Raw genomic sequence first — 53,325 nt, forward strand, 5'->3', positions numbered from 1 at the left:
TCTACACGGCGCGTGTCATAGGCAGATACATAAAACCAAGTTAAACTTGCTTGAAGTAAGGCTTGAGCCGGATGAGTGCGAAAGTCTCATGTCCGGTTCTTAGGGGAGGGAACAGAGGTGACTCTCAAACCTTACCCGACCAAGAGACTGAAACTGGGGTTTTCTCCCAACTATTATCCTGGGGCGCAGGCGGTAACCCCATAAATCCTGAACGTTTGATATGATTGGCGATAATCCCTAGTGTGGGCAAGCCAAAGGCATCTAACTGGGTGATGGTTTGCTTAACTAACGAGTTCTTGGTTTTCTTGATTGCCGTCACCAGCAACAACCCATCCGTGTGCCTTGCCAAATAACTGATATCCATACAACTGGGGAACTCTGGCGTATCATAAACCACCAAATCAAATTTAGTCTTAAACTCCGCCATCAGTTCCTGCATCTGCGCCGAGGCAAACCGCCGCGTCAGATGGGGGCGGGCTTGACCTGCCGTTAATACAAACAGATTATCAGAAATCGGCGATCGCTGGATAAAATCATGAGGCATCAAATTCTCTGCCAGCAAGTCACTCAACCCTTTGGCGTTCGGTAAATTCAACTGTTGATGAATCTGAGGGTGCGTCAAATTTGCATCCACCAACAGCACCCGTTGACCCATTTCTGCAGCCGTTTGAGCTAAGTGTAACGCCACCGTGGATTTACCATCCCCCAACGCCGCAGAGGTAACCGTCAGGGAACGAATCGGGCGGTCAGAAAACAGAAACCGGATACTAGTATAAATAGAGTCAAAGGCTTCCAGAAATGTCGCATCCGGATAACTATGCTCCCCAGTCTCTTTATCCTGCCTCAGATTCCGATTTTGATAAGCCGGAACTTCACCCAACACCGGCAAATCCGTCGCATCCTTGAGGTCTTCTGTGCTATAAAAAATATCTCTAATTTTTTCCTGGAGAACCCCTAACCCCAGACCTAAGACTACTCCGCCCATCACACCCATCAACAGCAGCTTGTCGGAGGATTCCGCCATATTCATCGGATTCCCTTCTCCATCACGGGCGATTTGCGGTTCCGAAAGAATTTCCCACGGCAGTTTATTTCCCGCTTCCTCAACTTGGAATGTTTCCCGCTGCCTTAAAAGTTGATTCAGCGTCTGAGTCGCCACTTCCAACTGCCGCTGGAGTTCGCTATACTGACGGATAACTTCAGGCATTTGAGCGGCTTGTTGAGCGAATGTAGCTCTTGTCTGGGCTAACTGCTGAGTGCGTTCTTCTAACAGTTTAATCTGGTTCGTCGCTTCCACCAGTTGCTGAATCAGCCCCATGCGAACTGAATTCTGAAATGTCATCACATCAGAATTATTCGTCGTGCTTTTTAGGTTCTCGCCAATAATCCGCTGGGCTTCTTGATTCAGCAGTGCCAGTAAATTCTGTCGCTGTTCCTCTAGGGCTTGCATCCTAGGGTTATCCGGCCCAAACCGAGCAGATTCAATGGCAATCTGACTTTCAACTTCCTGAATTTTCCCCAATAACCCTTGATAACGAGGGTCTTGACTTAAGGCTGATGAAGCGATAGCTTCCTCTGGTGATAATCCTAATTGTTGCCGCAAGTTAGTCGAGAGGGTTCTCAACTCCCGTAGCTCTTTTTGGGTGGCTATCTGTTGGTTTTCAATATCCCGGACTTGGGCAAGTAATTCTGCCCCTTTAGATTGGGGGTCAATCAGGTTATACCGTTCTTGAATACTTTGAATCTGTTTCTGAAAATTAGTGACACGCTCCTGCAATTTCGGCAGTTGCTCATCGATAAATTTAACCCCTTCGCCAATACTGCTCTGGCGTTCATCCAGACTATACTTTAAATACTTCTGGGCGGTTTCCTCTAAAACCAACTCGACCAGTTTTGGATTATATCCTTGATAACTCACTTCCAGGATCTTGGTTCCAGCATCTCTACCTTTTCCGACACTAACCTGTTCAATAGTTAATCCTTTTCTTAAAGCACCAACACTAAATCCCGGATATTCCGTTTCAATTTCCTCAACCACTGGCTTTAGAACACCCACTCCCTTTAATATTTCAATCTGAGTCGGATAATCCAGACTAAACATTTTATCACTTGGCACTCCATCGGTGCGAGCCAAAGCGCTAGGGTCACTTGCCCGTTCTTCATTGGTTACGGGTTCTACTAATAGACGAAAATTTCCTGCATAAATTGGGGGTTCTTTGGTACTTACATACCAAGCGGCTGCGGTAGTTAGGGTAGTCAAACCAGCAATTAGCCAAGCTTTTCGCTTCGCGGTTCGCAACAAGGGACGCAAATTCAATCCACGAGGAGTCGCTGTCACCTCATCAGCAAAATCGGAGGACAACGGCGGTTCAACTCTATCGCCCTTGCCGTTTGATGAAAGTGGAGAATCGCGTTCTATTTCCATGTTGACCTCTGTCATGTTGACTGTACCGCACCCAAACCCTTCTTTAGCAACAGTTCCTGGCATGTCTATTATGCCAGACCATTGAGCCAACTGTCTCTATCCCTAGGTGTCTCACACAATACTTTTTTGCCAATTGGCGAGTCTGCTTAATCCATTTTAAATGAAACCCTAGATGATCATCAATAAAGGTTTGATAAAGTTTACTTCAAGAGGGAACTTGGAAAAGGGAACAGCAACAATAAACCTTTGCCTCTTTACAGAACTGAGTTAACCCAATTTATGTCTAGGGTAATCGAAATTGATGCTAGCAATCAACGAAAAACTGTAACAAAAACGGCAAAATAATCTCTTGCTTATAGACGTTGTATGCAACTTCTCTACAACCATTAGTCCCCGTCCCGAAGCAGACTTTATAATGAATGAATCTATCTTCTAAAAAGGAGCCTTATAAATCTTTAACTTCTGTTTTAATATCAGCCACAAGAAACCTACATCATCGACAAAATATCGCTTCCACAATCGTCTCGGTTCAATCATGAACCTATAAAACCACTCTAAGCCGATGTCACTGAGAAAACTTGGCGCTCTTTTGACATTACCGGCTTCAAAATCGATGGTTGCACCGATTCCCATAAGGATTTTAACGCGATCATCAAATTGGTTTTTGTATTTACTGATAAACAACTCTTGTTTCGGTGACCCGAATCCTACACCCAACACTGTAGCGCCTGAATCATTAATCAGTTGCACAATTTTTTGGCATTCTTGTTCATCATTTTCAAATCCCAAAGGGGGTGAGTATTCTGCTACGACGATTTCCCGACCAACTTTAGCGTTTATTCTTGCTTGAGCTTTCTTGGCTACGCCCGGAGCGGCTCCTAATAAAAATATGCGAATATTTGGATTATTTTTGTGATAGTGGCAAAACTCTGGAAAGACATCTGAACCCGATAATTTTTCTTTGAAGGGAGTACCCAAAAATCTAGAGGCGTAAACCAGAATTTGGCTATCACATATCAAATAGTCAGCCGCTTTATAAGCCTGTAGAAACTGTCGATTTTCTTGTAATTGCATGAGATGATCGACATTAGGAGTAAAGACCACACCCTGCTTTAATTTCTTTAGAAACTCATCTTTAGAAAAATTATCAATATATAAGTTAAGAATTCTAACTTTTTTACGAACTGAAAGACCGCTATCTTCACTAGCTAAAGACATTGGTATAACCTCTGATTCAGGTGTAAACTGGCTATCCTGTTGGTCTTTCATTGAGCGTGGAACTGATGATGAATTCATAGTAGAAGCAACCCCATTAATGATAACATTAACTTCTATGTCTTTCCCTTGGCTAAGAATAAAAGATTGCTTGATTCTGTTACGATACATTGGGTGTGAATCTTAGCGAAAATACGCCACCCGTGCATCCAAACCCTGCGATCGCAGCTGATGGGAAAGACTTTCGGCAGTGTTACGATCTGTAAATGAGCCAGCATTGACAAATTTGCCCCGCCCGGAGTCGGCGGTAAATGCCCCCGACGCATATCGTTGCACTCGGGTAAGTGTATCACCATTGTAAATGGGGACAATGACAACATAGCGATTGGATTCAGGAGTGGGGATTAACCCCAACGCCTGAAGTGTGTCTTGACTCGCCACGCCATCGGGAAATAGATTATTCGCCTCCTGAAACTGCTCCACAGCGTCCTGAGTTTGGGCGCCATAGATGCCATCAACTGGACCTGGATCAAAACCTGCCTGTCTTAACTTTAGCTGAAGTTCAACGACATCTTCACCGCGATCGCCGGGACGCAACTGTCGGAGGTTAAACGGTTGCGTCGGAATGGGAGGCGGCGGCGTCACTTGCCCTCTAGGAGGGGTTAAAATGTTCCCGATACTCGGAGGGGTAGGCAATGTACCGATCGTGGAACTCGGGGGAGGTAAAGTTGTTAGGGTAAGGGTAGAATCGAAGGGGGAAAGACTCTTAAGGTTATCGAACAAGAAAGATTGAGTGCGTTGACCGACAATTCCATCCGGAACCAGTCCCTGAGTGCGTTGAAATTGCCGGACAGCATCTGTGGTGATTTGACCAAAATAACCGGTGGGTTGTTGATTGAAATAGCCTAATTCCCGCAAACGCTGTTGAATCTCAAAGACTTGAGCTCCACGACTTCCTTGCTGTAGCGTTTGGGCTACAGCTTTATCTGTGATGCCTAGGCTGCTAAGGATGATGGCGAATAATAGCAAATGCCAGGGTACGCCAAACCAAGGCTTGGTTAGCAGCCACTCATCCAGATTGAAACTCTCTAGAACCACCTCCGCTTGGCTTTCCGACGCCCAGACAAGATGGCTATAGGCAAGGGTTTCCATAGGTTTCCCCGATAGCTTTTATTGCTAGTTTATCAAGCTATCTGGGAAAATGGTATGGGGGGTATGTTATTGTTGTCGGCTGGGGAGGATGTCAAATTAATCCTGATCGCTCGATGAGAACCGCCGACAGCGCTGCTATCCCGGTAATTGTCAAGGCTAATATAGGGTGTTGACCTTGACTTACGGCAAACGAGGTGACGATTCCAGCACCCAAGGCGGCGGTAATTAATGCTGTCCAGATATCTTTATTCGTATTTTTGTGGTACATGCGTCTTTTTCGGATTTTGGATCAATTTAGACAAGTTTTCTAACCGTACCACTCTCTTTTGTTTAACTGAAGTCTTTGCTGAAGTATTGCAATCAAGATTTAGATTTAGCTAACTTTCTTAATATAATCTCGATGTTACGCTATTTTGATGGATGATGGTTATGCCCGGTGATTGATCGACTACTGCGATCAAGTCCGGTTCAGCACTGATGATATATCCTAGTCAAGGCGGGAAAGCAATCGCACTAGTTAGAAATTCAAGCGGACATGATGCTAAATCAGATTGAGGAGTGATGAGGATGAGCCAAATTAGTCAATGGAGTAAGCCAGCCGCACTCTTGGTGTTAGGATTTACTTTAGTAGAAGATTTGACAGCAACGGCGAGTGTAGCTGTTGGTGCAGGACAGACCCCGTTTGTGACCACTTTTGTTCATACCCAAGAAAATGTAAAGATAAATCCTGACATAAACCTTTTAAGCCACCAGGGTGTGACGTTCTCCTCAAAGCCCTCTCATACCATTTCTGTTGAATCGTTCAACGTTTACACAACTGGACTAGCGCCCAGTGGGTTGATAGGGCGCAACATCATCGAACATGAGTATAACCCGACAAGTTCTTTTCTGCTCACTCAAGGGCTGAGTGGGCAATGTCGGGCGGCGACGCAGTCAAGTTTTATCTACGCGGAACGTTCTACCGCCAATCCAATTCGCGCCTTACAAGCTGACGAGCAAGTCATCCTCGCCGAAGCCAGTGGTAGGAATGGTTGGATCGCAATTCGTTCTCCAATTAGTGGATTTGTCCAAGCGAAAGATCTTAAGCCTTGTCCGGGGGATACGGCTGCGACTACGCCCTCACCCACACCGCCTAACCGTTGTCGCCGAGTGATTTATGAAGAAGAAGAAGGGTTAGCGATTCGGGAGGGTCCCAATACGAATTCAGCGAGAGTGGGTGGTGTCTTCCCTGGCGATCGCGTCACTCTTTCTGATCCGCCCCAATTTAGACTAGATGACGCCGGACGGGAATGGGTGAGGATTACCTCCCCGACGGCTGGGTGGATATCGAATGGATTTCCGCAACTGGGCGATATTAATCTTAAAGCATGTTTCTAGTCATTGGTTCATTGTCATTTGTCATTTGATCGGGGCGGGTTTAGTTACTTATGGGTGCTAAGGAAACGATAGTAGTAAAACCCGCCCCGACAAACCATGCCATTGAGGGAAGCACAGGGTCAAAACTTATTCCACTCGCTCAACATTTCCCGCCTTAACCCAACCTTCTTGTTCACCTTCTGCCAATCGCACTTTCTGCCATTTTTTATCATCGCTTTCTTGAAGGATGATAATATCCTGATTGTATGCTACCCCGCCAATACGATTGGCATCAAGACTGGGAGAATCGCGCAGGCTTAATCCTTCGGGCCAAGTTACCCTCGCTTCATAAGCGCCAGGGGGTAATTCCTCGGTTTCTGGGGATTCACTGGGAGTAGGACTAGGACTAGGACTAGGTTTCGGCTTCTGGGTAGATTGGGCGGGTTTCTTAGCTGAATCGGGAGATTTAACTGGCTGGGCTGGTTGTTCTTCAGCAAAAATGGGTTTAGCTGGATTCGCTGACAATTTTGTGAAAAAGTAATAGGCGACAGCGCCACCTCCTGCTAATAGTATGGTAATACCCAGAATAAGACCGATAAAAAATTTGGCAATACCTGATAAAATCATAGGATTTGTCATTCCTCAAAAAACTCAAAACTCTCTCACTTGCACGGGGCGGGTTTAGTCGCATCTTTTGTGAGGTAAGCAAACGATAATAGTGAAAATAGCCCCTACACAAAACTATGCCCGATTAGCAAAATCAAGGATCACAACTACAAATTTTTATTGGAGTTGACGCTGAATCCGACTACTGAAACGAGTATCTCTAGACGCCATACGTGCTTTTCCCGCCGCCGCCCAGTCTTTGAGAAATTGAATTTGTTCTTGGGCGGTACGAGCGAGGGGAACGATTTGGCTGGCGGCTTCTAATATATCATCAGTGGTAAAATCTCGATTTTGACTAAAGCCAATGTGCATGGCTTCGATGAGGGTTTGTTCAATTTCTGCACCGGAAAAGTCGGGGGTTTCGTAAGCTAGTCGTTCTAGATCATAGTTCTTTAGGTTATGAGGCCGCAGTCGCCCTAAGTGCAGTTCAAAAATAGCTTGGCGTTCGTCTTGAGAGGGTAAGCCAACGAAGAATATTTCATCAAATCGTCCTTTCCGCAGCATTTCAGGAGGGAGTGCTTGGATATTATTGGCTGTGGCGACGACAAAGACGGGAGATTTTTTCTCGGCTAACCAGTTGATAAATGTACCAAACACCCGACTGGCGGTACCGGAATCGCCTTTGGATTCCACTCCCGCAAACGCTTTGTCAATTTCGTCAATCCAAAGAATACAGGGGGCTAAGGCTTCGGCGAGTTGAATCATTTGGCGGGTACGGGATTCGGATTCTCCGACTAAGCCGCCAAATAAACGCCCTACATCTAAGCGTAATAGGGGAAGATGCCAATGGTGAGCGATCGCCTTGGCGGTTAGTGATTTTCCAGTTCCTTGGATTCCCACTAATAGCAAGCCACGGGGATGGGGTAATCCATATTGTCGGGCGCGTTCAGTAAAAGCACCGCCTCGACGCAGCAGCCAGTCTTTGAGGTTATCTAAGCCACCAATATCGGAAATTCTTTCTGTGGTGGGGTAATAGTCTAAGATTTGGGTTTGACGAATCGATTGGCGTTTCTCCTCTAGTACCATTTCCACGTCATCGGGTTGGATTTGTCCCCGCGCCGCGATCGCTCTGGCTAATACCCGGCGTATCCGTTCTAAGGATAACCCTTGACAAGAGCGCACCAGTTCATCTAAAACTTTGTCGCTGAGGGATTGATGGGTTGCGGCGACTAAGCGACTAATTTCGGCTTTGATTTGTGAGACATCGGGTAGGGGAAACTCTTGTACTGTCAGCACTTCAGTTAAGTCTGGGGGGATGGCGACTTGGGGGGTGACGATGACAATATTTTTCGGCTGGGATTTGAGGAGTCGCGCCAGGTTTTTCAGTTTACGGGAAACGGAGATATCGTCCAGAAAGCGGTGAAAGTCTCTGAGGATAAAGATAGAAGGGGCATTCGGGGGGATTTTCTCGACAAATTCTAAGGCTTGTAAGGGATTGCGGCGTCCAAACCCTTGATCATTAGGGTTCCCTTGATAGCCATCGACAAAATCCCACAGATAAACCCCACGTTCACCCAAGCGTTGAGCCACCTGTGCGATCGCGACTTCGGCTCGTTCTTCTTCCAGGGTGGGGATGTAAATCAGGGGGTAGCGGGCGCGTAGAAGCAGCTCAAACTCATCATTAAAACTCATGGTGTATTGGGGTTAAATGCGACAACCTCAAACCGAATCATTCACCAAACCTATATTTTACCTCTGTTCAATGATAGGAGGGCGGGTTTTCTATCTCAGTTATGAAAAATCATCAACATTAATTTCTAAACCCGCCCCTACCTACATAAATCTGGGCAAATGACCAATGACCATTATTTGGGCAATTGTCCCTTCAAAATTTCCAGAGCATCCCAACGTCGGTCTGTTGGCTTAGTGGTGCTATTCTCATCAATAACAATTCCTGGACAGTTGGCGTCACATAACTGTCGGGGAGGAATTTCTAGACACAATTGCTCATAAAGCCAACTATTAGGATCAAAATACCCTTGGGGATGTAAGGTTTCCACCAACTCCTCCAAGGGCGTTTCTCGTTCTAGGACACCCTGATCCTTTTGGTCGGCGGCTTCATCTAACCAAACCAGTTCAGACACATCCAAGGTTAACCGATGATTGTACTGCTGCAAGCAACGGTTACAGGCTAGGGTAATAATCGTTTCCGCTTGCGCCGATACTTCCAAATAATTCCCTTGATGCTTAACGTGTAAGCCGCCTCGCACGGGCGTTAGAGTTTCTAAATCAGGCAGGAATTCATTCACCTGAATCACATCGGTTTGCTCTGGTAATTTAAGCAATCCAGGAATATAAACTGCTTCCATGATGCCACTCCTTTGCTGCAAACAACCCACCGTACTCCAGAGGTTAAACCCTCGCTCGCCACTCAAGGACGTAGACGAACCACTAAGCGGCGATCTGGTTCTTGACCCTGACTATGAGTTTCTAAATCTTCACATTCCTGAAGAAACGTATGCACTTGACGGCGTTCTGCAGCGGAGAGCGATCGCAATTCATAATCTTGACCGGTCTCCCGCACTTTCTGAGCCGCCTGATCTGCTAGTATCCGGAGTTCCTCTTGACGCCGCAGACGGTAACCATCGAGTTCAACGGTATACGCCGCCTGAGCTACTGGTAGCTGACCGAGGTTAAGAATTGCGTTTGCCAAATACTGTAGCGCATCCAGAACCTCACCATTGGTGCCAATCAGGGTTTGAATTTCTGCCTCGGTCAATTGGCTTTGGTCAATGGTCAACCAGTAGCTCGCTTTACTATCTTGGTTCTCATCAGTGACTTGCACCGTCGCCGACACATTGGATAAGCGTAGCAACTCTTCCAGCCACTGCTGACCCCGCTGCTGATTACTCATAACTAACTTGACGCTTTTTTCTTGGAACGTTTCGGTTCAAATGGCAGTGATTCTCGCCCTTCGCCTGACTTTTCTTTCGATTGGGTTTTCCGTTCCGCTTTTTCTTGCTCCTCAACCATTTTCTGGATATTTTCCGGTAGGGGTTCTCGCATCAAAATAAAGGATTGTAGCGTCTGAAAAACGTTAGCAATCACCATATACATCAACACCCCGGCTGGTAAAGGGAAGAAGAAGAACATCCCAGAAAATAAAACTGGGGTAATCTTATTCACCGTGTTTTGCTGGGATGAACCACTTGGAGCATTCTGACCGGTGAGAATCTGGTTCACATACAAACTCACGCCAAAAAATAGAATCATGCCGACAATATCCCAGTGGATGCTGCCATCCTCTTCAAAGGCACCCACCCGTCCCAAGGCGTCAATAAACAGGAATCCTCGATCTGCCGCCAATCCTGGAATCGTTGCCTTGAGCGTTACCTCGCCCGGTGCTAAGGCTTCAATGGTGCCATCTTCTCTCAAGCGCACCTTATCTTCCCCTTTGGTGATTTCCCATTGAGGAATAATTTTGGTGTCTGGATATTCCTGCTTCAGGGTGCTTAAGGATTTCCCCTCAACGGATTGAAAGTCGATTGGCGTCTTCTCCCCCACCACTAAACGATTACCGCTCGGTAATACGGCGGCGACTGGCGCATGCACACCATCGGCAAAGTAAATATTTTGGGGTTTGGTGGCAAAGGCTTGGGGTTGGATGAACTCCATTTTTTCCTGGGGAAAGATTTGAACATCCACCGTATAGTTCACATTAGAAAACGGTGATCCCCGCAATGTGGCAAATAGGGCAAATAAAACAGGCATTTGTAGCAGGACAGGGAAACAGCCAGCTAGGGGATTACCAAACTCCTGGAAGAGTTTGCTCATTTCCTCTTGTTGCTTCACCTTGTCATCGCCATAGCGTTTCTGAATGTCCTCTTGCCGCTTTTTCATTAAGGGTTGGGTAATTCGCATGCGCCTCATGTTGCGAATGGAGCCTGCGTTCAGGGGATAGAGAGCAAAGCGAATTACCAGAGTCAGTGCCACGATGGCAAGACCGTAGCTAGGCACAATCCCGTAGAAAAAATCCAGGATTGGCAGCATGACGTTGTTAGAGAGAAACCCGATACCAAAATCCATTCGTATAAATTCAACCTAGGCGCTGTAACGTTTTCTGAATCTAATTTATCGAATATTGGCGGCAATGGGAGGCAATGTCACCCAATTTATCGCTCTTAAGAATCTAAGCTGTAATTGGATGGGGCGACTTTGGCGTCGATCGCCCTCTTTGGCAGCCCAGAGAAATCCAATGGGCAAATGTATCCAAAGTTACGGAAAATTTTTGAGCGGTATAAAGAAGTTCAACTATTTCCCGCACCCTACACCCAAACCCTATAAATATTGCCCTCCTGCTCACCGCCGCTATACTTTAAGCCTTAACGGAATCCAGAGGTTTACCCGTTTTGGCAGACACTTTTTCACCGATGTAATCGTAAATTTCGCGAAACTGAGGCATAGCCCGCAGTTCTAAACGGCTACCATCTTTCAGGATAACCACAATATCTCCCCAAAGACCGATACCACGGGGAACTTTCCGCAGTTGAGCAATTTCGGAGTAGACAATATCCGTGCGATCGCGCCCTTGCCATCCTCCTGTCACCGAAATGCGGCGAGTGGTAATCCGATAGCGCAGCCACAACGCCCGCACAACCGCTCCAATGGTTAAGGGCAAGGCGATAACCGTGAACCCCAGCAAAATGTTTATAATCAAGTCACCGATGTGGGGACCCCCCTCATAATAGGTTTCTTCTTTAATGCCCATTTATTACCTCAGCATCTACCAATAACTGCTCTAATTCTTGCAAAAATTGAGCATATTCGCACTCCAAGGCGCTGGGACGTACTCCAACTATGACGTACCAACCCGGTTTCAGTCGCGGCAATAATTGGCGCAAAGCTGCTCTAATCTGTCGTTTCAAGCGATTACGGACAACGGCTTTTTTACTGACTTTTTGGCTGACGGAAATACCAATGCGAGTAGGCGGCTGACTTAACCGATTAAGCTGTGAGTTGTCTGAACTTAGAACATCCTCATGGATAATCCTAGGCAACCGCAACCCTCGCACTGTTAAATGGCGTCCATAGCGACGAATTCCCTTTTGGTATACTGCCTTAAAATCTCGCCAATGCCTGAGTCGATTTGCTTGAGGCAACAATTGTTATTTGTCCTTTGTCCTTTGTCCTTCGTCATTCGTCATTGTCATTTGTCAGGGAAGGGGCTATAGGGCGCCTGATCAAGCACCCTATGGGACTATCGACGCCTAATGGTGAATTTGGCGTAAGTCCTGAGCCTTTACCAGGTGACATTACACCGCTAGACGATAACGTCCCTTACTCCGGCGGGCTTTAATCACAGCTCGACCATTTTTGGTTCGCATGCGGGCGCGAAATCCGGATTTGCGTTTTTGCTTGCGGCTAGTACCGCCTAATGTGCGTTTTGTCATCGTTTATTGTTTATCTTTCTACCAAACCATATAGGAATAATTGGGAAAACTCAAAGAAGTTCTACAACTTTTCCCAGTTAACCCAAGAGTCACAATTTTCTAGCTTAACATTCCAATCCCCTAATTTGTCACGCCTGGGTATTAAACTTATCCCTATCTCTCATTCCTCATCGTAAACCTCTATTCCTCCCCGCATTCAGCGAAGCAATGCGGGGAGGAATAGAGGTCAAATCTCACCACATTGAGTGGCAAGATTTGACCAGTCCAGTTGAAGGCACGACGATTAACCCCGTGCTTCGCTGCAACAACTGGACTTTTTTGGCAGTAAACTGCCCCAATCGTTTCCAATTTCCATCGCTAACGGAAACCTGAGTTTTAGTGTCCCCAGAACACCAGCCTGTGTAAGTCTTTCCCGCTTTTTGGGCTATAACTTTATCCCCCTTTCTGATGCCGTGGCGGGTAACTGTGCCGCCGTACTTGCGCCGTTTGCCTCCCTTGGATGGAATACACAGATGGAGTTGTCTGCGACTAATAGGTGGTCTACGGATTACCGCAAACGGCGCGGGTGTAATTTCGACACTGCCTTGCCAGCCACCATGCTTGGCATTATCAGAGTGCCACTCTCTCCACTGAGCAAACTCGAACGCGGCTAAGGTTAAACCATCAACGGCGTGTGTCGTCGGCGTCTGGTTAGCCTTATTTTTCTTGTCCTTGGCTAGCCCTAGCCATTGCCTGAGTTGGCTCGTGCCATTACCATCCTTGTGCCACCCTTGGTGAGTTGTGACAGTTGCCAGCTCAGATAGCCATTTAAGCATCTGTCGTTGCCCCACCATCACCGGAGAGAAGCCGACACCAGACTGAGCCGACTTACGTCCACTGGTTCTATCCACATCAGCCATAACCAATTCATAGTGAATGGCGCTAACGGGGAAAAGCTTAAGCAGCTCTTTAGTTACCCTCTGCTCCAACTGCTTATTGGCTCGGATTGAGGGCGCAAGCTTAGCTTGCTTACGATTATCAAACCGCTTTTGGCGGTGAGAGCGCTCAGAGTATGGCAGCTTGCGGTTAATCCGCCTTCCCCGCCTTGCTCGGCGCATGACCCGCCGTAGTTCCATCCGTTCCTTGACCGTTTTGAATGGAAGGACTAAGTGAGCCATCCAGAGGGTAGCAAGCTTCGATTGAACCCCGATGCCTGAGTAGCATTTGCCTGGGTCTATGCCTATGGCTATAGGTTGGGTGTTTTCCCCTGTTTCAAAGGTTAACTGAATGCCAAAGCATTCTAAATCGTTGTGTACCACCTTAGCTTTGCCTTCCTTTAACCAGCGCCTAGCACGGCTAGACTTAGTTGGCATTAAAGGCTTACCTGATTTTGATAAAACCGATACTCGTAGCATGGAGATAATCCTCACAAGTGAGAGTAATAAGTCCCTTCCCGCCATCTCGGTTAAGATGTCCTGACTCGCGCAGCGGCTTGACAAAAAGCCTTAGAGATAATCCGAACTAGGGAAGTATTCGGAAGTCTGTGCCAAACCGAGACGATGGTGCGGTATTCAACGGTTTAAATCGCCGTTTGTCCGGCAATCCCTGTCCTCACGAAGTAGGTCAGGGTTATTGAACCCTGTGAGTGAAAACTAACTAATCGTCAGAATCCAGGTTCCCAGATAACGCGGTAGGGGAACATCACCGGGAGTCCATACCAGACATTCAAAATAAAAGGTGCCGCCAAACCGGGGATTTTTTACATCAGACAACACGATTTCTACCTTTTCTTGGGCTGGAACTGGCTCCTGCATATAAATCTGGATCTGGTAATTGTCTTTATCCCAGTCCACCTCAGCAATGGGTAGGGATTCACCGTCAACCCTGACCTCAATCCGATCTGGATTAAATTTTCCTGTGTAATAATCTGGATAACGAACGACAAACTGCTGTACCGCCAATTCCATCTTTTTGCTGGGAATCCTCAATCTCAATCGATCCCAAGCCGCTGCACGACCCCCAAAGTCAAAATAGTACCTGAGAATATTTTCCCGTTGCACACCGCTAAAAATAGTGAGTCCGGGATTATTCTGAGCCCAAGTCTGGACAGCTAAACCTGTGAATAAACAGCCTGTCAAAGCAACGGCTGAAACGAAGCGTCCTAGAAGAGATTTGCGGGTAAACATAAGTGGGTGACCTTTCGCTGTAAAAAAACTAAGATTTTTACTAAGCTTTACAGTTTTTGACTGTAGCAGATTTAATTCATACCGTAGTCCGGCGATGGTGCAGACGCTCAAGACGTGAGAAAAGTGCCTTAGGTTCATCTCCCACTTGGGGAAGCTCTGGATGTAGGGGCTGGTTTTACCGCAAACGTTTTAGCACTGTCCCGAAACTTTAGGAGCGCCCGCCCTTCTCAGGAGGAGCCTGTCACCTTTGAAGGTTGGTTTCTGGGAACCTAGTGGACTGACACAGCTAAAATTGTGGAATAGATTTGACGGTGAAATTGGGCGCACACCGTGCGCCCCTACAATACTAATCCACCATTTTAGGTGTGCCACGCTACTAGGCTTGACTCCGCTAAAGTGTCTGGCAGCCTACTATCACCCTCTTGTTCATTTTTATCCTATCTGTAGTTAAATATACACAAAATTGGCAAAAAGCTGCTCATACTTCTGAGTATTACCGAATACTATTAGGAGGCAAATAGCAAGCTCTCACGCATTGAATTAATTTGATTGTTGAGGCTGATGGGAGACAGGGAGAGAGTTTTACGGTTTTTGTCAAAACTTATTGCTATTCAATGTAGATGAACAAGATCTGACTCAATTACAAAATTTAGGACTATTTTATCAAGCGATACTAGGTAGGAGTAGCCTAGAAAATAAAGATGTTGGATATTAGTAGAATGGCAGAGGAATATTCCGATTAAACTGTAGCTAATTCAGTACGGATGATGAACTGGACTTAATCGTGTTCAAGACCCAAAAATTTTACCAGCCAAAAATAGCCTGTGTAGGGTTGATGCAAAAGGAAGGCACAAGGGCTATGATGTCATAAAAATACGCACTTCGTGTATGGCAGTAGCCTAATGACTAAGTTATAGTTTTTTCGGTTAGAAGGAGTTTTCATGAAAATAGCACTGGTTAAAGAAATTGAAGTTGGCGAAAATCGGGTCGCCCTGATTCCGGATACTGTTGCCCGTTTAGTCAAACAGGGCTTAGAGATTTGGGTAGAAAATGGTGCGGGAGAGGCATCGTTTTTTAGCGATCGCGCCTACGAAGAAGCAGGGGCTACCTTAGTCTCAGAACCAGGCAAACTCTGGGGTGAAGCCGATGTGATCGTGAAAGTGGGCATTCCCAAAGATGACGAAATCCACCAGATGCGGGCAGGATCAGTATTAATTAGCTTCCTCAACCCCCTGGGTAAGCCAGACGTCGCCCAGAAACTGGCAAACCGCCAGGTGACAGCCTTCAGTATGGAGTTGATTCCCCGTACCAGTCGCGCCCAGAGTATGGATGCGCTGTCCTCCCAAGCTGGGGTAGCCGGGTACAAAGCCGTACTGATTGCCGCCGCCGCATTACCAAAATTCTTCCCCATGTTAACCACAGCAGCGGGAACGATCAAACCCTCAAAAGTATTTATCCTGGGTGCAGGAGTCGCTGGCTTACAAGCGATCGCGACTGCCCGACGCCTGGGTGCTATGGTAGAAGCCTTTGATATTCGTCCGGCGGTTAAGGAAGAAGTGCAAAGTTTAGGGGCGAAGTTTGTCGAGGTAGAAATCCAAGAAGACACCGTCGCTGAAGGCGGTTATGCTAAGGAAATCTCTGAAACCGCTAAACAGCGCACCCAAGAGGTGATCGCTGAACACGTCAAGCAAGCCGATGTGGTAATTACCACCGCCCAAGTTCCTGGGAAAAAAGCCCCCTTGCTAGTGACGGAGGAAATGGTACAGCAAATGAATCCAGGTTCGGTTATCGTGGATCTCGCCGCCGAACAAGGTGGAAACTGTGCCCTTACCGAAGCGGGGAAAGATATTGTCCGTCATGGCGTGACAATTATTGGTCCAATGAATGTCCCCTCGTCTATGCCCACCCACGCCAGCCAGATGTATGCCAAGAATATATCAACGTTATTGCAGTACCTGGTAAAAGAGGGACAGTTACAACTCAATTTTGAGGATGATATTGTAGAGAGCACCTGTGTCACCCATGGTGGCGAAATTCGTAATCAGCGGGTCAAAGATGCTCTGTCTCAAATGAGTACAAAAGTATAGGTCATGGTTGCTCGTTTTGTCTTTGGCGATGAACCCTGTAGCTTGCTCAAAGAAAAGTTAGTATCATGAAGCCCGAAAAAGGAGGAAGGGATGACCACCACATTTATTGCCAGTTTATTTGTCTTCGTGTTAGCTTCCTTTGTTGGTTTTGAAGTGATCAACAAAGTGCCACCCACCCTGCACACTCCCTTGATGTCTGGCGCTAATGCCATTTCCGGTATTGCCGTCATTGGCGCCTTGCTTATCTCCGGATCTAAGGAATGGAATGTCACAGTTATTTTGGGTTTAATTGCTGTGGTGTTAGCCACGGTTAACGTGGTGGGGGGTTTCTTAGTTACGGATCGAATGTTGCAAATGTTTAAAAAATAAGTGAGGTGAGAGCATGAGCGAGTTTCTGCCGACTGGGATTGAACTAACCTATTTAGTCGCAACGGGATTATTTATCTTGGGGTTGAAAAAGCTGGGATCACCAGCTACGGCACGCCAAGGAAATGTTTGGGCTTCGGTAGGAATGCTGCTGGCTGTAGTGGCAACTCTGCTTAACCAACAGGTTTTGAATTATCAAATGATTGTGGCAGGGATCGCCCTTGGTTCCGTAATTGGCGTAATCGCCGCCTATAAAGTCGCGATGACTGCCATGCCTCAGATGGTAGGCTTACTGAATGGGTTGGGCGGTGCCGCATCAGCCCTAGTCGCGATCGGGGAATTTTGGCGCTTGCTCAGCATGGGTCAAGGTGTACCCTTAGGGTCTACGATTACCGTGATTCTGGGTGTGTTGATTGGTGGAGTCACGCTCACTGGCAGCTTTGTGGCATTTGGCAAGTTACAGGGGTTGATTACGGGTAAGCCGGTAAAGTTTCCCTTACAGCAACTTTTTAATGCCTTACTCCTGATTAGCTTTTTGGTGTGCAGTGGCTACCTATTAGTCACACCGGAGAATACAACCATCTTTCTGTCGATGGTAGGTATCTCCTCGGTATTAGGGATTTTCTTTGTCCTGCCGATTGGCGGCGGCGATATGCCTGTGGTGATCTCACTGCTGAACTCGTTTTCTGGGTTAGCGGCGAGCGCGGCGGGTTTTGTCGTGATGAACGATATGCTGATTGTGGCTGGGGCGTTAGTTGGGGCTTCGGGGTTAATTCTGACCAATATTATGTGTAAGGCGATGAACCGTTCCCTACCCAACGTCCTATTTAGTGCCTTTGGTAGCGGTGACGCCCAAGGCGGTGCTGGTGGCGCAGGTGGTGTAGGGGACAAGGTTGTCCATAGTATTGATGCTGAAGAAGGGGCAATGATGTTGGGCTATGCCCGTTCTGTGGTCATTGTTCCAGGTTATGGTATGGCGGTGGCTCAGGCACAACATACGGTGCGCGAGTTAGCTGATCAGCTTGAAAAACTGGGCGTTGAGGTCAAATACGCCATTCACCCAGTTGCGGGTCGTATGCCGGGACACATGAACGTACTTTTAGCTGAAGCGAATGTATCTTATGACCAGCTCTATGATATGGATGACATCAATCCTCAGTTTGATAACACGGATGTCGCCCTCGTCATTGGTGCCAATGATGTGGTGAATCCAGCCGCTCGCAGCAATAGCAGTAGTCCGATTTACGGTATGCCGATTCTCGATGTCGATAAGGCAAAGCACGCGATCGTGATTAAGCGAAGCATGAGCGCGGGCTTTGCTGGGATTGAAAATGAGCTGTTCTACGGCGATAAGACCATGATGTTGTTTGGTAGCGCCAAGGATATTGTGGCGCAGCTAGTTGCTCAAGTGAAGCAGCTTTAATTAACCTAGGGGCGGGTTTGACGATGATCATTTTTGCCATCCGAATTTGACTCAACCCGCCCCGAAAATCGAATCATGGCAGGTGTTGTTGAGAGGTTATTGATAAACTACCCAGACCTGCTATCGCGCTCGGTCTGGGTTTTCAGTAGCCCTGAAGTCATCAAACAAGCTTTGCTGAACATATTCAACAGTTCGGCTTAGCTTGCACGACAACCCCGTGCCTCCAGGCTGGTTTATAGACAGCCCCTCGCGATTCGGTGGGAAAGGGCGGGTTTTGTTGAACGGTTATCGGTGAATAGCGGAATTGAGTCCCTAAACCCGCCCCTACAGAACATTAAATCCTATCCGGAAATATCGGTTGGGTAATCAGTATGAACGGCTTCTAGCTTCATGACAATTTTCGGCTTAAGTTTCTCAAGCTCTTGCTTGAGAATTCGTTTACTTAGCTGAGGCTGAGCGCTGGGCATAGCCGCATGGCTAGCATTTGCCCAATCTAGGAGCAGTTTACGCTGAGTTGAGGCAATGGTGGAGGTCATCACATTGGCGCAGCGTTGGGGTTGAGTCAGGGCAAAGAATAAAATCCGGTAGCTTCCCGATTCTCCTAAAATGCGGATCACTTTCTGACCCATGGCAGTTTTCAGATCCAAATAGCAGGTTAGCCAACGGGCGCCATGTTGCCGATTATGCAATGCTGTAATCCATAACACCATGGGATGAGGAGACATCAGAAACAGGAATTGGTTATAGCGGGTACTAATTCGGCGGTTTTCAATATCGTCCTTCGTCAGCATCACCCAAAGGGTGGCTAACAGTTCCTGACTGGTGCGAATAATATGAGGAAAAACAATCGAGGCTTGGGGTTTGTTTTTGGGCCAAGATGTTTGTAAACAGAGGTCTTCAATGGAACGAGCTGGAGGCTGGGGCGGTTCTTCTACGCGGGATATTTTCGAGAGTACCGCACCAATCCGTTGACCGAGTTGTCGTCCTTGACCAAAACGCTGCTCTAAGGGTTCTAACGTCTGGATGACTTCCTCAATTGTTTGCGGGCGATCGCTCGCCTCTTTTGCCAAACAACTCATCACCAGATTTTCCAAGGCTTTGGGCAATTTCAAATCGGGTTTTGCGGCTTCAAAGGTGCGCGGTGGAGTGAAGTGATGGGCTTTGTACCACCCGCCGAAGGAATTGGATTCGCCCACAATCGGCATTTCGCCCGTGAGCATCTCAAACATCATCACACCCAGACTGTAAATATCTGAGCGGTTATCCAGTTCCCGTCCTTCCATTTGCTCGGGGGAACAATAGGCTAACGTCCCCATAAACGAGTGTGTTTGCTCGCTGTTGGACTGGATCAGCTTAGCAATGCCAAAGTCGAGGATTTTTACCAGTTCTCCGAAGGAGGCGTCTTGAACCACGAGAATATTGCTGGGTTTAATATCTCGGTGAATAATTGGGCTAAGTTCACCTTCGATCACGATCCCCTTATGAGCGCATTGCAGCCCTAAACTAATCTGACGGCTAATATTGAGAAACCGAGGTAAGGGTAGGGTTTGATCGCGAATGATTTCACTTAAGCCATTGCCTTCTAGGAACTCCATGACGTAAAACGAAATATCATTTTCATCCACGCCATAATCCCGGACGCGCACGATATGATTACTTTTTTCCCCAAGTAGCGCACAGATCGTCGCTTCTCGCTCGAAGCGATCGCGCATTTTTTGGTTGAGCAAGGTTTGGGAGATGAATTTGACAGCGACAATAACGCCGCCCAGTAACATATCTTTAGCTTGATAAACTTGACCCATAGCGCCCTGACCTATCAACCCAATGAGTTGATAGCGATTGGCGAGTATGCGACCATGATTAGGGTCTTTTGTCATGATTGGTTTAGTGAGAGCTTGGAGCAGTTGTGAACAATACCTATTTACCAGTTTGACCCAAGCGCAATTCGGCAAGTAGCATCCTCAAGAACTAAACCCAATAACTCACTCGGTTACTCGTTCCATGGTGACTAGCCATAGTTCATCGCTTCGTTGAGCGCTCAACTGGAGCCACACCTGTGGCAAACCGCACAATAAATAACTCAAGAAGTTAAAAATGTCAAGGATGACGTAGAATTTATCGGTCTATCCCGGACTCTATCCTGCTAAGCTAACACACAAAAGCAGGTAAAACGTCGCAGATTTTTAGGGGGGGTCAAATCCCAGTGAGTGATCTTCACGCTTTATACTTCTGATTATAGGTGACACAGAAAATCGGAATAAATTAGATAGGTTATTGCTAATGGTGTACCAGTTAATACGTCTTGTGCTATCCCGGCTGTCGTTCTAGCTTGGCTTCCATTGTGCTGGTCAGATAATGACCCGCCATGATGCTACTGGAGAGGTAGTAGGTATTGTCATCAAGCTGGTGTCGGGTTTCAAAACCACTACGTCTTTGACGATCGCCTAAAACCCAATAGCGTTGAACAATTGATTCTGGAGTGATCCAACCCTCGCCTTCGACACGACCTAAACCACTATGCTGTAAAACAAAGGTATACTGTCGTTCTCCGGCATCAAGACGCCCCCGATACTGGAAAGAAATATCCTCGCGCTCATCGTCGGGAAAAACCAGCTTTGTCACCATCGTAAACCAGTTTTCTCGACCCCAGGCAACAATTGTTTTCCCTCTGACGCTCAGCAGCAATCCATTGCGCTCCAGCCAATTCCCCTGGAGTGTCCATCGTCCTGCCTCCATTAAAAAGGTGTGAGCCACAGCGTTACCCTTTGCCTCTGATCGAATATTGCTTGTTTAATTTTTCCTCAACAGTGACACAATGCCTGACTAAGCAGATTGCCAAAATGGTAGTCATGAAGATAAAAAAGGCAATTATGTTTCAGTATTAAGTGTAGTCCCAAGTGGGCAAGAAACGCTTCATTCTAAGTTAATTATTTTAGGATGGCGCGATATTACCCAAAAGTACCCCTTGCTTGGCGCCTGTAACTTGAGGGAGATTCCCGCAAATGCCCAAGTCTCGCCAATAGGCTAAAACGGCAAAGGCGATCGCTTCTTTGAAATCTCCACTCACCCCAGCCTCATCTGTTGTTTGTATACCCACTGACTGTAACCGGGCTTGTAAGCGCTGTTTGAGATAGAGATTGCGGCTACCCCCACCGCATAAGAATATCTGATCGGGCATCTGGGGCAAAAAGCGACGGTAGCTTTCCTCAATTGAGGCGACGGTGAGTTCTGTCAGGGTTGCCAATAGATCAGCTGGACTCAGGGAATAGAGTTGACTCTGGGCAATACATTGTTGTAAGTAATCCCAACCGAACAATTCTCGCCCTGTGGATTTAGGGGGGGCTTGTTGGAAAAAGTCATGGGCTAACCATTGGTTAAGCAAGGCTTGACAAACCGTACCCTGACGTGCCCAGTTCCCGTCTTGGTCATAGGTTTTGCTTCCCTGAGTAAAATGCTGCACCGCTAAATCCAACAGACTATTCCCAGGTCCTGTATCCCAACCGCAGACAGCATCTAACCAATTCCCTTGACAGGGGGGGAGGTAGGTAACATTACCAATTCCGCCGATATTTTGGATACATCGGTGTTGAGTCGGGGAGCAGAGCAAACAAGCATCAATTTTGGAGACTAGGGGCGCTCCTTGACCCCCAACTGCGATATCAGCAACACGGAAATTACTGATAGTTTTAATCCCTGTGGCGTCAGCAATAACCTCTCCCCGTCCTAACTGAAGACTATATCCCAAGGGGGTGCATGTAGAGACGTGCCATGGCGCGTCCCGGAGCCGAGGAACAGGGGGGCGATGGTAAACAGTTTGACCGTGGGAACCGATCAGCGTAGCGGCGGGTGGGTGGTGTTTCTGGATGGCTTGGGCGGCTTGGGCAAATTGTTGGGCGATCGCATCATCTAACACAGCGAGTTCTGCCATAGATATAGAACCGCCAGCACAGAGATTGAGGATTTGCGATCGCAGTTGTTCCGGGTAGGGGTAAGTCTCTCCCGCCAACAACTTCACGGTTAAATCTGACTCGGAACCAGCAATCTCGACGAAAGCCGCATCAATTCCATCAACTGACGTACCACTTATTAATCCAATCACCCGGGTCATAGTTTTTGCTGGGGGAGGAAGACGAAAATAGCTACTGTAGGAATCAATAGATTGTACCAAGAGTTGGCATTTCCTCGAAAAAAAACCTCAGCCGTGAGGCTGAAGTCTGTGACATCCTCACCACGCCGTAGGGGTTTGGTTACCAAACAGGGGTTTGGTAACCAAACCCCTACTCATCGCGATCGCACCCTAACCCTTGCAGCCGTTTCGCTCGTCTCACCCGCACCTGGGTATCGTCACTACCACTAGCGATCAGAATATTTCTCTTCAAAACATTTATATCAACACTATTAAATTTGAATGCTTGGTTTCTCAATGACCGACCCACTTCAATCCCACTTGCATAATTTTCTGCTCGTTTACCCTGATTCGTTAGGGGCCACAGCATCATTCGCCCGTCATCGCCACCACTGGCTAAGTAACAACCCCCATTACTTAAAGCCACAGAGCGCACTGGTTGACCGCCATGACCATTCGACCACCGATCAAGAATTTCACAAGACTGATTATCCACCAAACAGGATCGCATATTCCATAGAGTAATAGTGCCTTGATTATCAGCCGTTGCCAAAAGATAGGGTTTTAATTTGGCAACATCCATGCTTAATATATAGTCATCTTTTCCCCCTTCCTCTCCGGCTTTGTATGTCACTTTACGCAGAGAATTATCACCCAAATTCAAAATAACTAACTGATTTAATCGTCCAGCAACTGCTAAATTTTGATTGCCTTGTCCTATAAATTCCAAGTTATAGACAGCGAAGTCAAAGTTTAGCTCCAGAATCGGTTGCTTTTCTTCGTTCAATTGTCCTAGAGATTGGTCTAGATCTTGGTAAATATCCCACCCAAGCACCTTACCACTGCCATGACCGCTAAACAGATAACGAGAGTCTTCAGTAAACTCTAAGGCTAAGACCCGATCATCTTTTTGAAAAGAAAAAGAATCCATCAATTTTGGGGTTTCTGCCAATAAATTCAATAGTTGAATCTCACCATTTTCCAACCCTGCTGCAACCACATTATTATCTACAGGTTTATAACGAATAACCCGCACCGCTTTCCCCGTATCGGCAATCTCCTCTACTTCTGGATTAGCAAAGGGGTTAAAAAAGCCATCAACTCGCCATTTAATTAAAGTTTCATCACTGGAACCACTAACGACATTCTGGCTCATGCCATTAAATTGCACCGAATTAACTGCCGCTTGGTGTCCAAAAAATTTGTTATTGGGATTGAGCCAAGATAGCCACCAGATAAAATATAAAAGCAAAACTCCTCCACCCAAAACTAACCAAGCCGGAAGAATCGGATAAACATCCAGTCTTAACACTTGACTAGTGGGATTGGTATTTCCTAAACGCTGATCCGATAACATCGCCACCGCTTCTAAAGATAGCCGCTTGGTTCCACCCCATAAATGGCGTCGGGCTTGAACTCTAGTCGCTGCTTGAGCGATTTGACCTGGATTCAATTCTGCGGGTTTATCCGGCAATTCTAAGGTACATTCCTGTTTGTCTTCACCTTGAATTTCAACAGTGACTTGCTGCTGAAGATTGCTATGATTATCAAATTCCAATGTGTAGGTAACCGGGAAATTACGCCAGTTGGGTAACCAGGTGCGTTTGGCTGGAATTTGTTGCTGCTTGGGAGTGGCGCTAAATTCAACCAATCCCATAGGCAAAACTTCTAGGATACCTTCCACTTGGGCAGGAGTTCCATGACGATGAGTCGCCTCAATTGTAAAGGGATAAATCCGGCTGGGGGCTTGGGGAATATCAGGAATTTGGCAGATAAATGTTTCGGTTGCTTGTCCGCCAGGAGGTAGGTGTAACTGGCGTTCAGTTCCATCCACAATCCAGGTTGGATCTAAGCCCGAAAACCTCAAAGTAACATCAGTTTCAAGTTGACTGGGATTATAAACCCGTACCGGGATTTCCTGCTGATTTGCTGGATGCTCTTGAAACTCCCGCACTGGCAGATCCAATTTTAACGGAATCGAACCCGTACCTTGTTCTAAAATTAAACGCAGGACTTCTCTGTCTTCATCTGGGAGTTCCATGGAGAAGACACGTACCGTTAGGTTCATTAGTCCCACAAACCCTGGTACAGGATTATCCACAATCGTCACCTGAAAATGGGTGACATCACCGGGAGGCTTTTTGGTACTCACTTCTGGGGAGATAATGTACCAATCCGGAAGGCGATCAACCTCAACCCCAGCCGCCATGACTTCCACCTGAAAACTGGCAAAGCGATCGCTATCATTCACCACCATAACTTCAAACGCAGCAGGTAGACCTCCTGGCTTAAATCTAAGTTGTTTTGGGGAAACAGTCGTATCAATTAAATTATCTGCCATTATTTTTTTTTCCTTACTCCTGAAACTCCCCCAGTTTTCCTGTTAAGCAGTTCCCTTAAGCAGTTCCCTCATCAACACCCTAGATCAACTTATCAAACAGATCATCTCGACGGGATTTATCCGGCGGTTTTGATGGCTTGGAGGGGTGGGAAGGAGTTGATGTAACAACTTTTGGCAGTGGCTGCTGTCCCCAAGTTAGCTGTCGGCGACGCCAAGCCGTATACAAAATGTTAATCCCTATTTCCTGTGCTGTACGGATTGCTTCACGGGAGGTAAGTCGCTTTTCATTGATTCCCCACGCCCCTGATAAGTTACCTAGCACGACGATAATTCCGCCACCGCTTAAGATTTGAATCGGCTTTCTATTGATAGTAGGTGCCGCAGCAAAGAGAAAGGGTTGAGTCCGAAGTAAGTCGTGGCGGTCTAATTTTTCCAGTGGATTTAACAGAACTCCCAAACTTTGGGCAAACTCTTGGAATCGACCCGCGATCGAATTCTTGCGTCTGGCTAACTCTGTCGCAATCATCTCTCGTTCACTTACAATATCTTGTCGGCATTGCTTTAATCTTGTATCTGTATCAATATTTGGAGTGTTATCGATTTGAGTTAATGCTTGTTCGAGTTCGTGGTAAAGTTGGCTCAGGTCTTTTATCGCATTGCCTTGCCTCCAATGTTTCAAGTCTGACGACGCTTCTACTAAAAGTGTGCCTCCTGCCTTTAAATACTGTCGCAGAACCTCAAATTCAGATTCTCCTAATACATGGACTTGGCGATCCACCATGAAAAATAAATCATATTCTAAAATATTTTGTAGCTCTGCTAATTGTAAACTGAATTGTCCAATTTCATCACCCCCCTGCAGGGCTGGATAAAGTCCAGAAGTTGATTGCAGAAGATAGGAGAGATTCGCTAAAATACGCTCATGTTCATAGTTATCAACGGCTAGCCCTTTGTACATGGCAACTTGAACAACCGCCTGAGGTCGCGCTTGTGGCTGGAGACGGTAGCGCAAGTCCAACTGGTTATAGCTAGGGGAGAAAACATGGACGGGGACTTCAAGTTTAAATTTTCCAGCTTTAAGGAGAATCCGGCACAATTCGACATCCCCTTCAGTGGGTGGACTCGTCTTCTCATCAATCCGAAATGTTTCGATGATTCTATCTGTGGTTCTACGGGTGCGTAATTCTTCGGGATCTCTAAATTTAACTACCAAATAAACCATCAAGGGTTTTTCTGGCGCCGCTTCTGAAGAAATCCGGTAGGACATTGGTTCAGGCACTACGATAAAATTGCCAAATAAATCAATGGCAATTCCCGGTTGAATTTCGACCCAACGTTCATCTCGGTATTTTGCCACCACATCAGCGGGTGCGGGAACGATATGTACCCCCAAACCGAAGACAATTCCGGGCTGATGCAGAGATTGGTAATAGGTTCTACGATACTGACGGTGATATTGGTGCGCTAACTGCCAACGTTGGGCATCAATGAGTAAGCCATCTGTGACATGGAGACGCTCAAATTGTTGGATAGAAGGTGGAGGGAAATGGTTAGTCATTTGTCATTTCTCATTTCTCATTGGTCGTTTGTCATTTGTCATTTGTCATTCAACATAGAGTTCATAGGTACAAAATGCGGGTTTTTCTTGTTGAATAATTTGATGAACTAATAATTCGTCAATTTTAGTCGGAGGATCAGGACGCAGTCGCACAATGAAATGATAAGGTTGTCCGCCGCCGATAAGGGAGTCTTGATTTAGCCGCGTGTTTCCCATCATAAATCCCTGACCAAAAACTTCTTGAATACAAATATGCCTTTGATGTTCTGGGAGATGATCATCTAAAGGTAAGTCAGTAAATAGATGCAAGTAGAATCTTAATCCCCTGCGCGTACCCCGCCAGCGATAAATCTCCATCGCCTGACGAATTAGATAGCGCTGTCGCTGTAGGCTTAAGGCGGGGTTAAGTTGCCAACCTACCCAATGGGCTAGAAAGGGTAGAAGTGTCTCTGGTGTCATTAAGGGGTCGAGATACGCCCATAAAGCATCCAGGGATTGTACTGTCGGTTCAAAGGCTTGCTCGAAAATTTTCAGCAAGCGACTAATAAAATCTACTTCTCGATAGATTTCAGGTAAAAAGTTTAAATATAAGCTGTGAGGGCGAACATAAAGATTAAAGCTAGCTGATTCAACATGTTTGTTCCCCGTTACCGATTGGCTGTAGTAGACATAAATCTGACCGCGATAATCGAGACGGTGAGAAGGTTGAGCATCTCCTACCTGATTAGACTCAAAGAAATCGGCTGGCATATAAAAGCGAATGACAGCTTCCATGAGTCCACCGGGACGGAGTTCCCGCCCTTCCATACCTAAACGATACCATTGGGAGGGAAAATCTCCCTGGATTTGAATATCCAAGTGTAAGGTATGGTTGCTTAGATTTTCTAGTTCCAGCAGGAGTTCACTGGGTTCTCCGGGGTAGAGGGTAAGATAGCAACCGCGACGTTCTGTTTGCCGAGTTGCTTGGCTGAGCAAAGGCGCTTCTAACTCGCTCGACCCCCCAATGGACTCAGGCGTGACCTCTGGCAACTGCATGGGAGTCAGTTGCAGACGTAAGGGTAATATATCGCGAGCTTGTGTCATTTGTCATTTGTCAAGGGGAACGGGGAACAGGGAAAGGGGAACAGGGAACAGGGAACGGGGAACAGGGAACAGGGAAAGGGGAACAGGGAACAGGGAAACGGGAACAGGGAACGGCGAAACGGGAACAGGGAACAGGGAAACGGGAACAGGGAACGGCGAAACGGGAACAGGGAACGGCGAAACGGGAACAGGGGAAGTAACTGTAACCAAAAAGTTGGACACCTCTGGACATTGTTGGATATTTTGTCCAGGTGTTGTTGTGTTATAATGAACGCAAGCGAAAACCAAGCTAAAAATCTCAGGGGCCTGAGACCCCGTAACAAAGTAGAGACGCGCCATGGCGCGTCTCTACAATAGTAGCGCACCTGTAATAAGGCGGTTGAGAAATCCAGCATACCTTAATGGCGCTGAAAATAACGGATTAAAGCAGCAAAGTTTCTCAAATTACTACAATTACAGACTTTGAGTAGGGCGAGTTTCGTCCGATTTTAAGCCTGTGGACTGGTTGAGTGCCGACACCGAAGCGAGTGAAACTTATATGTGGATGTGAGAAACAGGATATATAGCAATCCTATTTAGGTTGTGGCAATTTTCAAAACTGAAACCCTTGCTATACCTGGGTTTCAAGCCGTTCACTTGTTGCATCCTATTTAGGATTGCTATATAATGTACTCTACATTCCACATTCCGCAGGTTAACACTGCTACTGAGGGATTTTATTAAAGAGGCGCATAATGCTTATCTTAATTGAGATTTGGCTGCGGACAGTAGTAGCCACTTCAAAAAAGGAAATTTAGGATGGATATTAGGTGATAGAAGTTCAGAAACCTTTACATCATGACCGATTTTACACGTATTCTTTACTATGCCCCAATTATGACTGATAATTCTGTTTCTGATTTAGAAGAATTGTTCCCCCAGTCAATAAAGTTGCTTCCTGAGAATAGATACCGAGCAAAGGTTGATGCTGTTGTACCTTTCTCGGCCAGAGCTAGCTTTGAGCAACTCGAATCCTGTTTTTTGGGAATTAGTCTTGAGAACAAGAATTTTACACCTGAAAAGCTAAGAGCATTGATTGAATGGATTTCAAAGCGCTTTCTTCACTGCATAGTATTAGTTGGTGACAGTATTCACCGTATCACTCTAGAGATAACAAGAGGACTTGAACCAAAGATTGCTTTTGGCAAAGCTTTAGATATTGGTAATTCTTTTATTCAAGAGAATGAACACATTTTTAATGCTTTCTGCGGGCAAACCAAATTTAACTTCGAGACTTGTCATCAAATTCAGGCATCAGATGAATATAATCAATTGCATCAATATCTTCAAAACTACTTTGAAACTAATGGCAAGTTTCGTTCATCAGTCGAATCATTTGGTCGCAAATATAATGAAAGAAGATTGATTAATTGTAGCAGATCTGAATTAGAGTATTATATTAGTCGATCTTGTGACTATTTTTTGGAAGAGTTTGCAATCTTCACCTGTCTTCAAAGACGTGGATTTTCCGTTATGGTTTATCCTGGGTCTTTTAGCACGCTTACTGAAATTGCTAATGGAGAATATGCAGATATTATTGAAGAGCTTAAACAGCTAATAGTAGTATCAATCCATTTTAAGGGGCGATAGTGGTATGTATTTTGAATCTTCTAGCTCACTGCCTGAAATTCGAGCAGGTCAAATTTATAAGAATATATATGAGAAAAGAGTTAGTAATGAGTGTGCTGACGTGCCTGCCATTATTGAAAAGGCACAGATAGATAAGGGTTTACTTCTCTTTTCTAATTCTGGAGGCCGCGAACGTGCATTGGGAGCATGTCAGGGAAAGCACGCGCCGAGTCATCTCCCGATGAAGACAGCAGAGCATGAAGGAGTGACAAGCGGCTACAGAACTTGACAGACAAAGCATTTGCTCCCTTCAGCCTCAAAAAAAATAGTAGCGATTATCACAGGCTCACCCTCGAAGGATGAGGGTGATGAGAATGATAATCACCTGGTGGAAAGCGAGTGACATAAGAGCGTTAACTTAAGCTGAAAAGCATTCTAACCGAGTCTCTCTTTACGATAATGATTATGGCTGAAGTTGACACAGATGGCGAGTAAGACTCACTGCTTTTGCACGTACTTTTTTGCCTTTTTTCAAAAACTTAAAAAACAATTTTCCTTTGATTAAATATATATTAAGAACTCAATAGCAAGGGGGAGCAGGCGCTCTTGTTCCCGACCCAGTGAACCCAAACTTTTAGAAAGTGCTGTAGAGTTGATGATTCAGATAAGCACAGCGATGAGCTAGAACTTTCGGCACATTCTCCTGATTCCACTGCGCTCCACTAATCTTGGTACGTCGATCAATTTGTTTAACGGCTGACTCAACTGCACCTGATGCCACTGAACAAATTTGTTCGGACGAATAATATGAATAGTTGAGGATGCGATGGCGATGTTTGCCCAGATAGTCACAAAAATTCTTGGCAACTTTAGTCTTCAACTCGGCAAAGAGTTCTAAGACATCCTCGACTTTCCCTTGCCACAAAATGGCTTCAGCTTTTTTTAACCTTTTTTTCGACCCTCCCACTTTATACAGATTTTCTTTTAAATGAAACCAGTCCAGAATTTCTCTTCGAGAATTTGGCTTTCCAATTTGACTAATAATATTCCAAATCCCGTCGTGTCCATCCCCAATACAGGTAAGTGGAGATGCTAACCTTTGTTCATTCACCCAGTTAATTAAAGTTTCATTTTCTTGAAAGAATGCTTCGGTTACTTGCTCATGAATCCTGATGCCTTTGTAATCTCGCCAAATACATGGCTCACCCAATGACGTTCTTAAACGAATTTTTCCCCCATCTACGCTTAATTCCTGAATTTCTTTGTCGGGAAGGGGTAACGGAAATTCCTGTCGATGTACTAATCGCTGTTGAGTTTTTGCTGACACTTCAATTCCCGTTAAGACTTTGATATCTTTGGCGGCATTTTCATAAGAGACATTGGCACTAACAATCAGACAACATTTTTCCAAATAAGGACTGATTTGGGTGTAGGATTTTACCCCTAAACGTTTGGCTTGTTTATTGGTTAGATGTAGTTCTCCAATCCAACTTTTCAGGGTTCGGATTTTTCCGGCACTTGTTTCTGTTGCTTTTTGGATAAAAAAATTCCGATTTCTGGACTGACATACTCTCTCACCTGATGATGCACAGTGGCTTCAATCGTCTCCAAGTTCCTCAACTGTTCGGGTGATGTCTCTTCATATAGGATGTTCGCGATCGCTTGGATATGTTCTTTTAAGGCTTTCTCTTTTTGAGAGTTCATTCGTCACTACCTGTGATAGAGAAGATACCCTATTATCCCTCATGGGGGTACTTTGTGGGCTTTTGTGTCAGCTAGAAAGAGTTGAACCAAGCTGGGTATCCTATATTGAGTGCCATCCTAAATATTACGCCAGGGTAAGCTCATCTAATTTGGTATAAATTGTACTTGACAAAAGTCTCATTTTAGAAAAAGAGTAAAGGAAAGCGCTCGCGCCCCTTACGCTCATGAAGCCAAAGCTCTTAACTGCATTAGAGAGTGCGATCGCGGATTTTTACAAAACCCATTAATTAAGTTCTTGCTGCTCTCTAAGGGTTCTATCTACGGCATTTAATGGGAGCGGTCACAAACAAAGAGCGAGCCGCCAACTACTTAGGGCTTGCTGCACGAGTGTCGAAGGTATGCCAGGTAAGGGTTTTAACCCATTTTTTGACCCAGCAAGTGATTATCATTCTCATCACCCTCATCCTTCGAGGGTAAACCTGTGATAATCGCTACTATTTTTTTGAGGCTGAAGGGAGCAAATGCTTTGTCTGTCAAGTTCTGCAGCCGCTTGTCACTCCTTCATGCTCTGCTGTCTTCATCGGGAGATGACTCGGCGCGTGCTTTCCCTGACATGCTCCCCTTTGTCCAAGTGTTGTAGAACGGAACACAATAACTCAAAACCATGTCCGACTAGCGCGTTGGATCAAATCGGGGCGGGTGCTTTGTTAAGTTAGGGGTGAGTAACTGTAACCAAAACCCTGGACACATCTACCCATTGTTGCCCATTTCTGGGTAAGGTTCTATCCGAAGAGAAATGACTGATGTGGTATACAAGAAAACGAACATTGAAAGGTCGAATCAATGGTTACACTTACATACTGCAAAGGACTTCCCACCCCAGCAATTGAGTTAAACCCATTGGGTAAAACTCAATTGGAAATGTTTCTAGCCGAATACTCATCTATATTTCATCAAGCAGCATGTGAGACAGCTAATCATCTCCTCTGGGATAATGAATTCAACAAGTCTCAATGGAACAGGTATTTACAGCAGACCTATGGGATAAATAAGCGCCACGCCAATGGAGTGATAGCTTTTAGTCAGGGGGCGGTAGATGCTGCGTCGGCTAACCGTCAACGTCACATCAAGGTGCTAACCGCCAAAGCCAAATCCTGTGGGGAGTGGATCAAAAAGGCTACACGCAAGTTAAAAAACTCTTGTAAGTTTTACCGTAGAAAAAACTGGCAAAATAGTCAAACTGGCTGTCAGTTTCCGCTCTCGGTGTCTATCCAATACCGGGAGACTAACTGGCAAAACCTACGTTTCCAACTGCACCACAAAAAGCGCAAGCTAAACCACTATCAATTACAGCTCGAGTACCTTCAAGCGGCTCCCATTCGGGTAACTATACCCAAAGGACAAGCTTATGTAGTAGGAGCCGCCGCCGAAACCTGTGGGAATCAGTCTTGTCAATGGGACGGGCAGACAATCAAAATTCGGGTTCCCTACTCTCTGGAGGACAAGTTTGGCAAATATGTCTCATCTGAAATTGGAGATTTCCATCGGAATGTTAACCGACTGCCATCAGAGGGTGCTAAAACCTGGCACTTCTACCGAAAAGAAGGTAAGTGGTGTGTGGCGGTACAATTTACACCAGCACCAGTCAAACAGATATCTAGACCAATCCACTACGGCTGCATTGGTATAGACCTGAATCCCGGTTCAATCGGTTGGGCATACATCGATAAAGAAGGCAATCTCAAGCACCATGGGCAAATCCCAATAGAGATGGGTTTACCCCGTGGCAAACAGGACGCCGCCATCAGGCATATCTGTTTCTGGCTATTGGATATGGCGATTGTCTACCAATGCCCGATTGTGTGTGAGGAGTTGGACTTTTCCGGCAAGAAAAACCAACTCAGGGAAAAAGGACGCTTGTATGCCCGAATGCTATCTGCTTGGGCATACAGCCGCTTTTTTGAGTTGTTAACTGCTATCCTATCCAATCGCGGGATAGAGGTCAGACAGGTCAATCCCGCCTACACCAGCCTGATTGGTCTGGTTAAGTATGCCCGAATGTATGGGTTAGCCAGTGATGAAGCGGCTGCCCTGGCGATTGCCCGTCGCGGAATGAGATTAACAGAAAAATTACCCGGCTCCATAACCGCCTATCTATCGGTGAACGATATTCTTGCACGTATGGAGCCATTGGAACCAACTGAATAGTAAAATCAAGCGTTTTATCAAAAGTAGGCACGCCTACTATGGTATCTCTAACTGGGAGTTTTTGGTCAACCCTCAACAGGGAAGCGGCAACGCACTAAAAGCAAGCGCTGGTATAAACATATACCGCTAAGTTTTGTCCAAGGTTGTCTACTTTTTGGTAGATGTGTCCAGACTTTTAGAAGCGGTTTTCTAGTGAACATTATCGGCAAAACCCGCCCCGACAAAAAAATTCTAGGGAATTAAGTTGATCACATGACCAGAGCGTAATTTATTATTGTGCCATGAACAGATTAAACCCAAAGGACCGGGGTCAATAACAGGGGTTCGTGGTAAGGTTCGCATCCAAGTTTGTCCCTGACGCCGTAATTCAAACAGTTGGACAGCGCCTAAATACTGTACACCAGGCACGCTTTGTAATAGGGTCACAATATCAGATGAGTAAACTGGGCGACCAAATGACCACCCTTTACCCTCTGAACCGCCGATCAGAGGATTGAGAAAGCGATACAATGCGGTTTGTAATTTCAATAGTATTTCTTGTTGAGCGCGGGGATTATTATAAGCTGGATCGAGAGCAACTTCAGTTTGTACTGCAACCCCGACGTAATCAGGTTGGCTACAGATGATTTCTACACCCAGTAATCGTCGTTCGTCGAGATAACTCAGCACTCGCTCGGTGAGTTGGGGAGTCAGGGTTAAGAAGTCTGGGTCAATTCCTTCACCTCGCTCAATACCATCGGTATTGGCGTTGGGTACAAGCAGCAGACGCACTCTTCCAGCTTCTTCTTTGCGAATGGGTGATAAGCATAACGTGCGAGCAATTGAACCGCTTCCTGCTTCCATGGCTAGGTATTCAAAGTCTTCGGGAGTGACGGCGCGATCGCGGGTTCGTAAAAGTCGTGGTACACGGATCACGGCTTCTTCTAAGGATTCAGCATCAGCGCCATTCCGGGCGGGGGAATGGTTGATCACGTTAGCTACATAAGGAACGGCGGATTTGAGAACTTGAATCGCGCCCCCTTGTACGTTACCCTGTTGTCCACCTCCAATGCGATAGGCGACCATTTGAATCACAGCACCTCTAGGGGGAACCGCCCCATATTGACGTTCCATTGACTCCATCCCAGCGATATCCCGCCGTTCTACCGCGCCAGTTCTACCATTGACTAAATTGAGCATTTCCGACGGTACTCTCTGAGACTGGGAACGCCACCACGTCTGTTCTCGCAGTTGAGAGGGTTCTCGTAATAGGGGCCCAAATTGAACGGTTCCGGTAATCGCATCAATGGTATAGTGCAGGTCTTCTGGACCTGAATCGGCAAAATCATTGACTTCTTGCCATATCTGTGGTAAACCTCCAGGCGGAATCACCAGAATATGTTCCTCATCCCGTCGGGGTAAAATTCCCCGTCCTTGTAATTGAAAGGTTTGACCGGGGGTTCCATCACTTTCGCCGAGGATTTCATTCCGAATCGTGGTACATTGGGTGACTTCGACTGTACCGCCAATCGAACGGACATCTAAACCAACAATTCGCGGGGAACGAATATAACCGGGTTGATTGAAGCGAGGTTCGGTGTAAATACAGCGCAGCCAGCGTCCCTGATAGGTAACAAATTGGGTAACCGGTAAACGCAGGGGTAAATGCAAGACAACATCCGCCCCTTGTAAAGGATCGCCTCCCTGCTGAATCAGTTCACTAAAACTGAATCCTTTGGTGCTATCATCGGCTTCTCGCAGCAGGATAGGTTCCCAAAACATACCATTCCAGGCTTGCCAAAGGCGGGGTGGATCTTCGGGATTAATCCCGGTGGAGGTAGCGGCTTCACCTTTGATCCGCAGGGCGATAACATTGCCTTCAATGGGTTGATCCCCCTCAAAGACGATATAAAAGCAATTTCCCGTTTGGGGTTGTTCATTAAAAATCGATAACTCCAAGCCTTGCCACTCTCCGCTGGATCGCTGAGTCCAAGTTCCCACGAAGCGATCGCGCAGGATTTGGGGTTGAGCTTCATCGGTGTCGGAGGTGAGAAAATGGCGGATACTGGGTTTAGCAATCACCAGGGAGCGATCGGTGCTAAAAATAATCGCATCGTCGGCTTGGGTTCGTACCGTCGCCACTTCTGTTCCCGTTGGAATCGTGTAGGATTCCGGTAGCGCCGCACTCAGATAAAACGTTTGTTGGGTTTGCGCCGGGGTTGGGGCTTGTAGGCGAATCCCCAGTAATTCCAGAAATGTAACATAGTTACGCCGGGGGACTTGATTGAACCGCAGCAACATTTGGTCAGTTAACCACGCGAACAGTTCAATCAGCGTGATTCCTGGGTCACTTGGGTTATAGTTCGTCCACTCTGGACAGTAGCGGGGAATGCGGAGGATACACTCTTCCACCAAATCCTGAAACGTGCGATCGTCCAGATCTGATTTTGGTAAATTCGGTAAAAAATCAAATTCCATAATTTGTCATTCGTTTATGTCATTCGTTTATGTCATTTGTCATTCATCATTCGTCCTATGTCAGCGGTACACCCAACTGTAGGGGCACCATCCTTGCGCCCTTAATCATGTAAAGGCTTGCGCCCTTAATCATGTACCTCACAACACTAATAAACGCTATAATTCACCCAAAAACGTACCACAACTTACGTCATAAGCGATGGTGAAAGCCCTCGTGATTTATCCGAGGGATGAAACCGAGCAAGTTGTAAAGACAGCGGGATTTATCCCGCAATAACATTCTTAAGTGATATAATATAACCATAAGTAGAGATACAGTTAGGTCTTGACCTAGCCTAGGTCAGTAGGGCGTTTTTGACTGCGCCATCCAGGGTTTTTCTCTGGAACTCTAAGAAGACGAGCAAAACGAAGGGACGCGGCTTTAGTTCGTCCCGTAGTATCCTCTTAGAATCCCCCGCGTCCCTTCACTTCGTTCGAGGGCAAGTTTAACCGGGGGAGAAGTCAAGAGTAATCTAGTTGGGGATTCTCCTCTGCTGTTATCACGAAGATCCGCTGTTCTCGGTGGGTATCAGGAAATTGGGTCTTTTATACCCCTCCAAGCCATTTCTGCTAAAGAGTTAAGACTAAAAAGCCTTATGAACGCACTCTTATTTTTACCCAATAGATGCGTTATTGTAACAAATATTCTCTACTGGAACCTTATAATATTAAGTTTTCTAGGTGCTAGGTCGTGCCGAACATAATCCGCCGTACCTAACATTATTATACCAAAGTGTTGAGGTTTTAACAAAACCTTTGTTTCGCCAGCAATTCGCATTTTGGAAATTCAAATTACAGATGTTACTCCCCTCCCCTGAACTTTCTGACTAATTTGACTTGGCTGGATTTACGCCGAACCCAACTCCCCACCGGAACTTGCCCGGTTCAGCCAGAGTCAGTTTGTTTATTTTGAGTGTCCTTTGTGGTTCTTTGTCATTTGTGAGTCGGCTTGTTTACATGACTTAACATTTAACCCCAAAATCTTTAAACTTTATTGCAGTTTTATTACAAAGCGAGAGCAGATTGCCCAGAGCGTGATAGCTTCAATGAGGTGTTGACCAAAAGCACAGCATTCAGGAAAGGAGGACGCTTTGGATTTGTATTCTGCTCAAACCGCCAACGACTTTGTTCATGAAGATATTAGTGAGTACGTGGCTCAGCTCCAGCTACACATGGCGTTACAAGCCCGGAATTTAGTTCCAAACCTGACCAAGGCAGTGGATAGCAGAGAGCAGTTGTTACAGCAAACCCAAGCTACCCTGGAAAAGCTAGCGTCTCGACAGGCAGTTTAGAGACGCTTCTTGCATCACGTCTTGACCCTTCGCCCAAAGTAGTCTGGCATGGCGGTGTGCAGGGGTTCTTTGGACTCCTATCGTTTTTCACCTCAGCCAGAGTCACTAAACCCGTCCGTTATGTAGGAACGGGTTTAACTATTATCGCTTTGTGCCTCACCCCCAATGTAATTAAACCCGCCCCAACTCTTAACATGACAACTGTGTAAAGCAAGGCGCTGAAATTCGGGTTTGTGGTGAGACTCCACACCTCTACTTTAGATAAATCAAACCGCTCTGGCTCAAAGAAAGAGCCAGAGCGGTTTAAGTACATCATTGAGTTTTTATGGTTAGGGTCTTTATATTGGCTTGACCCATTGTTAAATCCTACATACTAAGTTTGTCCGAATAAGTCCCTTGTCTGGCTCTTTCTTAGGATAGATATTTTGCTTGTCTCGGGTAATTAGCTGCCGCAAGCGTCACCCCTGGAGGCGATCATCTTCAAGATACTCAGCGATCGCGTAGGTTGATTGGGGTTGTACGTAGGTACAATGAAAAATAACCTTAACGATTCGCCAAGATTAAAGCATCGGCATAGTTTAAGGCATTTTGCCACACCGCATAACCACGCCTCGCCAGATGAATCCCATCGGTGGTTAACTCCCGTTGCATTTGACCTTGATTATCCACAAATAAGCTGTGCAGGTTAAGATAGCCTGCGCCTTCTTGCTGTGCAATCGCGGCGATTTGCTGATTCAGGTTGTGGATGCGATCGCTCCCAATCGCACTTAACCTGGTGGGTAAAATAGACTGAACGATAATTTGAGCTTGCGGGTGGTTCTGACGTAAGCGCTGGATGATTTGGCGGGTATTATCGAGAATCACGCGATCGCGAACACCCTGGCGCAAGTCGTTTGTGCCAGCCATCACATAGATTGTATCGGGTCGCGTTTGGGAAAAAGCTGAGAGTCGCTCCAAAATTTGGCTAGAGTTCTCCCCAGAAATACCCTGATTCAGCCAAAATTGACTTTTAGGTAGGTTGGCTGTCGGAAACCAAAGACTCAAGGAATCACCCACTAAAATAGACAAACGATTATTCCCCTGTCCCCTCGCCATCGCTTTCGCTTCTTCTGCGAGTAGCTGTTTCCATTGCGTATGAGTGGGTTTAGTCAGTTTCGCTTCACTCCAAACCGACTGGAAGCTATCAGCCGACAGACTTGTATAAGTTTGACCCGCTTTTAGTGCGGCGAATCGTTGGTAATAGAGTTGAGTTCCAGATTGGGGAGAGATAACCGGGGATTGAGGTTTGGGGGAAATGTTACTTTTAGAGTTTGTAGTAAGCGCTTGATTCGTGATGGCACTAAAGTGCCAACTACTAACCGATGAACTAAACTCAACACTAGGGATTTCCACCCCAGAGATAAGCGGTTGAGTGACAACGGAGTGCGATTGATGAGCTTTCGCTGAAGCCAACAAAGCTGACAGATTCTCGAACAGGTTGGGAACCAGTGGGGGTGGGGGGGGTGCAGATACCGGACCTACGGTAAGCAGACTGGCTGCTAGTAAATACGGATCGCTCATGCTAAAACTCCATTACTCTCTCTTTTTCCTTTGACAGGAATTTGCCAGAGTATCAGGATGGTATAGCAAGAGGAGGCGATTGAAATCGCTGCTACACAAACAAAGTCCGCAAGGTAAAGACTTTGTTATAACGGGGGTAGCGTTCCCCGGATTTACTCATTCTGTAAAAAAGCGACAATGACGGCTTTTCTAAGGGTTACATCAATAGAATTGATAAAGCCTAGAACAACGAATAGATTATTCGCTGACAGTTGTATTGTTTGTAAAGCATTGTTAACTTCGGTTGCATGTTCCGTGATCCATTGTTCTAGAAAGCGTTGCTCTGCTAAAGCTTCATCAATATCGCACTGGGCAAAAAATTGCTGCAATTTGGATACTTTTCTCCTCAAGTTAATTTGATTGTTCAAATAATCTGCGGATGAGTTGAATTGAGGACGGGTGAATAATGTGGATATTCCTTGCATGATCGAGGTAAGATTAAGGCTTTCTCTTAACATAATGACATATTTAAAGGGGCTTGCCTTTAAGAATCTATACGCTAATCTGCCTAAAAAATACTCCGTCAATTATCGTAATTTTTATCCTGTATTATTCTTCAGTTATAGATATAAAGATGATATAGAAAGAACTACATTTTCTGACCCTAAGCTTTTCCCTAAGTTCATCCCTTAGAGTGAGGAACGAGAATCAGGACTTCGCTATAATTAAAGATTGAATAAAAACTGGAGTGAAATCTACACTATGGCGAATTCGATGAAATTCAACGTTCCAAGTATTGCTTGTGATGCTTGCGCCAAAACCATTAGCGAAGGGATTCATACCCACGAACCTGAAGCGAAAGTCAATGTTGATGTGGCGGGTAAGACGGTTAGCGTGGAAACCGAGGCGTCTCCGGAGTCGATTAAACAAATGATTACCGCAGTCGGACATAAGGTGGAATAATATCATCCAATCTGGCATTTGTTCTTTCCAAATTGTAGAGACATTGCATGCAACGTCTCTACAAGTCACAGAATCGAGTAGAATTAGCCTGAGATTGCTGAGGCTGTTGGTATGGGGGAATCTGAACGGTTCACTGATTGGCGCGATCGCACTTCTAAATACACCAGCAAGGCGTTAATATCCGCCGGGTTAACTCCACCAATGCGAGAGGCTTGACCAATCGTCAAGGGTTTGACCTGGGATAGTTTCTCGCGAGATTCCTTAGATAATGTTTCAATGGCATCATAATCGAGATCTGTTGGTAATCGTCGCTGGGCTTGACGGGACACTTGATCGATTTGATTTTGCTGGCGTTGGAGATATCCCGCGTATTTGATATCAATCTCCGCGCCTTCTCGTTCAGCTTGGTTGAGACTGGGGTTACCTAATTCGTAGTGATCTAGATTAACGTAGTGGAATTTGGGACGACGCAGCAATTCAGCCAGCGTAATCGAACCCTTAATCCGTTGCTGAGTATCCGACGCGATCGCAACTCCTAATTCCTCATGTTCCTTGATCCGTACAGTTTGGAGTCGTTCCTTTTCCGCCGCAATATTGTCTTGTTTTTGACTATAAAGTTGCCAACGGCGGTCATCAATTAAGCCAATTTCCCGTCCCAAAGGAGTCAGACGGCGATCTGCATTATCAGAACGCAGGAGTAACCGATACTCGGAACGGCTGGTTAGCATCCGGTAAGGTTCTCTCAAATCTTTAGTACATAAATCATCAATTAATGTACCGATATAGCTTTCTTCACGAGGAAATATTAGCATTTCTTGATGTCGCACATAGCGTACCGCATTAATCCCCGCGACAATTCCCTGGGCGGCGGCTTCTTCATACCCTGTCGTTCCATTAATTTGTCCAGCGCAGAATAATCCCTCTATTTTTTTCGTCATTAACGTGGGAAAACACTGAGTTGCGGGTAGATAATCATACTCCACAGCATAAGCCGGACGTAGCATTGTACAATGTTCTAATCCAGGGAGCGATCGCAGCATTTGCAATTGTAGATTCTCTGGCAATCCTGTCGAGAATCCCTGGATATAGAGTTCGGGAATATCTCGCCCTTCCGGTTCAATAAAGATCTGGTGGCTTTCCTTATCCGCAAACCGGACAATTTTATCTTCAATACTGGGACAGTAACGGGGTCCTTTTGCATCCACCCAACCCCCATAAACTGGGGACAGATGCAGATTGTCCCGAATCAACCGATGAGTTTCGGCTGTGGTACGGGTAATATAACAATTCATCTGTTCCCGTTCCACCCAAACCTCTGGGTCAAAGCTAAACCAAGATACCGCTTCATCCCCAGGTTGAGGTTCCATCTTAGTGTAATCTACAGAGCGCTTATCCACCCGCGCCGGGGTTCCCGTCTTCAAACGTCCCGTTTCAAGCCCCAGTCGGTTCAGGGTTTCCGTCAATCCCACCGCTGCAAATTCCCCAGCGCGTCCTGCGGACATTGACTTATTTCCTACCCAAATACATCCACCCAGGAACGTTCCTGTAGTTAATATAACCGCAGGGGCGGCAAATGCTACACCAAAATAAGTCTGAACACCGATAACCTGATCATTCGCACCCAAGACTAAATCTGTCACCATCCCTTCACGGATTACCAGATTCTCCTGGTTCTCGACAATCCGTTTCATCACCGCCGCATATTCCCGCTTATCCGTTTGCGCCCGTAACGCCCAAACCGCAGGTCCGCGCGACTGATTTAATACCCGCTTTTGGAGATAGGTACGGTCTGCCATCTTACCAATTTCTCCCCCCAAAGCGTCTACCTCGTGGGCAAGTTGGGATTTAGCCGGGGCACCCACGGCGGGGTTACAGGGTTGCCAAGCGATTTTATCCAAGTTCAGGGTAAGCAGGAGAGTGCGACATCCCAAGCGGGCGGCGGCGAGTGCCGCTTCGCAGCCAGAATGTCCAGCACCGACAACGATGACATCAAAAGCGTCTTGGAAATCTACAGGGGAATGTGTGGTCATGATAAGCGTTTGAGTGACAAGGACTCATGCTTCATTCTACCGAATCCCAATTCAGATACGGTGGTAGAGACGCACCATGGCGCGTCTCTACTGTTTTACCGTTATCGTCATGCAACGTAGGGGCGCAAGGCTTGCGCCCTTAAAGATGTATCACTTTCTTACATTCCAGGTAAGCGAACCTTATCAAGCAGCTAACAGCAATCCCACAATTGAGCCTAAAACGGAACCTAAAGCATTTGCCCCTGCATCTCTGGCAAATAAACCAAGTTGTTCAGCATAAGCCTTAATTCTTGCCTTCTGTGGTGATATTACTCACTTCCATTGCCTTTAACACTCCTACCCCTGATCTGACTTTTCACAGGAAGTCTAGAAACCTGAGTAGGGGCGGGTTTAGTCACATCTGGGTGCAAAAGAAAAGATAGTAGTGAAACCCGCTTGACGAATAGAATAGCGCACGCCCCTTGAAAGGCATAGCGACGCTGTTGCTCACTATTGGGATATTCAGCATAATATACAGGGGTTTCGATCGCGTAGTTGTTCAGTTGTCCATCTTGGTTGATTGTGGTGTACATCGGCTCTTTCTCCTCTGTTTTGTTTGTTTCTTTTACAGGTTCAACGGTAAAGCCAACATAAATCTAATGGCACGCTCGCCTTCTGCATTTAGGGATCGCCAAAACTCTTGATATACCGTAGGGTGGGCACTGCCCACCAGTCTGGCAGGAGCGTGCTATTCAACATAAGTCCTAATTAACTCAAATTTTACGAATACCTTGCCAAAGGTTAACCCTTTCACCCCAATAAAGGCAGTAAGATTGATGAAGATTTCTTAGAGGTGGGTTATGAATAGATTCCTTGGCTACTCTAATCAATTACAACGGCACATTCGCAATCATACCCTTCATTGGGTTTCGCCAAAATACGGTCAAACGCACAATGGCAATAATCAACTCCCAGACTTGAACGTTTCCCCAGAAATCTCGAAATCGCTTGGGTAGGGGAGATAAGAGAAATGGGGGCGGCTTAAGTCAAACTTGGGTGGGTTTAGTAACATCTGGGTTAAAAAGAAACGATAGTAGTGAAACTCGCCCATAGATATCAGTCAGGGCGGGTTTTGAATAAACGTTATCACCAATAGCTTGCACAAAATTCCCTAAACCCGCCCCTACAAACGAGGTTCTACTAGCGAAGGCTCAAAACGTTCCCATATCTGTAACTATTCAACCCAATGTCTGGGTAATCCTGTACCGAGAAATCCTACCTTAACCATGTACCTATCCTTTTGTATTTTGTATAGGGGCTGGTTTGATTATTATCATTTTGCACCCTACCCAGATGTAACTAAACCCACCTTAACAAATTCAAAATTTATCCATAAACGATATTACCGGAGTCGGGCGAAGCATTTGGGGAAAACATTGTGGATAAGTATCATAAGATAGCGTCCCAAATGCGAGAGCCCCTACGAATGACGAATGACGAATGACGAATGACGAATGACAAATGACATAAACAAATGACTTTTATCCTTTCCACCAACGCTCCCCTTGTACAAGGGTATGCATTTGCCAATTCGGATCAGGTTGGGGATAATCTAAGCGGTAATGTCCGCCGCGACTTTCTGTCCGAAACAGGGCGCTTTTCAAAATTAAGTAAGCTACATCTAATAAGTTAGATGTTTCTCCCCAAGTTCGCACCAGGTAATCGGCATTCGGGACATCAAGTTGAACCATTTTCTGTGGCGTTAAATCCCGTAACTGTTGGCTTAAAGGCAATGTAGCAAATTCAGACTGCCAGACTTCCACCTGCTTTATTGCACGCTCTAGCGTTTGTGCAGATCGACAAATCCCAGCACTTTGCCAGACTAAACGTTTTAACTGATCTTGCATCGCCAGCATTTTATCCGTTTTTGTGGCTTCATCGGATAAGGTTAAGGGAGAAATAGAAGCTGATTCCTGATTCAAGACCGATTGATCGGGTGTTAATTCCCCTAACTGAGCGCCAAATACAATACATTCCAATAACGAATTACTGGCTAGACGATTCGCACCGTGAACACCCGTACTCGCCGTTTCACCCACGGCATATAAATTAGGAATAGAGGTACAAGTCATTAAATCTGTAGCAATTCCCCCCATCCAATAATGGGCGGCGGGGGTGACAGGAATCATATCCCGAAATACATCAATTCCCCATTGCTGACAAACCTGGATAATATTAGGAAATCGGTGGCGAATGCGATCATCGGGAATGGGGCGCAAATCTAAATAGACATGACTGGAGGCTGGATCAGCCTTAGTTTTCTGTAAATGACTATAAATCGCCCGACTCACCACATCTCTGGGCGCGAGTTCGCCATCGGGATGATACTCAAAAGCAAAACGGTGTCCGTGATCATCCACTAGATGCGCCCCTTCTCCCCGCACCGCTTCGCTGATCAGAAAATGAGGCGCTCCCGGTTTAGTTAAAGCTGTGGGATGAAATTGGACAAATTCCAAATCTTTGAGAATCGCACCCGCCCGCCACGCGATCGCAACTCCATCTCCGGTACTCACATCGGGATTCGTCGTCTGGGCAAAAACTTGACCGCCGCCTCCCGTAGCCAGGACAACCGCACCCGCCCGTATCCAACTGATTTGACCTTGATACATGAGTTGGACCCCCTGACAATGACCCGTCTCAGGATTGAGCCATACAGACAAGGCAAACGCCTGCTCAAGCACCGTAATATTAGCTTGGCGCAAGACTAAGGCAGTCAGCGTACTCACCACCGCCCGCCCTGTGGTATCCGCTGCATGGAGAACCCGGGGACGAGAATGAGCCGCCTCTAAGGTTAACGCTAACTGCTCCCCCCGTCGATCAAACGTCACCCCCATCTCCACTAACGAGCGAATCCGATCTGGCGCTTGTTGAGCCAGAAACTTGACAGCATCAGCGTCACAAAGCCCTGCACCTGCCCGAAGTGTATCCTCAACATGCAACGTCGGTGAATCTCCTGGGGCAATAGCCGCCGCAATACCGCCCTGCGCCCAGTCACTGGCACCGATGGATAGAGTATCTTTGGTAATCAGTCCTACATTTAACGTATCGGGTAGACAAAGGGCGGCATAAAGTCCAGCCGCACCAGCGCCTACGACGACAACATCAAACTGGGTCGGTTGATGGAGTGGCTGCGATTGAGAATTGTCGGGAACAGAAATCATAGTTAGTCCAAATATAGTCAAATACTTTAGCAGACATGGGAATCTTCATCACCCCAAGGGCAATGTAGAGACGCGCCATGGCGCGTCTCTACACCGGACAGGTTGTCATCCCTGTACCATCTACCATCTGCCTTTATGTGTAAAAAATAACCCACCCCCAACAGGAGTGGGTTGAACTAGGAATTTTCTGAATTATCCGAGTTTAGTAGACGCCAGGATTAAAGCGATCGTCACCTTCGTTGTAAACGTCCGCTGTCTCAGTCACAGCAAAATTGTCCAGGTTATCTTTTAGGATCTGTTTTTGCCGCTCAGTCAATCCTGGAATCTCAAGCACTTCCTCTACATTGTCGTAGGGGGCATTCTGAATAATTAATGCCGCTAGCGTCGGGAACATCCCCCGATACTGCCTAAACGCTCGGATATGAGTATTGTTCAAATCAATCTTTTGACCAAACTCCGTTTCCAGTTTGGCATCGGCTGGATTGCGTAGAGTCGTCTCGGCAAGTAACATCGGTGATCCATTCTCGATCGCGTTACTCAAAGACACACCCTGAGTCCAGGACATTGGTGCTGCGATCGCGCTTTGGGAGAAACCCAACCATCCCCAGCAGCCCACTAACAGTCCCCATACCACTAACACACGAACCAATCGTTTCATTAACTCTCCTCCTTACTCATACACATTGAAGACCAAGACAGAACTGCCCCTCTTCGATTACTTTAACTTTTGTTGTCTATCCTCTCATCTTATCTGGCTCTACCTCAAGAGTTTAGGCGCTCATCCCCCCAGAATTATGAAAAAAGCTAAAACTCTACCGGAAAATCGGGGTTTTGTGAGATAATTGAAAATTGTCTCTTTTGACGAAAAGATCAGGAAATTAGCTATGGCTCTGCGATTAGGCGATACCGTCCCCAACTTCACTCAATCCTCCAGTGAAGGCGAAATCAATTTTTATGACTGGGCTGGGGATAGCTGGGTAGTGTTATTCTCCCACCCAGCTGACTATACACCCGTTTGCACCACAGAGTTAGGCGAGGTTGCCAAGCTCAAACCCGAATTCGACAAGCGCAATGCTAAAGTCATCGCCTTGAGTGTTGACGATGCGGATTCTCATCAGGGTTGGATTCAAGACATTAACGAAACCCAGAATACTACCGTCAACTACCCAGTATTGGCAGATGCTGATAAAAAAGTGTCTGATCTGTATGACATGATTCATCCCAACGCCAATGCTAGTGTTACGGTACGCACAGTCTTCGTCATTGATCCCCAGAAAAAACTGCGCCTGACTATCACCTATCCTCCCAGCACCGGTCGCAACTTTGACGAAATCTTGCGGGTGATTGACTCCCTACAGCTAACGGATCACCATCAGGTGGCAACCCCCGTGAATTGGAAAGATGGGGATGACTGTGTGATTGTCCCCTCTCTCAAAGATCCCGAAGTCTTAAAAGAAAAATTCCCCAAAGGTTACACCGAAGTCAAGCCTTACCTGCGGATGACCCCTCAACCCAACAAGTAGAGACTCAAGGTGGGGAACCTCTCGGAGATGGGGTGTGTTCCAGACGTAGCATGCTACGTCTTTTAGTAGGGGGAGTTTCTCCTGTAGGGGCGGGTTTTACTGATAACGTTTTGGCACAAACCAATAACTTGACTAAACCCGCCCTTCTGGGTGAACAGGGAAAAATAGGGAAGATAGGGGAATTAATTCTTGCACTTGATCGGGGCGGGCGCGAGTTACATCTGGGTAAGGTAAGAAACCATAACAGTGAAACCCGCCCCTACATAAAACTTGACATTACCCTATATTTCCAACCGGGAGAAATGTCAACCTAAAAATTAGAGCAGAATACTCAATTGAGCAAATGGATATTAAAGACGGCTTTGTCGGCACAGTAGGGAATACACCTCTAATTCGGTTAAATAGCTTCAGCGAAGAAACAGGCTGCGAAATCCTGGGAAAAGCTGAGTTTCTTAATCCTGGCGGTTCTGTAAAAGACCGCGCCGCCCTCTATATTATTCAAGATGCTGAAGAAAAAGGTTTACTCAAGCCCGGTGGTACGGTTGTCGAGGGAACCGCTGGTAATACGGGTATTGGTCTAGCGCATATTTGTAATGCTAAGGGATATAAGTGCCTAATTATCATTCCTGAAACTCAATCCCAAGAGAAAATGGATGCTTTGAGGACACTAGGTGCTCAAGTGCGTCCGGTTCCGGCTGTACCCTATAAAGACCCCAATAATTACGTTAAGCTATCTGGACGAATTGCCGAAGAGATGGAAAATGCGATTTGGGCAAATCAGTTTGATAATTTAGCGAATCGACAGGCACATTACGAAACCACTGGACCGGAAATTTGGCAACAAACCAACGGTAACGTTGATGCTTGGGTGGCGGCGACAGGGACAGGGGGAACATTCGCTGGGGTTTCCCTGTTCCTGAAAGAAAAAAATCCCCAAATTAAATCGATTGTGGCTGACCCCATGGGGAGTGGGTTGTACAGTTACGTGAAGACGGGGGAAATTACTACAGAGGGTAATTCGATTACGGAAGGGATTGGTAACAGCAGAATTACCGCCAATATGCAAGGGGTTCCCATTGACGATGCCATTCAAATTGATGACAAAGAAGCCGTGCGGGTGATTTATCAACTGCTGGAAAAGGATGGTTTGTTCATGGGCGGTTCTGTAGGAATTAATGTCGGTGCCGCCGTAGCTTTAGCCAAAGAAATCGGACCTGGGCACAGGATTGTTACGGTGCTTTGTGATAGCGGTTCCCGTTATCAATCGCGGCTTTATAATCGGGAGTGGTTGGCGCAAAAGGGGCTGTTACCTGAAAGTTAACAGTACATGATAAATCTGTAGAGACGCGCCATGGCACGTCTCTACAATGGCAAAAGGCAATTCAAAATACAGGTTTTGATGGATTTGTCAATCTTACTGCATTACTCTTTTTCTTCTACCTTTTTTGCACGGGACATCATATCATTTTGTCCCCTGAGTGAAGCGTTGCACAGTTAATTGGATGGCTAAAGCGACTAAACCAACAGCCACGAGACTAAAGACAGCCGTGGCGAGAGTACTGATACCAACAACTAAAGTACGAACCGCGATCGCAATATTAACCGCCGTCACATTCCCAGAGGGTAGAGGTTTATTCGCCAAAGTTTGAGCAATTGTCATCGTCAGCCAGTAACCTGCGATCGCGAAGGAACCCGATATCAAGGCTGAAGCCAAGCAGCGCCAGGGACTCGGTAACGTTTGATCGGTAGTCGTGGGTTGGTTATCGGGATTAGTCGTCATGAGTCTGATATCCTTTGTCATTGATCTTAGTACGAATGTCACCGAGGGTTCAGCCACGAGCCAATTATCCTTATTATCCTTATCATTGAAGAGAATTTACTAGAGTTCAGCCTTCAGGCATCCCCAGTCCGTATCTAAAACATCTATGCAAATTTCTCCAGAAAAAGCCGTCGATATCCCCACCTCAACAGTTGAGCAAATAACGCTAGATGTTGGCGGGATGAAATGTGCAGGCTGTGTCAGTGCGGTGGAACGACAGCTAGAACAGCAACCTGGGGTGATTGCTGCCCGGGTCAACTTGGTTACAGAAGTGGCTGTGGTTGAGTATGAAGTCGGTCAAGCTGATCCCGCCGCCCTAGCGGAAAAATTAACCGCGACAGGGTTTCCCTCCCAACCCCGTTATTCCCAAGCAGGAGAAACTTCAAAAGAACACCTCACCCCGACTCAACGCCATGAACAACAGGCAAAGGAACAACTGCGGCAATTAATAATTGCGGGTGTTCTAGTCATTCTCTCGACCATCGGACATATCGGTCATTGGTTTAATGGACCAATGCTACCTGTGTTTAGCACGATCTGGTTTCACTGGGGACTGGCAACCTTAGCACTCCTTGGACCTGGACGTCCCATTATCAGCGATGGCTGGCGCGGATTGCGGCATCAAACCCCGAATATGAACACCTTGGTGGGACTGGGAACCTTGGCGGCTTATGCAGCTAGCTGTGCGGCATTCTTCTTGCCTGAATTAGGCTGGGAATGCTTCTTTGATGAACCCGTGATGTTACTCGGCTTTATCCTGCTAGGGCGTACCTTGGAACAACGGGCAAGGCGTCAGGCATCAGCTGCTTATGAATCATTATTGGCATTGAAGCCCAAGGTAGCCCGGTTAATTGGTAAATCCACACCCGCCGCCACAGAAGTGGGCATCGAAATTCCTGTGGAACAAGTTCGTGTGGGCGAGTGGTTGCGCGTTTTGCCGGGAGAAAAAATACCCGTTGATGGCGAAGTGATGGCGGGTCAGTCGTCGGTAGATGAGTCAATGTTGACAGGGGAACCCTTACCTGTCCTCAAGCAACCCGGAGATCTGGTTACGGCTGGCACATTGAATCAATCGGGTGCGATCGCGATTCAAGCGACGCGCATTGGACAGGAAACCACCTTAGCGCAAATTGTCGCCCTGGTGGAAGAGGCGCAAACGCGCAAAGCACCGGTGCAGAATTTAGCGGATACAGTCGCCGGATATTTTACCTATGGAGTATTGACAATAGCCATCCTCACCTTCCTGTTTTGGGATCTGGTTGGGACAAAAATCTGGACTCAGGTGCTAGGGGAAGGAGACTCGCTGATGGGTGATTCAATATCACCGTTACTATTGAGCTTAAAATTAGCGATCGCGGTATTAGTGATTGCCTGTCCCTGTGCCTTGGGATTAGCAACCCCGACAGCAATTCTAGTCGGCACCAGCCTAGGGGCAGAACGGGGCTTATTGATTAAAGGAGGTGACATCTTAGAACGAGTCCATCGCCTCGATACCATTGTCTTTGACAAAACAGGTACTCTAACCCAAGGAAAACCCACTGTAACCGATTGTCTGTCTATTAGGGAATGGGCAGATGAGGAGTACACAGGAGGTGTACAGGAGAAATTATCCCAATCTCCAATCAACACTCAACACTCAACACTTCTACAACTTGCCGCAGCAGCGGAACGAGGCACAAATCATCCCCTCGCAGAAGCGATTTGTACAGCGGCGGCACAACAACAACTCCCCCTATTAGCTGCCCAAGATTTTTATACCGAAGCTGGACTAGGAATATCTGCCCTCGTCGAAAATCAACGGGTATTACTGGGGAATGAAGACTGGTTACGTCAGCAAGGTGTGACCATTAATGATACCGCCCAAGCACAAGCCCAACACTTAGCGGCTGTGGGTAAAACCGTGGTGTATATCGCCGTGGATGGAGAATTGGCTGGACTCCTTGCTTTAACAGATTTACCCAAACCCGATGCTAAAACAACAGTCGAACAGCTACAGGCGATGGGACTGCGCGTGATGCTGCTAACCGGGGATCAACTGGATGCCGCAACAAGGGTGGCACAACAGCTTGCCATTGATCCAGCCAATGTTATGGCAGGTATCCGTCCCGATGGGAAAGCAGCCGCTATAGCACAATTGCAAGCCCAGGGAAACTGCATCGCCATGGTTGGAGATGGAATTAACGATGGTCCAGCCTTAGCCCAAGCTGATGTTGGTATCGCCCTGCAAGCGGGAACAGATGTTGCCCGGGAAACGGCGGGAATTATTCTCATGCAACCTAGCGCTACCAGTCCCCAAGCTGGCGGCTTGATGGATATTGTCAAAGCCATCAAACTTTCTCGCGCTACCTTTAACAAAATTCGCCAAAATCTCTTCTGGGCTCTAGGATATAACACTTTGGGTATTCCCGTAGCGGCAGGTGTACTGTTACCTGGATTTGGTATCGCTCTCAATCCGGCTGTAGCGGGCGCATTGATGGCATTTAGTTCAGTCACTGTCGTCAGTAACTCTTTGCTATTGCGTCGGGGTTGGAACTCCACCGGGGTGATTCACCAGTAGAGAGCATGTCACCTTTGTCGGTTGGGTAGAGCGTAAGCGTTACCCAACAGGCTCACCCCCTTGCGTTGGGTTTCGTTCCCAAAACCAAACCGACAAGAACGTTTTGCACTGTTCCCCGTTGCCCGTTCCCATAAATTACCCTTGCCAATGTAGTAGAATACGAATTAATGGTAGTGGTAAATGCTTCGCCCGTACACCCCATCATAAAAACCAGAGCAAGCTATTGTTGTGATAGCCACATTGAGAAAGTTTTATAGGGTAGCGATGGTGAAAACCTCTGCGTTTTAACCAGAGGATGAAACCGAGCGAAGCGTTCAGCGTAGAGACGCGCCATGGCGCGTCTCTACTTTAGTCGCCAGTCTAATCTATCCTGACAACACTCAACTAATAGTGTAGTATAGTGTTAGAAAGCATTGCAGAGGTCGAGCAAATGTTTACTTTAATTTACGAGTTTAAACTGAAACCAACTAGCGCCCAGATAGCTACTTTTGAAGAGTGGCTAGAGCAATGCCGCAGGGTATACAATTATGCTTTAGCTGAGCGCAAAGATTGGGTTAATTCTCGTAAGAGTCCGGTAAACGCTTGCTCGATTAAACACGAGTACATCATACCAGCAGATCAACCCGCGCCTAATTACAATTCCCAAGCAGTAGCACTAAGCCAAGCTAAAAAGAATATTCCTGCACTTAAGCAGGTACACTCGCAAGTCTTGCAGCAAACTTTAAAGCGGTTGCAGTTAGCATTTGAGGGAATGTGGAAGAATGGGCGGGGATTCCCACGGTACAAGAAAGCAGGTCGAATGAGGTCATTCGTGTTTCCATCAATGGGAGCAGATCCTATTGATGGTAAGTATGTCAAGTTACCTAAGATTGGGCTAGTTAAATTCAACCAATCCCGCCCAATACCTGGCGACGCCCTCATTAAACAAGCGCGGGTCGTGAAACGGACATCCGGCTGGTATGTACAATTAACTTTGCAATGGAAAGTAGAGTGCGATTCGTTCCTAGGGAAATTCATAGCCTAGGGTGAGTAAAAGGGAGAAGAAAACAAGCTTCTAAGGCACTCCCATAAGTAACTCATAACTCTTTCCTTGATGCGGGTTAAAGTCCCGCCCATCTAGGGTGATGTGACTCCCAATCTACCCACACCGAGTAAGCCTGGAATCTTACAGAGTGAAGCTGGGAATAGGGCGCAATCAGAGCTGAAGCAGATAAGGCACACTGGCGCTAACGGGGAGACGATACGGATAAACAGGTTCTAGAAAAGTGTCTTATCCATAAGTCACAATCTGGAAAATATGTGAACTTCGCCCTCTAATTCTCGCTCTGTTATTCTACTGACAAGAGCAACCCGGAGAAGAGGGTAGGCAAAATGAACCGTCCTAAGTCGTCAGTCAATCGGGAAAAGGGAACGAATAAAAACAACGTTTGAGTCTGAGGAAAAGGTCGAAACCTCAGTAGGCGAGACAGGACGCGGAACTCTCAAATGTTGGGTAGGACAGACCGTAATTGGTCTGAGGCGTTCAGAGTAGATAAACCGAAAGAAGAGTATGGTTAGGCACAGCAACAATGCTAGTGAACTTTGGAAAACATTACCGTGGAAGAAATACCGCCGTAATTTATTCCGCCTTCAAAAGCGAATCTATAAAGCAGTCCGAGTTGGAGACAGGCGTAAAGCGCGGTCTTTGCAAAAGCTGGTACTGAAGTCCTTAGCAGCCAGATTACTGGCAGTCCGTCGAGTGACACAACTAAATGCTGGCAAGAAAACAGCAGGTATAGATGGCAAGACCGCACTCACAATGCGGGAAAGAATAGCCCTAAGCCTTGAACTCAAGGAAAAAGCAACCAATTGGAAGCATCAGAGACTACGCGAAATACCCATTCCGAAAAAGGACGGGAAAACACGCATCCTCAAAGTGCCAACCATTGATGACAGGGCATGGCAGTGCCTTATATACTTCGCCCTCGAACCAGCACACGAGGCAACTTTCCACGCCAAGAGTTACGGATGTAAAGGCTGAGAAATTAGCGCCAGTGGTTAGAGGATGGAGGAATTACCATAGGTTCTGCAAAATGGATGGGTCTAGGCACTCCCTATACTTCATCCAGAAAAGAGCATTTAAGGTGTTCAATAAAGAAGCTAATAAGAATCGCCACTCCAGCAAGAAATTGCTGAACAAAGCGTTCCCTAGCGTTCCATACTCCGAAAACAAATGGATCAATGTCAAAAGTGAAAAATCACCTTATGATGGAGACTTAACCTATTGGAGTGAGCGTAACAGCAAGCTCTATGACGGTATTACCTCTAAAGCCCTCAAACGGCAAAACCATAAGTGTGGATACTGTGGGATGAAAATGACCAGTGAGGAAAAAGTACATCTACACCATGTAGACGGAAACCACGACAACTGGAGGAGTAAAAACCTCCTAGCTGTCCACCAAAGCTGTCATCAACTCCACCACATGAGCTGTCCCAGAACGTCGGGAGCCGGATGCAGGGAAACCTGCACGTCCGGATCTAACAGAGAGGGGCGCGGGATAATACCCGCCCTCGACTCTACCTGTACCGGAAATCAACCCGACTGGTACATCAATAGGAATAGATGTCGGTATTAGTCATTTTGCCGCTGTGTCTAATGGGCGATTGTTCCCCAATCCAAAACCGTTTAAGCAACTAGAAAGCAAGCTTAAATCGCTGCAAAAAAAGGTATCTAACAAACGGTTTGGGTCAAACAATCGCGTTAAAGCACAAGTCAAAGTAAGCCGACTACATGAGCGGATAGCCAATACCCGTAAAAACTACCATTGGGAGCTAGCCCATAACCTTTGTGATTGGGCTGACATGATATTTGCTGAACAGCTCAACCTCAAGGCACCATCTAGAGGCTTCTTGGCTAAGCACTGCCTAGATGCGGGGTGGGGTCAATTCCTAGATATCCTTTCTCAATGTTGTGTTAAGCGGGGCAAATACTTCCAGAAAGTACCCGCCGCAGGCACAAGTCAAACTTGCCCCAAGTGCCTAAAGGAGACGGGC

Annotated in this window: 46 protein-coding genes and 3 pseudogenes; 18 read left to right on the forward strand and 31 right to left on the reverse strand. The window is 46.5% G+C overall.

Annotation, left to right across the window (positions count from 1 at the left end):
- Nucleotides 1-124 precede the first annotated feature (124 nt).
- From RLO19_RS09985 to RLO19_RS10000, 4 genes are all read right to left on the reverse strand, one after another.
- A complete protein-coding gene (locus RLO19_RS09985; protein WP_446356000.1) occupies nt 125-2,488 on the reverse strand; it encodes a GumC family protein in 2,364 nt (787 codons plus the stop codon).
- A 369-nt stretch (nt 2,489-2,857) separates the two neighbouring features.
- On the reverse strand, nt 2,858-3,643 hold the full coding sequence (locus RLO19_RS09990; RefSeq protein WP_446356071.1) for a WecB/TagA/CpsF family glycosyltransferase: 786 nt from the start codon (nt 3,641-3,643) through the stop codon (nt 2,858-2,860).
- A gap of 180 nt (nt 3,644-3,823) precedes the next feature.
- Entirely contained in the window at nt 3,824-4,792 is a 969-nt protein-coding gene (locus RLO19_RS09995) for a peptidoglycan-binding protein (protein WP_446356002.1), read from the reverse strand.
- Nucleotides 4,793-4,883: 91 nt separating this feature from the next.
- Nucleotides 4,884-5,060, reverse strand: a complete 177-nt coding sequence (locus RLO19_RS10000) for a hypothetical protein (RefSeq protein ID WP_446339817.1) — start codon at nt 5,058-5,060, stop codon at nt 4,884-4,886.
- 299 nt (nt 5,061-5,359) lie between these two features.
- Here RLO19_RS10000 and RLO19_RS10005 point away from each other — a divergent pair, with 299 nt between their 5' ends.
- Nucleotides 5,360-6,169 (forward strand): SH3 domain-containing protein, encoded by an 810-nt coding sequence (locus RLO19_RS10005; RefSeq protein ID WP_446356004.1) that lies wholly within the window; start codon nt 5,360-5,362, stop codon nt 6,167-6,169.
- A 126-nt stretch (nt 6,170-6,295) separates the two neighbouring features.
- On the opposite strand, the gene RLO19_RS10010 is transcribed toward RLO19_RS10005, so the two are convergent.
- From RLO19_RS10010 to RLO19_RS10055, 10 genes are all read right to left on the reverse strand, one after another.
- Nucleotides 6,296-6,787, reverse strand: a complete 492-nt coding sequence (locus tag RLO19_RS10010) for an SH3 domain-containing protein (RefSeq protein WP_446356005.1) — start codon at nt 6,785-6,787, stop codon at nt 6,296-6,298.
- A 144-nt stretch (nt 6,788-6,931) separates the two neighbouring features.
- Entirely contained in the window at nt 6,932-8,446 is a 1,515-nt protein-coding gene (locus tag RLO19_RS10015; RefSeq protein ID WP_446356007.1) for an AAA family ATPase, read from the reverse strand.
- A 173-nt stretch (nt 8,447-8,619) separates the two neighbouring features.
- Complete coding sequence (locus tag RLO19_RS10020; protein WP_446356008.1) at nt 8,620-9,123, reverse strand: YceD family protein; 504 nt, start codon at nt 9,121-9,123, stop codon at nt 8,620-8,622.
- A 62-nt stretch (nt 9,124-9,185) separates the two neighbouring features.
- Complete coding sequence (locus RLO19_RS10025) at nt 9,186-9,668, reverse strand: Jag family protein (protein ID WP_446356010.1); 483 nt, start codon at nt 9,666-9,668, stop codon at nt 9,186-9,188.
- Between the two features lie 2 nt (nt 9,669-9,670).
- Nucleotides 9,671-10,840: a membrane protein insertase YidC gene (gene yidC / locus RLO19_RS10030; protein WP_446356012.1), complete on the reverse strand. Its 1,170-nt coding sequence runs from the start codon at nt 10,838-10,840 to the stop codon at nt 9,671-9,673.
- A 289-nt stretch (nt 10,841-11,129) separates the two neighbouring features.
- Nucleotides 11,130-11,522, reverse strand: coding sequence for a PH domain-containing protein (locus RLO19_RS10035; RefSeq protein ID WP_446356014.1), 393 nt, complete (start codon nt 11,520-11,522; stop codon nt 11,130-11,132).
- The gene (gene rnpA, locus RLO19_RS10040; protein ID WP_446356016.1) at nt 11,512-11,916 is read right to left on the reverse strand and encodes a ribonuclease P protein component; all 405 of its coding nucleotides are present in this window, start codon (nt 11,914-11,916) and stop codon (nt 11,512-11,514) included. The genes RLO19_RS10035 and rnpA overlap by 11 nt, the downstream gene beginning before the upstream one ends.
- A 150-nt stretch (nt 11,917-12,066) precedes the next feature.
- Nucleotides 12,067-12,204, reverse strand: a complete 138-nt coding sequence (gene rpmH / locus RLO19_RS10045; protein WP_446339826.1) for a 50S ribosomal protein L34 — start codon at nt 12,202-12,204, stop codon at nt 12,067-12,069.
- 233 nt (nt 12,205-12,437) lie between these two features.
- Nucleotides 12,438-13,598, reverse strand: a complete 1,161-nt coding sequence (locus RLO19_RS10050; protein ID WP_446356018.1) for an RRXRR domain-containing protein — start codon at nt 13,596-13,598, stop codon at nt 12,438-12,440.
- Between the two features lie 237 nt (nt 13,599-13,835).
- A complete protein-coding gene (locus tag RLO19_RS10055; protein ID WP_446356020.1) occupies nt 13,836-14,369 on the reverse strand; it encodes a DUF2808 domain-containing protein in 534 nt (177 codons plus the stop codon).
- A gap of 941 nt (nt 14,370-15,310) precedes the next feature.
- Between RLO19_RS10055 and RLO19_RS10060 the strand changes: the two genes are divergently transcribed.
- From RLO19_RS10060 to RLO19_RS10070, 3 genes are all read left to right on the forward strand, one after another.
- The gene (locus tag RLO19_RS10060; RefSeq protein WP_446356021.1) at nt 15,311-16,456 is read left to right on the forward strand and encodes a Re/Si-specific NAD(P)(+) transhydrogenase subunit alpha; all 1,146 of its coding nucleotides are present in this window, start codon (nt 15,311-15,313) and stop codon (nt 16,454-16,456) included.
- A 90-nt stretch (nt 16,457-16,546) separates the two neighbouring features.
- Nucleotides 16,547-16,825, forward strand: a complete 279-nt coding sequence (locus RLO19_RS10065) for an NAD(P) transhydrogenase subunit alpha (RefSeq protein WP_446338094.1) — start codon at nt 16,547-16,549, stop codon at nt 16,823-16,825.
- Between the two features lie 13 nt (nt 16,826-16,838).
- Nucleotides 16,839-18,245 (forward strand): NAD(P)(+) transhydrogenase (Re/Si-specific) subunit beta, encoded by a 1,407-nt coding sequence (locus RLO19_RS10070; RefSeq protein WP_446356023.1) that lies wholly within the window; start codon nt 16,839-16,841, stop codon nt 18,243-18,245.
- Nucleotides 18,246-18,586: 341 nt separating this feature from the next.
- On the opposite strand, the gene RLO19_RS10075 is transcribed toward RLO19_RS10070, so the two are convergent.
- From RLO19_RS10075 to RLO19_RS10100, 6 genes are all read right to left on the reverse strand, one after another.
- The gene (locus RLO19_RS10075; protein ID WP_446356025.1) at nt 18,587-20,122 is read right to left on the reverse strand and encodes a serine/threonine protein kinase; all 1,536 of its coding nucleotides are present in this window, start codon (nt 20,120-20,122) and stop codon (nt 18,587-18,589) included.
- A 430-nt stretch (nt 20,123-20,552) separates the two neighbouring features.
- A complete protein-coding gene (locus RLO19_RS10080; RefSeq protein WP_446338098.1) occupies nt 20,553-20,999 on the reverse strand; it encodes a hypothetical protein in 447 nt (148 codons plus the stop codon).
- Between the two features lie 178 nt (nt 21,000-21,177).
- Nucleotides 21,178-22,353 (reverse strand): anhydro-N-acetylmuramic acid kinase, encoded by a 1,176-nt coding sequence (locus RLO19_RS10085; RefSeq protein WP_446356027.1) that lies wholly within the window; start codon nt 22,351-22,353, stop codon nt 21,178-21,180.
- Nucleotides 22,354-22,522: 169 nt separating this feature from the next.
- A complete protein-coding gene (locus RLO19_RS10090; RefSeq protein ID WP_446356029.1) occupies nt 22,523-24,712 on the reverse strand; it encodes a hypothetical protein in 2,190 nt (729 codons plus the stop codon).
- A gap of 79 nt (nt 24,713-24,791) precedes the next feature.
- The gene (locus RLO19_RS10095; protein ID WP_446356031.1) at nt 24,792-26,270 is read right to left on the reverse strand and encodes a hypothetical protein; all 1,479 of its coding nucleotides are present in this window, start codon (nt 26,268-26,270) and stop codon (nt 24,792-24,794) included.
- Between the two features lie 45 nt (nt 26,271-26,315).
- Entirely contained in the window at nt 26,316-27,353 is a 1,038-nt protein-coding gene (locus RLO19_RS10100) for a phage tail protein (RefSeq protein ID WP_446356033.1), read from the reverse strand.
- Here RLO19_RS10100 and RLO19_RS10105 point away from each other — a divergent pair.
- From RLO19_RS10105 to RLO19_RS10115, 3 genes are all read left to right on the forward strand, one after another.
- Nucleotides 27,347-27,553 carry a hypothetical protein gene (locus tag RLO19_RS10105; RefSeq protein WP_446356035.1) on the forward strand — a complete coding sequence of 69 codons (207 nt, stop codon included), beginning with the start codon at nt 27,347-27,349 and terminating at the stop codon, nt 27,551-27,553. The genes RLO19_RS10100 and RLO19_RS10105 overlap by 7 nt on opposite strands.
- A gap of 137 nt (nt 27,554-27,690) precedes the next feature.
- Nucleotides 27,691-27,819 carry a hypothetical protein gene (locus RLO19_RS10110; RefSeq protein ID WP_446356036.1) on the forward strand — a complete coding sequence of 43 codons (129 nt, stop codon included), beginning with the start codon at nt 27,691-27,693 and terminating at the stop codon, nt 27,817-27,819.
- A 371-nt stretch (nt 27,820-28,190) separates the two neighbouring features.
- Nucleotides 28,191-28,982, forward strand: a complete 792-nt coding sequence (locus tag RLO19_RS10115; protein WP_446356038.1) for a tRNA-dependent cyclodipeptide synthase — start codon at nt 28,191-28,193, stop codon at nt 28,980-28,982.
- 613 nt (nt 28,983-29,595) lie between these two features.
- Here the strand turns inward: RLO19_RS10115 and RLO19_RS10120 are convergent.
- Nucleotides 29,596-30,665 (reverse strand): ISKra4 family transposase gene (locus tag RLO19_RS10120; protein ID WP_446356040.1). Its coding sequence is split into 2 segments (ribosomal slippage): nt 29,596-30,512 and nt 30,512-30,665, totalling 1,071 coding nucleotides; the frame shifts between segments, so codons are not numbered across the junction.
- A gap of 843 nt (nt 30,666-31,508) precedes the next feature.
- Here RLO19_RS10120 and RLO19_RS10125 point away from each other — a divergent pair.
- Nucleotides 31,509-33,003, forward strand: a pseudogene (locus RLO19_RS10125) (IS200/IS605 family accessory protein TnpB-related protein).
- A gap of 101 nt (nt 33,004-33,104) precedes the next feature.
- Here RLO19_RS10125 and RLO19_RS10130 read toward each other — a convergent pair.
- Nucleotides 33,105-35,330 (reverse strand): putative baseplate assembly protein, encoded by a 2,226-nt coding sequence (locus tag RLO19_RS10130; protein ID WP_446356042.1) that lies wholly within the window; start codon nt 35,328-35,330, stop codon nt 33,105-33,107.
- 1,130 nt (nt 35,331-36,460) lie between these two features.
- On the opposite strand from RLO19_RS10130, the gene RLO19_RS10135 reads away from it, so the two are divergent.
- Nucleotides 36,461-36,661, forward strand: a complete 201-nt coding sequence (locus tag RLO19_RS10135) for a hypothetical protein (protein ID WP_446356044.1) — start codon at nt 36,461-36,463, stop codon at nt 36,659-36,661.
- Between the two features lie 118 nt (nt 36,662-36,779).
- On the opposite strand, the gene RLO19_RS10140 is transcribed toward RLO19_RS10135, so the two are convergent.
- From RLO19_RS10140 to RLO19_RS10150, 3 genes are all read right to left on the reverse strand, one after another.
- A complete protein-coding gene (locus RLO19_RS10140; protein WP_446356046.1) occupies nt 36,780-36,977 on the reverse strand; it encodes a hypothetical protein in 198 nt (65 codons plus the stop codon).
- 227 nt (nt 36,978-37,204) lie between these two features.
- The gene (locus RLO19_RS10145; protein ID WP_446356048.1) at nt 37,205-38,221 is read right to left on the reverse strand and encodes a GDSL-type esterase/lipase family protein; all 1,017 of its coding nucleotides are present in this window, start codon (nt 38,219-38,221) and stop codon (nt 37,205-37,207) included.
- Between the two features lie 152 nt (nt 38,222-38,373).
- Nucleotides 38,374-38,685: a hypothetical protein gene (locus tag RLO19_RS10150; RefSeq protein ID WP_446356050.1), complete on the reverse strand. Its 312-nt coding sequence runs from the start codon at nt 38,683-38,685 to the stop codon at nt 38,374-38,376.
- 277 nt (nt 38,686-38,962) lie between these two features.
- Here RLO19_RS10150 and RLO19_RS10155 point away from each other — a divergent pair, with 277 nt between their 5' ends.
- Entirely contained in the window at nt 38,963-39,163 is a 201-nt protein-coding gene (locus RLO19_RS10155) for a heavy-metal-associated domain-containing protein (RefSeq protein ID WP_446339263.1), read from the forward strand.
- A gap of 83 nt (nt 39,164-39,246) precedes the next feature.
- Here RLO19_RS10155 and mnmG read toward each other — a convergent pair whose 3' ends face one another.
- Nucleotides 39,247-41,193, reverse strand: a complete 1,947-nt coding sequence (mnmG, locus tag RLO19_RS10160; protein ID WP_446356052.1) for a tRNA uridine-5-carboxymethylaminomethyl(34) synthesis enzyme MnmG — start codon at nt 41,191-41,193, stop codon at nt 39,247-39,249.
- 76 nt (nt 41,194-41,269) lie between these two features.
- Here mnmG and RLO19_RS10165 point away from each other — a divergent pair, with 76 nt between their 5' ends.
- The gene (locus RLO19_RS10165) at nt 41,270-41,473 is read left to right on the forward strand and encodes a hypothetical protein (RefSeq protein WP_446356053.1); all 204 of its coding nucleotides are present in this window, start codon (nt 41,270-41,272) and stop codon (nt 41,471-41,473) included.
- 28 nt (nt 41,474-41,501) lie between these two features.
- On the opposite strand, the gene psb34 is transcribed toward RLO19_RS10165, so the two are convergent.
- The 4 genes from psb34 to psbU form a co-directional block, all read right to left on the reverse strand.
- Entirely contained in the window at nt 41,502-41,765 is a 264-nt protein-coding gene (psb34, locus tag RLO19_RS10170) for a photosystem II assembly protein Psb34 (RefSeq protein WP_446356054.1), read from the reverse strand.
- Nucleotides 41,766-42,713: 948 nt separating this feature from the next.
- Nucleotides 42,714-44,393, reverse strand: coding sequence for an L-aspartate oxidase (nadB, locus tag RLO19_RS10175; RefSeq protein ID WP_446356056.1), 1,680 nt, complete (start codon nt 44,391-44,393; stop codon nt 42,714-42,716).
- On the reverse strand, nt 44,335-44,472 hold the full coding sequence (locus RLO19_RS10180) for a hypothetical protein (protein ID WP_446356058.1): 138 nt from the start codon (nt 44,470-44,472) through the stop codon (nt 44,335-44,337). The genes nadB and RLO19_RS10180 overlap by 59 nt, the downstream gene beginning before the upstream one ends.
- Nucleotides 44,473-44,595: 123 nt before the next feature.
- Nucleotides 44,596-45,051, reverse strand: a complete 456-nt coding sequence (gene psbU, locus RLO19_RS10185; protein ID WP_446356060.1) for a photosystem II complex extrinsic protein PsbU — start codon at nt 45,049-45,051, stop codon at nt 44,596-44,598.
- 226 nt (nt 45,052-45,277) lie between these two features.
- Here psbU and RLO19_RS10190 point away from each other — a divergent pair, with 226 nt between their 5' ends.
- From RLO19_RS10190 to RLO19_RS10200, 3 genes are read left to right on the forward strand one after another with little or no spacing between them, the layout of a single operon-like run.
- Nucleotides 45,278-45,916 (forward strand): peroxiredoxin, encoded by a 639-nt coding sequence (locus tag RLO19_RS10190; RefSeq protein WP_446356062.1) that lies wholly within the window; start codon nt 45,278-45,280, stop codon nt 45,914-45,916.
- A 50-nt stretch (nt 45,917-45,966) separates the two neighbouring features.
- On the forward strand, nt 45,967-46,230 hold the full coding sequence (locus RLO19_RS10195) for a hypothetical protein (RefSeq protein ID WP_446356064.1): 264 nt from the start codon (nt 45,967-45,969) through the stop codon (nt 46,228-46,230).
- Nucleotides 46,231-46,259: 29 nt separating this feature from the next.
- A complete protein-coding gene (locus RLO19_RS10200) occupies nt 46,260-47,237 on the forward strand; it encodes a cysteine synthase A (protein WP_446356066.1) in 978 nt (325 codons plus the stop codon).
- Between the two features lie 141 nt (nt 47,238-47,378).
- On the opposite strand, the gene RLO19_RS10205 is transcribed toward RLO19_RS10200, so the two are convergent.
- Nucleotides 47,379-47,696, reverse strand: a complete 318-nt coding sequence (locus RLO19_RS10205; protein ID WP_446356067.1) for a DUF3082 domain-containing protein — start codon at nt 47,694-47,696, stop codon at nt 47,379-47,381.
- Between the two features lie 145 nt (nt 47,697-47,841).
- Here RLO19_RS10205 and RLO19_RS10210 point away from each other — a divergent pair, with 145 nt between their 5' ends.
- The 4 genes and pseudogenes from RLO19_RS10210 to RLO19_RS10225 all read left to right on the forward strand — a co-directional run.
- Nucleotides 47,842-50,292, forward strand: a complete 2,451-nt coding sequence (locus RLO19_RS10210) for a heavy metal translocating P-type ATPase (protein WP_446356069.1) — start codon at nt 47,842-47,844, stop codon at nt 50,290-50,292.
- 430 nt (nt 50,293-50,722) lie between these two features.
- Nucleotides 50,723-51,283, forward strand: a pseudogene (locus RLO19_RS10215) (RNA-guided endonuclease InsQ/TnpB family protein); the annotation flags it as partial.
- Between the two features lie 558 nt (nt 51,284-51,841).
- Nucleotides 51,842-52,772 (forward strand): annotated as a pseudogene (locus RLO19_RS10220) (reverse transcriptase N-terminal domain-containing protein); the annotation flags it as partial.
- Nucleotides 52,773-52,863: 91 nt separating this feature from the next.
- On the forward strand, nt 52,864-53,325 hold a 462-nt coding region (locus RLO19_RS10225; protein WP_446356073.1), incomplete at its 3' end, for an RNA-guided endonuclease InsQ/TnpB family protein.

It is taken from the genome of Coleofasciculus sp. G2-EDA-02 (genome assembly GCF_040226375.1).
GTDB lineage: Bacteria > Cyanobacteriota > Cyanobacteriia > Cyanobacteriales > Coleofasciculaceae > Coleofasciculus.

Bases quoted from the DNA above. Each gene is read 5' to 3' on its own strand.
- RLO19_RS09985 (WP_446356000.1), bottom strand. From the start codon at position 2,488: ATGCCAGGAACTGTTGCTAAAGAAGGGTTTGGGTGCGGTACAGTCAAC.
- RLO19_RS10025 (WP_446356010.1), bottom strand. From the start codon at position 9,668: ATGAGTAATCAGCAGCGGGGTCAGCAGTGGCTGGAAGAGTTGCTACGC.
- RLO19_RS10000 (WP_446339817.1), bottom strand. From the start codon at position 5,060: ATGTACCACAAAAATACGAATAAAGATATCTGGACAGCATTAATTACC.
- psbU (WP_446356060.1), bottom strand. From the start codon at position 45,051: ATGAAACGATTGGTTCGTGTGTTAGTGGTATGGGGACTGTTAGTGGGC.
- RLO19_RS10050 (WP_446356018.1), bottom strand. From the start codon at position 13,598: ATGCTACGAGTATCGGTTTTATCAAAATCAGGTAAGCCTTTAATGCCA.
- RLO19_RS10035 (WP_446356014.1), bottom strand. From the start codon at position 11,522: ATGGGCATTAAAGAAGAAACCTATTATGAGGGGGGTCCCCACATCGGT.
- RLO19_RS10065 (WP_446338094.1), top strand. From the start codon at position 16,547: ATGACCACCACATTTATTGCCAGTTTATTTGTCTTCGTGTTAGCTTCC.
- RLO19_RS10010 (WP_446356005.1), bottom strand. From the start codon at position 6,787: ATGACAAATCCTATGATTTTATCAGGTATTGCCAAATTTTTTATCGGT.
- RLO19_RS10190 (WP_446356062.1), top strand. From the start codon at position 45,278: ATGGCTCTGCGATTAGGCGATACCGTCCCCAACTTCACTCAATCCTCC.
- RLO19_RS10100 (WP_446356033.1), bottom strand. From the start codon at position 27,353: ATGACACAAGCTCGCGATATATTACCCTTACGTCTGCAACTGACTCCC.
- RLO19_RS10055 (WP_446356020.1), bottom strand. From the start codon at position 14,369: ATGTTTACCCGCAAATCTCTTCTAGGACGCTTCGTTTCAGCCGTTGCT.
- RLO19_RS10075 (WP_446356025.1), bottom strand. From the start codon at position 20,122: ATGACAAAAGACCCTAATCATGGTCGCATACTCGCCAATCGCTATCAA.
- RLO19_RS10115 (WP_446356038.1), top strand. From the start codon at position 28,191: ATGACCGATTTTACACGTATTCTTTACTATGCCCCAATTATGACTGAT.
- RLO19_RS10145 (WP_446356048.1), bottom strand. From the start codon at position 38,221: ATGAGCGATCCGTATTTACTAGCAGCCAGTCTGCTTACCGTAGGTCCG.
- RLO19_RS10110 (WP_446356036.1), top strand. From the start codon at position 27,691: ATGGCGCGTCTCTACAATAGTAGCGCACCTGTAATAAGGCGGTTGAGA.
- psb34 (WP_446356054.1), bottom strand. From the start codon at position 41,765: ATGTACACCACAATCAACCAAGATGGACAACTGAACAACTACGCGATC.
- RLO19_RS10140 (WP_446356046.1), bottom strand. From the start codon at position 36,977: ATGATGTACTTAAACCGCTCTGGCTCTTTCTTTGAGCCAGAGCGGTTT.
- RLO19_RS10165 (WP_446356053.1), top strand. From the start codon at position 41,270: ATGGCGCGTCTCTACTGTTTTACCGTTATCGTCATGCAACGTAGGGGC.
- RLO19_RS09990 (WP_446356071.1), bottom strand. From the start codon at position 3,643: ATGTCTTTAGCTAGTGAAGATAGCGGTCTTTCAGTTCGTAAAAAAGTT.
- RLO19_RS10210 (WP_446356069.1), top strand. From the start codon at position 47,842: ATGCAAATTTCTCCAGAAAAAGCCGTCGATATCCCCACCTCAACAGTT.
- RLO19_RS10155 (WP_446339263.1), top strand. From the start codon at position 38,963: ATGGCGAATTCGATGAAATTCAACGTTCCAAGTATTGCTTGTGATGCT.
- RLO19_RS10005 (WP_446356004.1), top strand. From the start codon at position 5,360: ATGAGCCAAATTAGTCAATGGAGTAAGCCAGCCGCACTCTTGGTGTTA.
- mnmG (WP_446356052.1), bottom strand. From the start codon at position 41,193: ATGACCACACATTCCCCTGTAGATTTCCAAGACGCTTTTGATGTCATC.
- RLO19_RS10150 (WP_446356050.1), bottom strand. From the start codon at position 38,685: ATGCAAGGAATATCCACATTATTCACCCGTCCTCAATTCAACTCATCC.
- RLO19_RS10205 (WP_446356067.1), bottom strand. From the start codon at position 47,696: ATGACGACTAATCCCGATAACCAACCCACGACTACCGATCAAACGTTA.
- yidC (WP_446356012.1), bottom strand. From the start codon at position 10,840: ATGGATTTTGGTATCGGGTTTCTCTCTAACAACGTCATGCTGCCAATC.
- RLO19_RS10070 (WP_446356023.1), top strand. From the start codon at position 16,839: ATGAGCGAGTTTCTGCCGACTGGGATTGAACTAACCTATTTAGTCGCA.
- RLO19_RS10090 (WP_446356029.1), bottom strand. From the start codon at position 24,712: ATGGCAGATAATTTAATTGATACGACTGTTTCCCCAAAACAACTTAGA.
- RLO19_RS10180 (WP_446356058.1), bottom strand. From the start codon at position 44,472: ATGGCGCGTCTCTACATTGCCCTTGGGGTGATGAAGATTCCCATGTCT.
- RLO19_RS10130 (WP_446356042.1), bottom strand. From the start codon at position 35,330: ATGGAATTTGATTTTTTACCGAATTTACCAAAATCAGATCTGGACGAT.
- RLO19_RS09995 (WP_446356002.1), bottom strand. From the start codon at position 4,792: ATGGAAACCCTTGCCTATAGCCATCTTGTCTGGGCGTCGGAAAGCCAA.
- RLO19_RS10200 (WP_446356066.1), top strand. From the start codon at position 46,260: ATGGATATTAAAGACGGCTTTGTCGGCACAGTAGGGAATACACCTCTA.
- rpmH (WP_446339826.1), bottom strand. From the start codon at position 12,204: ATGACAAAACGCACATTAGGCGGTACTAGCCGCAAGCAAAAACGCAAA.
- RLO19_RS10060 (WP_446356021.1), top strand. From the start codon at position 15,311: ATGAAAATAGCACTGGTTAAAGAAATTGAAGTTGGCGAAAATCGGGTC.
- RLO19_RS10085 (WP_446356027.1), bottom strand. From the start codon at position 22,353: ATGACCCGGGTGATTGGATTAATAAGTGGTACGTCAGTTGATGGAATT.
- nadB (WP_446356056.1), bottom strand. From the start codon at position 44,393: ATGATTTCTGTTCCCGACAATTCTCAATCGCAGCCACTCCATCAACCG.
- RLO19_RS10020 (WP_446356008.1), bottom strand. From the start codon at position 9,123: ATGGAAGCAGTTTATATTCCTGGATTGCTTAAATTACCAGAGCAAACC.
- RLO19_RS10195 (WP_446356064.1), top strand. From the start codon at position 45,967: ATGCTACGTCTTTTAGTAGGGGGAGTTTCTCCTGTAGGGGCGGGTTTT.
- RLO19_RS10015 (WP_446356007.1), bottom strand. From the start codon at position 8,446: ATGAGTTTTAATGATGAGTTTGAGCTGCTTCTACGCGCCCGCTACCCC.
- RLO19_RS10095 (WP_446356031.1), bottom strand. From the start codon at position 26,270: ATGACTAACCATTTCCCTCCACCTTCTATCCAACAATTTGAGCGTCTC.